Origin of the sequence: Thiomonas sp. FB-6 (assembly GCF_000377645.1) — a bacterium.
Classification (GTDB): Bacteria; Pseudomonadota; Gammaproteobacteria; order Burkholderiales; family Burkholderiaceae_C; genus Thiomonas_A.
Window position 1 is genome coordinate 56,287 of the sequence record NZ_KB898472.1, and the last position, 56,585, is coordinate 112,871.

The window sequence follows — 56,585 nt, forward strand, 5'->3', positions numbered from 1 at the left end:
ACGGCGAACTGCTGGCCTTCGCCGGCCTGTGGGAGCACTGGCAGCCCCGAGGCCGCCCGGAGGCGCTGCGCACCTTCACCATCATCACCACCGAGGCCAGCGCCTGGATGCAGCCGGTGCACGCCCGCATGCCCGCCATCCTCGACGCCGCCGGCGTGCAGGCCTGGCTGGACGGCGCCACCCCGCCCGAGACCCTGCAGGGCCTGCTCGCGCCGGCCCCCGAGGACGCGCTGCAGCGCCACCCCGTCGGCCGCGCGGTGGGCAACCCGCGCAACGATTCGCCGGAGTTGCCGGAAGCGGTGGAGCCGGACGTCTCCGCGTCCTGATCGGGCCCGTATCGCCCGCGAAGTCTTGGCGGGCCTGCGTCACCGGGGGCTGTGGCGCCATGCATGCCCGCAGGCGGCCTGCGGCGCTATGCCGCCACGCGGATCATCGGACTCGTGCCGCGTGCCGCAGCTGCAGCAGCGTCGTGATTTCCACGAGGAGAATCAGGGGCACCAGATACGCGGGGATGAGCAACAGCGGCAAGGCGGCCATCGGGCGCGTGGAGACCTCGCCGACGGCGCCGGTGGCCAGAGCGGCGTTGAGCCCGCCGAGTCCCACCGCGACCACCAGGTCGAGGATTCCGAACAGGTTCCAGGCCCTGAATCCGGGGCTGGCGGCGAAGCCGGGCCGGCGCAGCAGCGTGCCAAGGACCCAGGGCGTGGTGAAGCCGACGATCATGTCGCCCACTCCGGCCGGCCAGGCGAACATGGCGGGCAGGATGCCGTAGGCCCACAGGGCCAGGAATCCGAAGCCCACGACCCGCCAACCCTGCACCGCGACGAGCAGGCGCAGGTCCGCGGCAAGCGCGTAGGCACGAAAGGCCGGTGCGCGCCACGCGGCCGCGAAGGCCAGCAGCGGCAGCACGACGCCCCATGGAATTCAAGCGATCACCTTGCCCCGTTGCCAACACGCTGGAACTCGTCGGCGACAAGTGGACCTTGCTGGTCATCCGCGACCTGCTGCGCGGCAAGCGCACCTATGGCGAACTGCTCGATTCGCCGGAGCGCATCCCCACCAACATCCTGGCCGAGCGCCTGAAGCGCCTGGAGCGCGCCGGGCTGATCACGAGCGCCGCCTACCAGGAAAGGCCCGTGCGCTACGCCTACACGCTCACTCCCGGTGGCGAGTCGCTGCGCGCAGTGCTGAAGGCCTTCGCGCGCTGGGGCGAGGAGCACATTCCGGGCACACGCAGCCTGGCCGCGCCGGCGCGGCAAACAAAAAGCCCCGCAACTCGATGAATTGCGGGGCTTCGGGGGTTTGCGCGCTGAACTGCGAAACCTCGGATTGGTGCCCAGAAGAGGACTCGAACCTCCACGCCTCGCGGCGCTAGTACCTGAAACTAGTGCGTCTACCAATTCCGCCATCTGGGCAAGAAGCGAAACTATAGCAGTTTTCGCGCGCGTGTCCAGTATGCTGCGAACAACACGCGTTGGCGCGGGTCCATCCCGGGGCCGCCGGCGCGACGCTAGGGGAAGGCATTGATCGTAGAAGGCATCGTGCAGGGGCATCGGGACGGCTACGGACTGGTGATGTCCGAGCAGGAGCCGTTGGAGGTGGTGCTGCCGGCGCAGCAGATGCGGGCCGTGATGCACCTGGATCGCGTGCGCGTGCGCGTGGTGCGCCAGGACCGGCGCGGACGCCCGGAAGGCCAGGTGCTGGAGATCGTCGAGCGCAGCAAGCGCCCGGTGATCGGCCGGCTGTTGCAGGAAAGCGGCGTGTGGCTGCTGGCGCCGGAGGACAAGCGCCACGTGCAGGACATCCTGATCGCCCCCGGCGGCCTGGGCGGGGCCAAGGCCGGGCAGGTGGTCAGCGTGGAGATCACCGGCCCGGTGACCCTGCACGCGCAGCCCATGGGGCGCGTGACGGAGGTGCTGGGCGCGCTGCACGACCCGGGCATGGAAATCGAGATCGCGGTGCGCAAGTACGGCGTCCCGCACAGCTTCAGCGAAGCGGCGGAAAAGGCCTCGGCGGCCTTGCCCTCGCAGGTGCGCGCGGCCGACCACGCCGGGCGCGTCGACCTCACCGACGTACCGCTGGTGACCATCGACGGCGAGGACGCGCGCGACTTCGACGACGCCGTGTACTGCGAGCCGGCCAAGGTCGGGCGCCGCCAGGGCTTCCGCCTGGTTGTGGCGATCGCCGATGTGTCGCATTACGTGCGCCCCGGCGAGCCGCTGGACCTGGACGCGCTGGACCGCGCGACCTCGGTGTACTTCCCGCGCCGGGTGATCCCGATGCTGCCGGAGAAGCTGTCCAACGGCCTGTGCTCGCTGAACCCCAACGTGGAGCGCCTGTGCGTGGTCTGCGACATGCTCATCGACGCGGAAGGGGAACTGCGCGCCTACCAGTTCTACCCCGCGGTGATGCGCTCGCACGCGCGTCTGACCTACACGGAGGTGGCCGAGATCCTGGAGAACACCAAGGGCCCGCAGGCGCAGGCGCGCGCGGGCCTGGTGCCCCACCTGCTGAACCTGTACGACGTGTTCAGCGCGCTGCTCAAGTCCCGCCGCCAGCGCGGTGCGGTGGACCTGGAGGTTCCCGAGACCCACATCATCTGCGACGCCAACGGGCGCATCGAGCAGATCGCGCTGCGTCAACGCAACGAAGCGCACCGCGTGATCGAGGAATGCATGCTGGCGGCCAACGTCTGCGCCGCCGACTTCCTGCAGCGCAACAAGCATCCCGGCCTGTACCGGGTGCACGAAGGCCCGACCCCCGAGCGCCTGGCGCTGCTGCGCAGCTTCCTGCAGGCGCTGGGCCTGGGCGGCCACGTGGGCGACGAGCCCACGCCGGCCGACTACCAGCGCCTGTCGGATGCGGCCCGCGAACGTCCCGACGCGCAGCAGATCAACACCCTGATGCTGCGCTCGATGCAGCAGGCCATCTACTCGCCGCACAACAGCGGTCACTTCGGGCTGGCCTACGAGGCCTATGCCCACTTCACCAGTCCGATCCGGCGCTACCCCGACCTGCTGACCCATCGTGCGATCAAGGCCCTGCTGCAAGGCGGGCGCTATCGGCTGCAGACCCCCGAGGGCATGCAGGCGCCGCCGCCGCTGCGCGGCCGTCGCGCCGCGTCGCAGCAGGCCAAGCCGGCGGCGCCGGCGCCCCGGGGAGCCAAGGTTTCCGCCGATGTCGCGCAATGGGAACTGGTCGGCCTGCATTGCTCGGCCAACGAGCGCCGCGCCGACGAGGCCACGCGCGACGTCGAGAGCTGGCTCAAGTGCTGGTACATGCGCGACAAGCTGGGGGAGGAGTTCATCGGCTCCATCACCGCGGTCACCAGTTTCGGCATCTTCGTGCAACTGAGCGCCCTGTTCGTGGAGGGGCTGATCCACATCTCCGAACTCGGCGCGGAATACTTCCGCTTCGACGAAGCGCGCAACGAACTGCGCGGGGAGCGCACAGGCAAGCGCTACGCGCTGGGCGACCGCGTGCTGGTGCAGGTCAGCCGCGTCGACCTGGACGGCCGCCGCATCGACTTCCGCATGGTCTCCGACCCCCTGCGCCCGGCAGCAGCCCCCGGCACGCGCAAGCGGGGACGCAAGGCCCAGGCCGCGGCGGCGGCGGAGGACAGCGACCACAGCGTGTTCACGCTGCCGCCGGCGCAGGCCCCGGCGGCGGAGCCCGCGGCGCCCGCCGCGCGCAAGAACCGCAAGGCTGGCAAGGGCGCCGGGGACAAGGCCGCGGCGCAGACGCCTGCGGACAAGCCGGCGGACAAGGCACCCAAGGCGGCCAAGAGCCCCACGCGCAACGCGCGTTCCACGCGCGCGCGCACGCCGCGACAGCCGGCAACGCGCTCGCGCCGCGGCGGCAAATAGCCGCCCGCGGCTCCGCGCACCCCCGGCGGGGGGGGGGGCCGCGCCGGCACGGCCCCCCCGCCGGTGTTCAGCGCGGGCAGGCGGCGCGCCAGGCGCGCAGCATCCACACGGGCAGGGTGTTCGCGCGCAGCGCAGGCCCCGCGTGGCCGGCCTGCGCCTCGTGCAATGCCAGGTCGGCGCCGGCGCCGTGCAGCCAGACCGCGGCCCGCGCGGCTTGGGGCGAGGCCTCGCTGCGTGCCAGGCAGGCGGCCAGCGCGCCGGCCAGCACGTCGCCGGTGCCGGCGCTGGCCAGCAGGCCGTTGCCGCTGGGGTTGATCCAGGGTGTCTCGCCGGCGGGCAGCACCACGCTGCCGGCGCCCTTGAGCACGATCGAGGCCTGGGTCTGCCCGGCCAGGCGCCGGGCGGCGCCGAGGCGGTCGGACTGCACCTCGGCCGCGCTGCCGCCCAGCAGACGCGCGGCTTCCGAGGGGTGCGGCGTGAGCCAGGTGGCCTGCGCCGCCGCGCCGCGGGCGCGCAGCGCCTGCCAGGTTTCGCCGTCCCGGGGCTGCGCCGCCAGCAGGTTGAGCCCGTCGGCGTCGATCACCAGCGGCTGCTCCAGCTCCAGCAATTCGCGCAGGCAGCGCAGCGCCTCCTCGGAGCTGCCCGCGCCGGGGCCGAAGACCACGCAGCCGGGGCCGCGCGCCGCGCGCGCCTGCGCCAGCAGTTCGGCCGGCGGGCGCAGCATGAGTTCGGGGAATTCGGGGTCCAGGCCCGGCGCGCGGGGATCCAGCGAGGCGGCGAACACGCGGCCGCCGCCCAGTTGCAAGGCGGCGCGCGCGGCCAGCCACAGCGCTCCGCTCATGCCCGGGGCGCCGCCGAACAGGCGCAGGTCGCCGCGCTCGCCCTTGTGCGCGGCCTGCTCCAGGGGAGCCAGTGCGCTCAGCGCCGTGTCGGTCCCGCCCAGCCAGGCGACGGGTAGGGCGCCGGCATGCGCCGGATCGGATTGCAGCGGGTCGATCCACAGCTCTCCGCACAGGCCGCTGTGCGGCCCGGTGGCGTGTCCGGCCTGCAGCCCGAGCATGGCCAGCGTGGCCGTCGCGCGCACGCAGGCTCCGGGCGCGCTGCCCAGCGCGCCACGCAGGCCGGATGGCAGGTCCAGCGCCATTACCGGCCGCCCGGCGTCCTGCGCGTCCAGCATGCGGATGGCTTGCTCGATCTCCCCGCGCGGGGCTTCGCGCAGGCCCAGGCCGAGCAGGGCGTCGACCACGACCTCGCTGTCGCGCAGCAAGGCCTCGGGGTCGGCGGCGGCCCATGGCTGCAGCGGCAGCCCGGCGGCCCGGGCGCGTTCCAGCGCCCAGCGCCAGTCGGCCGGGCGGCGGGGCTCCTGCCAGCGCTCGGGGCCGCCGCAGCCGACCAGCAGCAGCTGCACGCGCGGGGCATGAGGCTGACGCGCCAGCCAGGCGGCGGCGCTGAGTCCGTCGCCGCCGTTGTTGCCGGGCCCGCACAACAGCAGCACGCTGCGGGCATGGGGCCAGCGGGCCCGCAGCAGGCGGGCGGCGGAGGCGCCCGCGCGGTCCATCAGCGTGTGCGGGGGAAGCTGCGCGGCCGCCTGGGTCTCGGCCGCGCGCAGCGCGGCCTCGTCCCACAGGGGCAGCGCGCTGCGCAGGGCGGCGGAGTCGAGGCGCGAAGGCATGGGGCGGGTGATGCGGGGGCGGGGGTTTTCAGATCGCGCGGCTATCGTTTCATCATGCGCAATGTTGATGGTGCGCAGCAATGTGAAAATCTTCAGGAAGCAAAAAACGATGCCACGATGCAGAATGGATCAGGCAATCTGTTGTTTTATAAGGGTAAAAAAATTAGTCTTGTATAAGATATAACGCCATGCTGCGTCGCAGCTTTGCAGTACGCTGGGTACCAGTCTCAACACCTCCAACGGAGATCCTCTCATGGCAACCCGCGAACAGCAAATCCAGCAACTCGAACAGCAGTGGAAGCAGGACCCGCGCTGGGCCGGCATCCAGCGCGGCTACGGCGCCGGCGAGGTCGTGCGCCTGCGCGGCTCGGTGGTGGCCGAGCACACGCTGGCGCGTCGCGGCGCCGAGCGCCTGTGGCGCGACCTGCACAGCGAGCCTTTCGTGAACTCGCTGGGCGCGCTCACCGGCAACCAGGCCATGCAGCAGGTGAAGGCGGGGCTGAAGGCGATCTACCTGTCGGGCTGGCAGGTCGCCGGCGACGCCAACCTGGCCGGCGAGATGTACCCCGACCAGTCGCTGTATCCGGCGAACTCGGTGCCCGTGGTGGTCAAGCGCATCAACAACTCGCTGACCCGCGCCGACCAGATCCAGTGGATGGAAGGCAAGAACCCCGGCGACGAGGGCTACATCGACTACTTTGCCCCCATCGTGGCGGACGCCGAAGCCGGTTTCGGCGGCGTGCTCAACGCCTTCGAGCTGATGAAATCGATGATCGAGGCAGGCGCCGCGGGCGTGCACTTCGAGGATCAGCTGGCCTCGGTGAAGAAGTGCGGCCACATGGGCGGCAAGGTGCTGGTGCCCACCCGCGAGGCAGTGGCCAAGCTGGTCGCCGCGCGCCTGGCTGCCGACGTGATGGGCGTGCCCACGCTGGTGGTGGCGCGCACCGACGCCGAGGCGGCTGACCTGTTGACCTCCGACGTGGACGAGAACGACCGCCCCTTCTGTACCGGCGAGCGCACGGTGGAAGGTTTCTTCCGCACCCGGGCCGGCCTGGAGCAGGCGGTGTCGCGCGGCCTGGCCTACGCCCCCTACGTGGACATGCTGTGGTGCGAGACCGGCAAGCCCGACCTGGCGTTCGCCAAGGCCTTCGCCGATGCGATCCATGCCAAGTTCCCCGGCAAGATGCTGGCCTACAACTGCTCGCCGTCCTTCAACTGGAAGAAGAACCTGGACGACGCCACGATCGCCCGATTCCAGAAGGAACTGGGCGCGATGGGCTACAAGTTCCAGTTCATCACCCTGGCGGGCTTCCACGCGCTGAACTACTCGATGTTCGAGCTGGCGCACGGCTACGCGCGCAACCAGATGAGCGCCTTCGTGGCCCTGCAGGAGAAGGAGTTCGCGGCCGCCGACAAGGGCTTCACCGCGGTCAAGCACCAGCGCGAGGTGGGTACCGGCTACTTCGACGCGGTGACCACGACCATCGAGGCGCAGTCGTCGACCGCCGCGCTGAAGGGGTCGACCGAGGACGAGCAGTTTTTCGAGAAGAAGGTGGCCTGAACCACCTCCAGGAAAAGCACACGGCGAAGACCGAGGAGACGGCCCCGCGTGAGCGGGGCAGCGCATGAACGGGCAGGGGCCCGGTCCGCGGAAGCGGGCCGGGCCCTTTTCCCTGGGCGCCCGGCGCGTGGCCTCTTAGCTGGGGCGGCGCATCAGGCGCGCCTTCTCGCGGTCCCAGTCGCGCTTGGCCTCGGTGTCGCGCTTGTCGTGCATCTTCTTGCCGCGCCCCAGCGCGAAATCGAGCTTGACGCGCCCCTGCTTCTCGTGCAGGTTCAGGGGCACCAGGGTGTAGCCGCGCTGCTCGACCTTGCCGATCAGGCGCCGGATCTCGGCCTTGTGCATCAGCAGCTTGCGCGTGCGGCTGGCGTCGGGGTGCACGTGGGTGGAGGCGCTCTGCAGCGCCGTCACGTTCATGCCCACGAGGTAGAGCTCGCCGTCGCGGATCAGCACGTAGCCGTCCAGCAGCTGTGCGCGCCCGGCGCGGATGGCCTTGACCTCCCAGCCTTCGAGCACGAGCCCGGCCTCGAAGCGCTCCTCGAGGAAGTAGTTGAAGGAGGCCTTGCGGTTTTCGGCGATGAGCATGGACGGGCAGATGGGGGCGCGGCGCCGCGCTTCAAGGCTGCGGCTGACGGGGCCGCGCTGGCGCGGCGTTGCGTGCGTGACGGGTGGGCCGCACTCGGGTGTTCCTACAATCCCTCATTTTACGAACTCGCCCATGGCCCAGGTCCGCAAGTCCGTTCTCATCTGGTACAGCGCGCAGCAGATGTACGCGCTGGTGGCCGACGTGGCGTCCTACCCCCAGTTCCTTCCCTGGTGCGGAGGGGTGGAGATTCACGAGTCCAGCGAGCACGCGATGCGGGCCACCATCCGCATCGACTTCAAGGGCGTACGCCAGAGTTTCACCACCCAGAACCGGCAGGAACCCGGGCGCGAGATCCACATGCAACTGGTCGAGGGGCCTTTCAGCCAGTTGCAGGGGCGCTGGCATTTCTTCCCCTTGCAGGACGGGCAGGCCTGCCGCATCGAGTTCGAACTCGACTACCACTTTTCCAGCCGCCTGGTCGACACCGTGATCGGGCCGGTGTTCGGACATATCGCGAAAACCTTCGTCGAGTCCTTCGTCGAGCGCGCCGAGCAGGTCTACGGGAGCGCCGGATGAGCGGCGCGGGCCCGACCCTGCGCTGCAGCGTGTTCTGGAGCGACGGCGCCGGCGGGGACGTGCTGCGCGAGCTGGAACTGCCGGCCGGCGCCACGCTGGCCGACGCGGTGCTCGCCAGCGGCATCGCCGCGCTGCTGCCGGACGCCGGCTGGCGCGAGCCGGCGGGGGCGCTGCGCCTGGCCGTGTGGGGGCGCCTGCGCGAAGCCGGCGAGGCGCTGCACGACGGCGACCGCGTGGACCTGACACGCCCGCTGCGCATCGATCCGAAGGAGGCGCGGCGCCTGCGCGCGCGCGGCGCGGACCGGCGCAGGGCCGCCAGGGGTGCTTCGAGGCCCCGCGATCGGGATCCTCAGGCCGGCTGAAGGGTCGGCAGGTCGGCCGGGTCGCGGGGCAGCCACACGCGCACGAGCAGTCCGCCGCCGGGCGCGTTGAGCAATTCGACCCGCCCGCCCATGCGGGCTACCGTGCGCTCGACGATGGACAGCCCCAGGCCGGTGCCCTTGGCCGAGGTGCGCGCCGCATCCCCGCGGAAGAAGGGGCGCGTGAGCAGCGCCAGCTGCTCCGGCGGCACGCCGGGGCCGTGGTCGCGCACGGTGATGGCCACCTCGCCGGTGCGCCGCAGGAAGCCGATGTCGACCTCCGCCGCATCCTGCTCGGCGCCGCGGGCGTAGCGCCGTGCGTTTTCCAGCAGGTTGGTCAGCACCCGCCGCAGTTCCAGCTCGTCGGCCAGCGCCCACGCCGCGGTGCCCGGGTCGATGCGGATGCGCAGGTCGCCCCATTTGTCCAGGTCGCTGCGCACGCGAGCGGCCAGTTCCGGAAGGTCCACGCGCTGGTGCACCGGGCTGGCCGAGCGCGCGTATTCCATGAACTTGCTGATGATCGAGTCGGCCTGCTCGATGTCGTCGATGATGTCGCGCCGCGCCTGTTCGTCGGGCACGCTGAGCTCGGCCTCCAGGCGCAGCCGGGCCAGCGGCGTGCGGATGTCGTGGGAGATGCCGGCCAGCATCAGCGTGCGCTCCTGCTCGATTTCCTGCAGCGCGCGCGCCATGCGGTTGAAGCCGCGGTTGACGTCGCGGATCTCCTCGGTGCCCGAGGTCTCGTCGAGCTGGTGCGAGAAATCGCCTTCGCGCACCCGCGCGGTGGCCAGGCTGAGGTCGCGCAGCGGGCGGTTGACGAATCCGGCGATGACGGCAGCGCCGATCAGCGCCAGCAGCGTCGCCAGCACGCCGCCGATGACCCAGGTCTCGCCGAGCGACTCGTCGATGCGCGAGGGGTCCAGCAGCAGCCAGTAGCGGTCGGTGCCGATGCGGAAGCCGATCCACAGGCCCGACTCGCCGTTGACCGAGTCGGCGAAATTGAGCTGCTCGTGCAGGCGCGCGCCCACGGTGGTCGCCAGGCGCCGCGTGAATTCGTTGCGCTCCATCGGCGTCCAGCGGTCGGCGCTGTGCCGGGGGTAGATGTAGATGTCCTCGCGGCGCACCAGTTCGTCGAGCAGGGCGTTGCGGGCCTGCGGCGCCGAATGCACCAGCGCGATGCGCGTGAGGTCGATGAGGCTGGTGATCTGGCGCGCCGTCTGCTCGATCTGCTGGTCGGTCTGCTGCACCCGGAAGCTCTGGAACCAGGCGGCCAGGCTCACCGACAGCAGCGCCACGATGAGCACGAAGGTGCGCCAGTACAGGCGACCGGAGAGCTGCCCGAAAAACTGGCGGGCGCGGGATTCGCGCGGGGACGCGGGATTCGCTGGCATGGGTGGCCGCGGCTCGTGGAATGTGCCGCGGCCGGCGCGCCGCGGGGGTCAGGCGTCCTTGGTGTCGGGCACGAACACGTAGCCCACGCCCCACACGGTCTGGATGTAGCGCGGGTGCGCGGGGTCGATCTCGACGATCTTGCGCAGGCGCGAGATCGCCACGTCCAGGCTGCGGTCGAAGGCCTCGTAGTCGCGCCCGCGCGCCAGCTCGGCCAGGCGGTCGCGCGACAGCGGCTGGCGCGGGTGGCGCACCAGCGCCTTGAGCATCGCGAACTCGCCGGTGGTCAGGTTGATCAGCTCGCCGTTGCGCGAGAGCTCGCGGCGCGCCAGGTCCAGGCTGAAGGGGCCGAACACCACGGTTTCGTCGTCGCGCGCCGGCGCGCCGGGCAGTTCGGGGTTGGGCTGGCGGCGCAGCACCGCGCTGATGCGCGCCAGCAGCTCGCGCGGGTTGAAGGGCTTGGGCAGGTAGTCGTCCGCGCCGACCTCCAGGCCGATGATGCGGTCCACGTCCTCGCCCTTGGCGGTGAGCATGATGATGGGCGTGAAGTCCTTGGACGCGCGCATGCGCTTGCACACGGTCAGGCCGTCCTCGCCGGGCAGCATCAGGTCCAGCACGACCAGGTCGAAGCGCTCCTTGACCATGACCCTTTGCATGGTCTTGGCGTCCTCGGCGACGAACACCTCGTAGTTCTCCTGGGTCAGGTAGCGGCGCAGGAGGTCGCGAATACGGGCGTCGTCGTCGACGACCAGGATTTTCTTCGGCTTGTCTTGTTGCATGGCGAATCCGTCGGTGCCCCGCAGCGCCCGGACTCGCACGGTCCGGGCCGCGCAGGACGGGCCCCGCAGTGGGTACCGGATAAATGTAACCGCGTTGCCGCGGCCTCGACAAGTTTCCAAAAGTCTCCGTCGGGTCTGCCCGGAAACGCGCGACTGCGTATAGTTCCAGGAATGACAGCGAGCGAAACGACACCCGCCCACGATCCCGGCAGCATCGAATTGCGCGGGGCGCACCAGAACAACCTGAAAAATCTCGACCTGTCGATCCCCCTGGGACAGATCGTGGTCGTGACCGGGGTGTCGGGCTCGGGCAAGAGCTCGCTGGCCTTCGATACCGTCTACGCCGAGGGACAGCGGCGCTACGTCGAGACCTTCTCGCCCTACGCGCGCCAGTTCCTGGACCGCATGGACCGCCCCCGGGTGGACCATATCGGCGGCATCCTGCCGGCCATCGCCATCGACCAGACCAATCCGGTGCGCACCTCGCGCTCGACGGTGGCGACCATGACCGAGCTGGCCGACCACCTCAAGCTGCTGTACGCGCGCCGCGCCCGCCTGGTGTGCCGGCGCTGCGCCGGTGAGGTGCGGCGCGACGACGCCTCCAGCATCGCCGCCGACCTGCGGCGCCGTGCCGCCGCCGCCGGGGACCCGCGCCTGGTGCTGAGTTTCCCGGTGGCGGTGCCCGCCCAGCTCGAGGAGCAGGTGGTGCTCGACGGCCTGGCGGCCCAGGGCTACACGCGGGTGCACGCGCGCAGCGGCGCCACGCTGCACGTCGTGCAGGACCGCTTCCGGGCCGGCGGCGTGGAGAGCGCACGCCTGCTGGAAGCCATCGAGGCGGCGCTGCAGCGCGGCCAGGGCCGCGTGGCGGTGTGGCCGCTGGCCGACGGCGCCGGCGCCACGGAGGGTGCCGGCCCGCCGGAGGCCGACCCCGCGCAGGCCTGGAGGTATTCCGCCGACCTGCATTGCGCGCGCTGCGACATCGCCTACCGCGACCCCAGCCCGGGGCTGTTCAGCTTCAACTCGGCGCTGGGCGCCTGCGAGACCTGCCGCGGTTTCGGCCGCACCCTCGGGGTGGACTGGGGCCTGGTGATCCCCGACGCCACGAAAAGCCTGCGCGGCGGCGCGGTCAAGCCCTGGCAGACGGCCAGCTTCAAGGACGCGCAGCGCGACCTGGAGCGCCACGGCGCCGGCGCCGGCGTGCGCCTGGACGTCCCCTGGAGTCAATTGGAGCCGCGCGAACGCGACTGGGTGATCGACGGCGACCCCGCCTTCAGCGGCAAGTGGGAGACCCAGTACTACGGCGTGCGCCGCTTTTTCGAGTGGCTGGAGACCCGCACCTACAAGATGCACGTGCGGGTGCTGCTGTCCAAGTACCGCAGTTCCAGCCTGTGCCCCGCCTGCGGCGGCGCCCGGCTCAAGCTCGACGGCCTGCTGTGGCGCGTGGGCAGCGCCCAGGCGGCGAGCTCCAGCGGCGCGCAGCGCCTGCGTCCCCACGGCGTGGAGTGGGGCGACGAGCAGATGCGCGAGCTGGCCGGGCTGAACCTGCACGAGGTGATGCAGCTGCCGGTGGCGCGCGCCTTCGAGTTCTTCGGCGCGGTCGAGCACGAGGCCGGCGCCGACGCGGCCACGCGATTGCTGCTGGACGAGATCCGCGCGCGCCTGCGCTACCTGCTCGACGTGGGGCTGGGCTACCTGAGCCTGGACCGCCAGTCGCGCACGCTGTCGGGCGGCGAGGTGCAGCGCATCAACCTGACCACCGCGCTGGGTACCTCGCTGACCCAGACCCTGTTCGTGCTGGACGAGCCTTCCATCGGACTGCACCCGCGCGACCTGCACCGCCTGAGCGCGGTCCTGCAGGGCCTGAAAAGCGCCGGCAACAGCCTGCTGGTGGTCGAGCACGATCCGCAGATCATGCTGGCGGCGGACCACCTGATCGAACTCGGCCCCGGTGCCGGCGAGCACGGCGGGCAGATCGTGTTCCAGGGCGGCCTGGATGCGCTGCGCCGCGCCGACACCCTGACCGGCGCCTATCTGCGGGGCGAGCGCAGCGTGCGCCAGTCGCGCACGCTGCGGCGCCTGCGCCGCGACGAGCACGGGCATCTGCAGGCGCCGCGCCTGATCCTGGAGGGCGCGCGCCAGCACAACCTGCGCGAGCTCACGGTGGAATTCCCGCTGCACGCGCTGGTCGCGGTCACCGGCGTGTCGGGCTGCGGCAAGTCCACGCTGGTGGGCGACGTGCTGTGGCCCGCGCTGGCGCGCGCGCTGGGCAAGAGCTCGCCCGAGCCCGGCGCCTTTTCGCGCCTGCTCGGCGCCGAGCAGGTGGCCGACGTGGTGCTGGTGGACCAGAGCGCGCTGGGCAAGACCGCGCGTTCCAACCCGGTCAGCTTCGTCGGCGCCTTCGACGCGCTGCGCAAGCGCTTCGCGGCGCTGCCGGAGGCGCAGCGCCGCGGCTACACCGCGGGCACCTTCAGCTTCAACAGCGGCGACGGGCGTTGCCCCACCTGCGGCGGCTCGGGCTTCGAGCATGTGGAGATGCAGTTCCTCTCCGACGTGTACCTGCGCTGCCCCGACTGCGACGGCCGGCGCTACCGTGCCGAGGTGCTGGAGCTGCGCCTGGACCTGCCCGGCGGGCGCAGCCTGAACGTGGCCGACGTGCTGGAGCTGACGGTGGCCGAGGCCCTGGAGCTGTTCGCCGGCGAGCGCGACCTGCAGGCCGGGCTGCGCGCGCTGCAGGCGGTGGGCCTGGACTACCTGCGCCTGGGCCAGCCCACGCCGACCCTGTCGGGCGGCGAGGCGCAGCGCCTGAAACTCGCCGCCTTCCTGGCCGAGGCCCGGCGCAGTGCCGGGCGCGGGGCCGCGCGCGGTTCGCTGTTCCTGCTCGACGAGCCCACCACGGGGCTGCATTTCGACGACATCGCGCGCCTGCTGCGCGCGCTGCACGAGCTGGTCGACGCAGGCCACAGCGTGGTGCTGATCGAGCACAACCTGGACGTCGTCGCCGCCAGCGACTGGGTCATCGACCTGGGCCCCGAGGGCGGCGACGGCGGCGGCACGCTGGTGGTGGCGGGTCCGCCGGAGGAGGTGGAGGCCTGCGAGGCCTCGCACACCGGGCAGGCGCTGCGCGCCTACCGCTCGCAGGTGGGCGCCGAGGCGGCCGAGGCCGCGGCCGTGCTGGCCGCCGGCGGCCAGCCGGCCCGGCAGGCCGACGCGGCGGCGAACGACGCGCAGCTGCTGCAGGTGGCCGAGGAGGGCGGCGCCTACCTGGCGCAGGCGCTGCGCCGCGGGCGCGAAGGTTTCATCGCCATCCGGCGTGCGCGCGAGCACAACCTGCGCAACGTGGACGTGGACCTTCCGCGCGGCGGCATGACCGTGATCACCGGCGTGTCCGGCTCCGGCAAGAGCTCGCTGGCCTTCGACGTGCTGTTCAGCGAAGGGCAGCGGCGTTACCTGGAATCCATCAACGCCTACGCGCGCCAGTTCGTGCAGCCGCCGCCGCGCCCGGACGTGGACGCCATCTTCGGCATTCCGCCCACGGTGGCCATCGCGCAGCGCACCAGCCGTGGTGGGCGCAAGAGCACGGTGGGCACGCTCACCGAGGTGCATCCCTTCCTGCGCCTGCTGTATGCCAAGCTGGGCACGCAGTACTGCCCGGACTGCCAGGTGCCCATCGCCCCGCAGACCGAGGAGGCCATCTGCGCCCAGCTGCTGCGCGAGCTGCGCGGCCACTCGGTGGGGGTGATGGCGCCGCTGGTGGTGCAGCGCAAGGGCGTCTACACGGAACTGGCGCAATGGGCGGCCAGGCGCGGCCACGGCCACCTGTGGGTGGACGGCGCCTTCCTGCCCACCGAACCCTGGCCGCGCCCGGACCGTTTCCGCGAGCACGACATCTCGCTGCCGCTGGGCGAGGTCGATCTGCTGCCCGAGAACCTGGATGCGCTGCGCAAGCTGGTGCACGAGGCCGTGCAGCTGGGCAAGGGCGTGGTGCAGGTGATCTGGCCGCTGCAGCGCCTGCGCCAGGCCATGGCCTCGGGCGATGTGATCGGTGCCCACGCGGCGCTGGAACTGCGGCGCTTCAGCACCCTGCGCGCCTGCCCGTCGTGCGCGCGCAGCTTCCCCGAACTCGACCCGCGCCAGTTCTCCTACAACTCGTCGGCCGGCTGGTGTCCGAGTTGTTTCGGAACCGGCGCCCAGCTCGCCGGCTTCCAGGCCGAACACAGCGGCGAGGAGGGCGGCTGGGGCGATGCGCACGAGGCCGCCGCCTGCGCGCAATGCGCCGGCGCGCGCCTGAACCCGGTGTCGCTGGCCGTGCGCTGGCGCGAGCGCGCGATCCAGCAGCTGTCGGCGCTGGCGGTGGACGAGGCCCTGCAGTGGTTCGGCGAGCTGAGCCTGCAGCCGCGCGAACAGGCGCTGGGCCGCGACCTGGTGGCGGAAATCCTCTCCCGCCTGCACTTCCTGCAACGCGTCGGCCTGGGCTACCTGGCGCTGGACCGCGCCGCGCCCACGCTGTCCGGCGGCGAGGCGCAGCGCATCCGGCTGGCCGCGCAACTGGGCAGCAACCTGCGCGGCGTGGCCTACGTGCTCGACGAGCCCACCATCGGGCTGCATCCGCGCGACAACCTGCGCCTGCTCGATGCGCTGGACGAACTGCGCGCGCGCGGCAGCACGCTGGTGGTGGTGGAGCACGACGAGGACACCATCCGGCGCGCCGACACCATCCTGGACATCGGCCCCGGCGCCGGGCGCCTGGGCGGCACCGTGGTGGCCATGGGCAATCTGCAGGAGCTGATGCGCCACCCCGATTCCCTGACCGCCCGCTACCTGCGCGAGCCGCTGCGTCACCCGCTGGTGCCGCGTCCGGCCACCGGTGCGCGCACGCCGGCGCTGGATCTGCGCGGCGCCCACCTGCACAACCTGCGCGAGGTCGACGTGCGCTTCCCGCGCGGGCGGCTTTCCGTGCTCACCGGCGTGTCGGGATCGGGCAAGTCCAGCCTGGCGCGCGGCGTGCTGTTCGCCAGCGCGCGCGCGCTGCTGTCCGGAGAAGGCGCGCCGGTGGGCTGCAAGGCGCTGCTGGGGCTGGAGGGCCTGGAGCGCGTGCTGGAGGTCGACCAGACCCCGATCGGCAAGACCCCGCGCTCCTGCCCGGCCACCTACGTGGGCATCTGGGACGACATCCGCAAGCTCTTCGCCGACACCCTGGAGGCGCGCATGCGGGGTTTCAGCGCGGCGCGTTTTTCCTTCAACACCGGCGCCGGGCGCTGCCCCACCTGCGACGGGCAGGGAGCGGTGCGCGTGGAGATGAACTTCCTGCCCGACGTGATCCAGGCCTGCGAGGACTGCGGCGGCCTGCGGTTCAACCCCGAGACCCTGCAGGTGCGCCTGCGCGGACTGTCGGCCGGGGAGGTGCTGGATCTCAGCGTGGAGGCCGCGCTGGAATTCTTCGCCGCGCATCCGCGCATCACCCGCGCGCTGCAATTGCTGCACGACGTGGGCCTGGGCTACCTGCGCCTGGGGCAGCCCAGCCCGCAGCTGTCCGGCGGCGAGGCGCAGCGCCTGAAACTGGTCACCGAACTGGCCACGGCGAGCGCGCGCCCGACCCTGTACGTGCTCGACGAACCCACGGTGGGCCTGCACATGGCCGACGTGGACAAGCTGATCCGCGTGCTGCTGCGCCTGGCCGACGCCGGGCACACGGTGGTGGTGATCGAGCACAACCTGGACCTGATGGCCTCCAGCGACTGGATCGTCGACCTGGGCCCCGAAGGCGGCTCCGGCGGCGGCACGCTGGTGCGCCAGGGCACGCCGGCGGACTTCGTGCGCCACGCCGACTCCGGCGGGCATACCGCGCAGGCGCTGGGGCGTTTCATGCACGAGCACGGGCGTTCCGCGCAGGCCGCGCCCGAGGCCTGAAACCCGGGTCCCGGAGCCGGACCCTCCTGCTCAGGGAGCCCGCAGCAGCCGTTCCACGGCCCGCTGCGCCGCGTCGGCGGCGCAGCAGTCGACCACGCTGCGCGCCGGCATCGCGCGCAGCCAGGTCAGTTGGCGCTTGGCCAGCTGGCGCGTGGCGGCGAGGGCGCGGGCCTCGAACTGCTCGGCGTCGCAGCGGCCTTCCAGGTAGTCCCAGCCCTGGCGGTAGCCCACGCAGCGCATGGACGGCAGTTCGGCGTGCAGGTCACCGCGCGCGCGCAGCGCCCGCAGCTCGTCGACGAAGCCGGACTGCAGCATCGTCCGCAGGCGCAGCGCGATGCGCTGGTGCAGCCAGGCGCGATCCGAGGGTTCCAGCGAGACCACGTGCAGGCTCGGGCCCGTGGCCTCGGGCGCGGCGTCGAAATGGCTGGACAGAGCTTTGCCGCTGAGTTCCCACACCTCCAGCGCACGCTGGATGCGCTGCGCGTCGGCCGGCTCGATGCGCGCGGCGCTGGCCGGGTCCACCCGCGCCAGTTCCGCGTGCAGCGCCGGCCAGCCCAGCGCGCGTGCGCGCTGCTCGATGCGCGCGCGCAGCTCCGGGTCGGCCGCCGGCAACGCGTGCAGCCCCTGCTGCAGCGCGCGCAGGTACAACAGCGTGCCGCCGACCAGCAGGGGTTCACGGCCACGGGCGCGGATGTCGCGGATCAGCGTGCGGGCCTCCTCGGCGAAACGCGCCGCGCTGTAGCTCTCGGTGGGCTCGACCACGTCGATCAGGTGGTGCGGCACCGCCGCGCGCTCCTCGGGCGTGGGCTTGGCGGTGCCGATGTCCATGCCTCGGTACACCAGCGCCGAATCCATGCTGACGATTTCCAGGTCCAGGCGGCGCGCCAGCAGCAGCGCCGCCGCCGTCTTGCCGGAGGCGGTGGGGCCGGTGAGCACGCGCACCGGCGCTTCGGGCCGCGTCGGGGCCTGTTCCTGCGCCATGGCCTGCTTCAGCGCCCGCGCAGGAACAACGCGTCCAGCTCGGCCAGCGTCACCTGGCGCCACGTGGGGCGCCCGTGGTTGCACTGGTCGGAGCGCTCCGTGATTTCCATGTCGCGCAGCACCGCGTTCATCTCGGCCAGGTTCAGGCGGCGCCCCGCGCGCACGGCGCCGTGGCAGGCCATCGTGGCCAGCAGGCCGTCGCGCCGGCGTTCCAGGCGCTGGCTGCTGCCCACGGCGGCCAGCTCGGACAGCACCTCGCGCGCCAGGCGCACCACGTCGCCGCGCGCCAGCAGCGCGGGCACGGCGCGCACGGCCAGGCTGGACGGCCCGGTGGCGGCGATGTCCAGGCCCAGCCGGGCCAATTCCTCCGCGTAGTCCTCCACCGCGCCCATCTCGGCCTCGGTGGCGGCGAAGCCGGCCGGAATCAGCAGCGGCTGCGCGGCCAGCACCTGCAGTTCGCAGGCCTGTTTCAGGCGTTCGTACACCACGCGCTCGTGCGCCGCGTGCATGTCCACCACCACCAGGCCGTGGCGGTTCTGCGCCAGGATGTAGATGTCGTGCAGCTGGGCGATGGCCTGGCCCAGCGGCGCGTCGTCCGCCTGCTGCGCGGGCGCGGCGCAAGGCGTGGCCGCGAAGGCGCCGAGGGGCTGCGCGCCGGCACCGCCGGGGTCCGCGGCCGGCGCGGCGCCTGTCGGATCCGCCTCGCGCAGCAGCGCCGGGGCGGACGGCGCCAGCGGCGCGTAGGCGCGCATGAGGCTGCCCAGCGGCAACGCGTCCTGCCGCGGCTCGGCACGCAGCCAAGGCGCCTGCGAGCGCGGCGGCAGGCCTGGCGCGCTCTGCGCGGGGGCCGCGCCGCCCGAGGCGGACATGGCTTGGAGCGCGGACAGGGGGTGGGCCGCGCCGTCGGTCGCGTTGCCGGGCGCGCTGTCGGTCGCGCTGTCGGGCGCCGCGCGCGCGCCCAGCGCGGGGGCCAGCGCCGCCTGCACCGCGTGGCGCAGCGCCTGGTGCACGGCCTGGGATTCGCGGAAACGCACCTCGCTCTTGGCCGGGTGCACGTTCACGTCCACGCGCTCGGGCGGCAGTTCCAGCAGCAGCACGTACTGCGGCTGCAGCTGGCCGTGCAGCACGTCGGCGTAGGCCGCGCGCACGGCGTGGCCGAGCATGCGGTCGCGCACCCAGCGCCGGTTCACGAACAACTGCTGCACGTCGGCGCGCGCGCGTGCCGCGGTGGGGCGGCACACCAGCCCGGCCACGCGCAAGGGTCCGACCTCGTGGACCAGCGGCAGGGCGTCGGCGGCGAAGGCCTTGCCCAGCACGTCGGCGATGCGCCGCAGCGCATCGTCGAGGGCGTCCAGGCGCAGGGTCTGGCGCCCGTCCTGCCACAGCGAGAAGGCCACGCGCGGATGCGCCAGCGCGGCCCGGCGCACCATCTCGACGCACCAGCCGCCCTCGGTGGGCGCCGATTTCAGGAAACTGCGGCGCGCGGGGATTTCGTGGAACAGCCGGCGCAGGCTCACGCAGGTGCCCGGCGGCGCGGCCGCCGGCGCCACCGGATGCACGCGGCCGAGTTCGGCGCGCACGCTGGCCGCCGGCTCCGCGCCGCGGCGGCTGACGATCTCCAGTTCGCCCACCGCGGCCATCGAGGCCAGTGCCTCGCCGCGAAAGCCCAGGCTGCGTGCCTGTTCCAGGTCGTGCAGCGAGGCGATCTTGCTGGTGGCGTGGCGCGCCAGCGCCAGCGGCAGTTCGGCGGCGGCGATGCCGCAGCCGTCGTCCTCCACCGAGAGCAGGTCCAGCCCGCCTTGCTGCAGGCGCACGGTGATGCGCGTGGCGCCGGAGTCCAGCGCGTTGTCCAGCAACTCGCGCAGCGCCGAGGCCGGACGCTCCACGACCTCGCCGGCGGCGATCTGGGACACCAGGGTATCGGGCAGCGCGCGGATCGGCGCCGGGCCTTCGGAATGCATGCGCCCAGTATACTTTCCAGCTTTCGAGGGCCCCCAGGGCCGGGCGGTGCCCGGCCCGCCCCCCGTGGGGGGCAAGGAAACTTGGGGCGGCCCTGCGTTCCCTTGAGCGGGCCCCCAGGGCCGGGCGGTGCCCGGCCCGCCCCCCGTGGGGGGCAAGGAAACTTGGGGCGGCCCTGCGTTTCCTTGAGCGGGCCCCTCGGCCGCGCGCCGCCTACGATGCACCAGATCCAAGAGCTGATCCACCTGCTGCTGCATTTCGACGCCGAGTTGACGCGCCTGATCGGGGTCTACGGCGCCTGGATCTGGGCGCTGCTGTTCGGCATCGTGTTCCTGGAGACGGGGCTGGTGGTCACCCCCTTCCTGCCCGGCGACTCCATGCTGTTCGTGGTCGGCGCGCTGTGCGCCTCGGGCAGCCTGCACCTGGGCACCGGGCTGGCGCTGCTGTGGGCGGCCGCGGTGCTCGGCGACTCGCTCAACTACAGCATCGGCAAGGCCGTCGGGCACCGCGTGTTCGCGTGGAACCACAGCCGCTGGTTCAACCGCCGCGCCTTCGACCGCGCGCATGCCTTCTACGAGCGCTATGGCGGCATCACCGTGGTCAGCGCCCGCTTCATTCCCTTCGTGCGCACTTTCGCGCCTTTCGTGGCCGGCGTGGCCGAGATGTCCTACCCCCGGTTCCTGGCCTACAACGCGCTGGGCGCTGCGCTTTGGGTGGGTCTGCTGATGGGTGCCGGCTTCGCCTTCGGCAACCTGCCCTGGGTGCGCAGCCACCTGCCAGCCCTGAGCCTGGCGGTGGTGGGGGTGTCGCTGCTGCCGCTGGCGCTGGGCTGGCTGCGCGCCTGGATGCGCGCGCGCAGCGCCTGAGACCGCGACGGTCCGGGCAGGGGCCGCGGCCCCTGCCGTGGTCTCAGACCATGGTGCGGCGCCGCGCCAGCGGCGGGCGCGTGCCGAGATAATCGCGGATGCCTTCGAGAATGGCCCGCGCCATCTTGCGCCGGTAGGCCGGGGTCTGCAGCCGCGCCTCTTCCTCGGGGTTGCTGATGAAGGCGGTCTCCACCAGCATCGACGGCACCGTGGGCGACTTGAGCACCACGAATCCCGCCTGCTGCACCTGGCGCGAATGCAGATGCACGATCGAGCCCATGCGCCGCAGCGTGGGCGCGGCCATCTTCAGGCTGGCGTCGATCTGCGCGGTGGTCGACATGTCCAGCATGACCTTGGCGACCTGGTAGTCGTGGGCCTGGATGTCGATTCCGCCGATCGAGTCGGCGGCGTTCTCGCGCTGCGCCATCAATCGCGCCTCCACGCTGGAGGCGCCACCCTCGGACAGGCAGAACACCGAGGCCCCGCGCGCCTGCGGCGTGTACCAGCCGTCGGCATGGATGGAGGTGAACAGGTCGGCGTTGGCCCGCTGGGCCTTTTCCACGCGCATCCACAGGGGTACGAAAAAATCGCTTTCGCGGGTCATGGCCACCCGCATGTTGGGCGTGCGCTGGACCAGTTCGCGCAGTTCATGCCCGATCAGCAGCACCATGTCCTTCTCGTGCACCCCGCTGGGCCCGGTGGCGCCCGGATCCTCGCCGCCATGGCCGGGATCGAGCATCAACAGCACGCTGCGTTGCGGGCGCCGGTCGCGCCGCGGCGGCTCCTGGCGCGCCACCGTGCCGCCGTCGTCGTGCCGGCCCTGCGCCACCTCGGGCGTGCGCGGCGCGTCCAGGCTGGAACGGTGCTGCTGCAGCCAGTCCCCCAGCGTGTCCTCGCGGCCATGGGTCAGCGAGGTCGGCTCGGCCGACGCGCGGCCCGCCCGGGCCTGCAGTTGCGGCTGCTCCTGGGACGGGGCCTGCGGCGGGGATGGGGATGGCGATTGCGACTTGCCCAGCGCCAGCAGGGAATTCGGCCCCACCGGGTAGAGGTCGAAGACCATGCGGTTGCGGTAGGCGGCCACCGGCGGCAGCGTGAACACCTGCGGGTGAACCGCCTGCTTCAGGTCCAGCACCAGGCGCACCACGTCGGGCGCGTACTGCGCCACCCGCACGTCGCGGATGAAGGGATCGTCGGGGCGGATCTTGCCCACCAGCTCGCGCAACTGCGGGTCCAGGTTCAGGCCCTTCACGTCGACCACCAGGCGCGGCGGATCGGGAACCAGGAAATGACTGGCGCTGAGCGCCTGGTCCGATTCCAGCGTGACGCGGGTGTACTCCGAGGCCGGCCACACGCGCACCGCGACGATGGTCGCGCCGCGCGCGATGGCCGGCGCGCCCAGCAGCAGGGCGATGCTGGAACTGTGGACCAGGAACCTGCGACGGTCGGTGCTCATGTCGGGCTCTCCCTTGCGCGGCGCGCCGGGCGGGCCCGGCGCTTCATCCGGCGTGCGCTTGCGCGTACGCCCATCCATCGATCACGGCCTCCCCGGCGGGACTGCCGCTGTGCAACGAGACCTCGCGGGAATCGCCCCGCGGGGTGATGCGGATGTCCAAATCCGCCGTAGGCAAGCCCGGGGCCCGTTCGGGCCATTCCACGAAACACAGGGACTTGCCGTCCAGCACATCCCCCAGACCGGCATCGAGCCATTCGTCTGGAGATGAAAATCGATACAGATCAATATGATAGGCCGTAATCTGGACAGACCGCTTCAATTCTAGGTCAAGTTTTTCCAGGCTGTAGGGTTCTACCAACGCATAACTGGGGCTCTTGATGCGTCCGCGCACCCCCAGTTCCCGCAGCACCGCGCGTACCAGCGTGGTCTTTCCGGCGCCGAGTTCGCCGTGCAGCGCGATCCGCAGCGGCGGCAGGCCGCGGGCGCGCAGCGCGCGGCCCAGCTCGGCGCCGAGCCGGGCGGTGGCGGTGTCGTCGGCGCAGTGACGGAGCAGGGTGGCGGTCATGGACTCGGGCGTGGGATCGGGCGTGGGATCGGGCGTGGGATCGGGCGTGGGACCATGGGGCGCGCGGGTTTCGCGCATTGCGTAGCATGCCGGCATGGTCACCGAGCATGCACCTCCCGCGCCGGCGCGGGGTTTCGACGGCGCGCGGCTGCTGCGCGACATCCGGGAGCACGCGCGGGCGCTGGGATTGTCCCAGATCGCCGTCAGCGATCTGCAACTGGGCGACACCGAGGCGCACCTGGCGCGCTGGCTGGAGCAGGGCATGCACGGCACCATGGACTACATGGCGCGCCACGGCCTGGCGCGCGCACGGCCGGCGGAGTTGCTGCCGGGCACCTTGCGCGTGATCACCGCGCGGCTGGACTACCTGCCCGAGCAGGCGCCGGCCGGCTGGCGGGCGCTGGAATGGCGGCGCCTGGAGCAGCCCGGGCAGGCGGTGGTGTCGCTGTACGCACGCGGCCGCGACTACCACCGCGTGCTGCGCCAGCGCCTGGCCCGCCTGGCCGAATTCATCGCGCGGCAGGCGCAGCCGCGGGTGTTGCGGGCCTTCACCGATTCCGCGCCGGTACCCGAGGTCGCGCTGGGCGCGCGCTCCGGGCTGGGATGGAGGGGCAAGCACAGCCTGCTGCTGCACCGAGACGCCGGCTCCATGTTCTTCCTGGGCGAGATCTACACCGACCTGGAACTGCCCGTCGAGGGGCCGGTGGAGGCCCACTGCGGAAGCTGCACCCGCTGCCTGGACGTGTGCCCCACCCAGGCCATCACCGCGCCCTACGTGGTCGACGCCCGGCGCTGCATTTCCTACCTCAGCATCGAGCTCGACGGGCCGATTCCCGAAGAGCTGCGCGCGCCCATGGGCAACCGCATCTACGGCTGCGACGACTGCCAGCTGGCCTGCCCGTGGAACCGCTGGGCGCGGCGCTCGCCGCTGCCCGACTTCCTGCCCCGCAACGGGCTGGATCGCGCCGGCCTGCTGGATCTGTGGGCCTGGGACGAGGCCGCCTTCGAATCCCGCACCGAGGGCAGCGCGATCCGGCGCATCGGCTACGCGCGCTGGCGCCGCAACCTGGCGGTGGCCCTGGGCAACGCGCGCCGTTCGCTGCCGGCCGGCGATGCCCTGCAGGGGCCCCTCGAACAGGCCCTGCGGGCCGCGCTGCCCGCGGCCGGCGCCCTGGTGGCCGAGCACCTGCAGTGGGCGCTGCGCCAGACTCCCGGCGCCGGGCTCCGCGCCGCCGCGCCGCCGGCTCCCTCGACGCCGTAGCATGTGGTCATGAAGCCTGCGGGAGACCTTGCACGAAGGCCCGGCGCGCCGTGGGATGCGGTGCTGCAGCTGCCTTTCGGCCGCCTGGGCGTGCATTGCACCGAGCACGAGCTGCTCTACACCGAATACCTGGTCGGTGAGGCCGCGCGCACGCCAGCGACGGCGCCGGGCAGCGCCTTGTTGCGTGAAGTGCAGGCCCAACTGCTGGCCTATTGCCGCGATCCGGGTTTCCGTCCGGAACTCCCGCTGGCCGCGCGCGGCACCGCGTTCCAGCGCCGGGTGTGGGCCGCGATGTGCGAGATCCCGGCCGGACGCACGCGTAGCTACGGCGACGTGGCGCGCGAACTGGGCAGCGCGGCGCGCGCGGTGGGCCAGGCCTGCGGCGCCAACCCCTTCGCGCCGCTGGTTCCCTGCCACCGCGTGGTCGGCGGCGCCGGGCTGGGCGGCTTCGCCCACTCCAGCGACGAGGGCGGCGAACTGCTGGGCATCAAGCGCTGGCTGCTGCGCCACGAGGGGGCGCTGCCCGCGGGCGCGCCGGGGCTGTTCGATGCCTGAAATCCAGACCGCGCCGGCGGCGCCCGCGCGCCGCGGGCGGGTGCGCGCCAGCGATGCCTGGCCTCCCGTGCGAGTGGCCTGCCAGGGCGCCATCGACGCCTTTTGCGACGCGCTGTGGCTGGAACAGGGCCTGGCCGCGAACACGCTGGCCGCCTACCGCACCGACCTGGGCCTGTTCGCACGCTGGCTGGCTTCGGGCGGGCGTGCCGCGCTGGACCAGGCGGCCGAGGCCGACGTCATGGCCTACCTGGCCGCGCGTTTCGCCGGCAGCAAGGCCAGCGCCTCGAACCGGCGCCTGGTGGCGCTGCGACGTTTTTTCGCGTGGCTCGTGCGCGAGGGCCGCAGGGACGACGACCCCACGCTGAAGCTCGAACGCGCGCGCCAGCCGGCGCGCCGGCCGTCGACCCTCAGCGAGGCTCAGGTGGAGGCCCTGCTGGCTGCGCCCCGGCTGGATGATCCTCTCGGACTGCGCGACCGAGCCATGCTCGAACTGCTGTACGCCAGCGGCTTGCGGGTCAGCGAGTTGGTGGGGCTGCGCATCGCCGACCTCAGCCTGGACGAGGGCGTGGTGCGGGTGCTGCGCGGCAAGGGCGGCAAGGACCGCCTGGTGCCCTTCGGCGAGCAGGCCTCGGAATGGTTGCGCCGCTACCTGGGCGAGGCGCGCGGCGAACTGCTGCACGGCGCGCCCAGCGATTTCGTGTTCGTCACCGCGCGCAGCGCCGGGCGCGGGCGCGGCGCCAGCGTGGGCATGACCCGGCAGATGTTCTGGACCCGCCTGCGCGCGCTGGCGCAGCGCGCCGGCATCGACGCTCCGCTGTCGCCGCACACCCTGCGCCACGCCTTCGCCACGCACCTGCTGGACCATGGCGCCGACCTGCGCGTGGTGCAACTGCTGCTGGGCCACGCCGATATCTCCACCACCCAGATCTACACCCACGTGGCGCGCGAGCGCCTGCGCCAGCTGCACGCGCGCCACCATCCGCGCGCCTGAGCGGACGGCGGGCGCAGGCGGGCATCCGCGGATTTCCCAACCTGGACCCCGAGGCCCCGATGTTCCCCCAGCACGATTTCTGGTCCACCCTGATCCTGCTGCTGCTGATCCTGGACCCCTTCGGCAACATGCCGGTGTTCCTGGCCGTCACGCACCAGCTGGAGCCGCGCCGCCGCGTGTGGGTCACCCTGCGCGAAAGCCTGATCGCCTACCTCGTGCTGCTGGCCTTCATGGCCGGCGGCCGCGGCTTCCTGGAACTGCTGGGACTGCGGCAGGCCTCGCTGGAGGTGGCCGGCGGCGTGATCCTGCTGCTGGTGGCGATCAAGATGATCTTCTCCGGCTCCGAGACCATGTTCGGCCAGAGCCAGCAGCGCGAGCCGCTGATCTTCCCGCTGGCCGTGCCGCTGCTGGCCGGCCCCTCGGCGCTGGCCGCGGTGCTGCTGCTGAGCTCGGCCAACCCCGGTGCCGTGGTGCTGCGCGTGGGGGCGCTGACCGCGGCCATGGGCATCACCGCCGGGCTGCTCCTGCTGGCCGAGCAGATGTTCCAGCGCCTGGGCGACGCCGTGATGCGCGCGGCCGAGAAACTCATGGGCCTGATCGTCTCGGCCATCGCGGTGAACATGCTGCTGGAAGGCGTGCGCAGCTATTTCCAGATGCGCTGACCCACGGAGGCGCCCGCGGCACCTTGAGCAGCACGGCTCAGCAGGCCTCGAACACCCCGCCCGCGTCGTGCTGGCCGCCGTAGGGCGCGCTTCCGTAGATGCGCCCGTCGGGGCTCAGCACCAGCTGGCCCGAAGGCACCGAGACGTCGGCGGCGCCGAAGGCGTGCAGCAGCGTGACGCCTCCGGCTGCGTCCAGCGCCAGCAGGGCCCCGTCGCCATGCATGGAACCCAGGCTGGTCGTGAACAGCAGGCGGCCTCGCGCGTCCTGCACCGGCGCCGACAACGGTGCCGTTCCGTGCGCGGTCTGGCGCAGCTCGAGCAGCAGGCGTGGCTTGCCGTCCGGCGCGGCCGCGAACACACAGCCCGCGTTGGCGGGGCCGCCGGCATAGGCGGTGCCGAGCAGGCTGCCGTCCCGGGCCCGCGCCAGGCCGGCCGAGGGCAGCTTGCAGGAGGAGAACTCGCGCAGCGAGAACAGCACATGTTCCTGCGCGTCGCGCGGCGAGTACCCGAACACACCCCCGGAATCGAGCGCGCCGCCGTAGGCGCCGGTGCCCAGGATGGTGTCGTCCCCGGCCTGCACCAGGGGCCCCGAGGGTTGGCGCAGGTCGCCGGGGGCGCCGAACTCATGCAGCCCTTCGAAGACGCCCGCCGGCGTGATGCGGAATAGCACCCCTTGATCGTGGCGGCCGCCCTGGAGCGTGGTGCCGTACAGCGCGCCATCGCGCGCCTCCAGCAGGGGCGCGTCGGGGTGGGCTCCATCGGCGCCGGAGAAGACGTGCAGCAGGCTGGCCTCGCCCGAGGCCTCCAGGCGGTAGACCACGCCCTTGCCGTGAAGGCCGCCGAGCTGGGTGGTGCCGTACAGCCGGCCGTCGCCCGCCAGGGTCGGCGCGGTGGTGGGATCGGCGCCGTCGGCGGCGCCGCCGGCGAAGTCGTGCACGATGGTCTCGCTGCCATCGAGCGCCAGGTCGAACACCGCACCATAGCCGGCGCTGCCGCCGCCGGTGGTCACACCCAGCAGGTGGCCGCGGGCGTCCAGCAGCAGGCCGTCGCCAGGGCGCGTGCCGTCCGCACCGTCGGGCACGAAGGCATGCACGACGCGCAGGCCGCAGGCGGCCGGGTCGGAGGCGGCGTGGGCCGGGACGGCGGCAAGCAGCGAGCACGCGAGCAGCGCGCCGGGCAGGGTCGGGGCCCGCGCGGCGCGCAAGGCGGCGAGCATCGTGGTGAAAGGGCGGCAGGCCATGACGAGGGCTCCAGGCAGGAAGGGCGGGCGCCCTCAGCTGATGCGGCCGGGCACCCGGATCACGGCGCCCATGGCGCCGCGCCGTTCGCATCTGATCACGCCACCGCGGCGGCGCGCAGGCGCCGCCATCAAGCCCCTGCGGGGCCCAGGGAGGGCTCAGCGCGCCGCGCGCTCGGCGGGGCCGGCGGCGGTGCCCTTCCACACCGCCATCGCCGAGGCGATCAGGCCGGCCGCCTGGCTCATGTCGCCGGGGACCACCAGCGTGGTGCTGGTCTTGGCCAGACGCCCGTAGGCCTCCAGCGCCTGCTGGGCCACCTTGAGCTGCACCGCGTCGCTGCCGCCGGGCTGGCCGATGGCCTGGGCCACCAGTTCGATGGCGTGCGCGGTGGCCGCGGCCACCGCCTCGATGGCCGCCGACTCGCCCTGGGCGCGGTTGATGGCCGCCTGGCGTTCGCCCTCGGAGCGCTCGATCGCGGCCTGGCGCTCGCCCTCGGCCTGGTTGATCTGCTGCTGGCGCGCGCCCTCGGAGGTCGCGATCACCGCGCGCTTCTCGCGCTCGGCCGTGATCTGGCGCTGCATCGCGTGCAGGATCTCGGCCGGCGGAGTCAGGTCCTTGATCTCGTAGCGCAGCACCTTGACGCCCCAGTTGGCCGCGGCCTCGTCCAGCGCCGAGACCACGCTGTGGTTGATGAAGTCGCGCTCCTCGAAGGTCTTGTCCAGTTCCAGTCGGCCGATCACCGAGCGCAGCGTGGTCTGCGCCAGTTGTGAGATGGCGATCACGTAGTTCGACGAGCCGTAGCTGGCACGCATCGGGTCGGTGACCTGGAAATACAGGATGCCGTCCACCGTCAGCTGGGTGTTGTCGCGGGTGATGCACACCTGGCTGGCGATGTCCAACGGCACCTCCTTGAGCATGTGCCGGTAGGCCACGCGATCGATGAAGGGCACGATCAGGCTCAGCCCGGGGGCCAGCGTGCGGTCGTACTTGCCCAGGCGCTCGACCACCCAGGCATGCTGCTGCGGCACCACCTTGATGCCGCGGGAGGCCACCAGCACGGCGATGACCACGAGGATGACGGCGAATTCCATGACGGGCTCCGGGTTCAGGAATGGGGGGAGGGGGCCTGGTCCAGCGCGTCCAGCACCAGGGTGTTGGCGTCGACGGCGGCGATGCGGAAGCGCCCGGGCAGCGCGCGGCCGCGCCCCAGGCGCGCCTGCCAATCGGTGCCGCGCCAGCGCACGCGCGCGTTGCCGTTGTCGTCCCAGCGCTCGACCTCGAGCACCGAGCCGATGTCCAGGTTCAGGTCGCGGTTGGTCTGGGTGGAGCGGCGCGGCTGGCGCCGCCGGAGCCCGTACAGGGCGGCGACCGCCCCGAGGCCCACCAGCGCGGCCGCGCTCCATTGCAGCGCCGGCTCCAGGCCCAGGTGGGCGGCCAGGGCGGCGGCGGCGGCTCCCACGGCGAGCATCAGCAGGTAAAAGCTGCCGCTGCCCAGTTCCAGGGCGACCAGCACGGCGGCGGCGATCCACCATTGCAGCGGGGTGCTCGGCATGGCGTGTAGGTGGGTGGCTTCGACTCCCGCATCATAGACAAGAGCGAGGACGCGCGCGCGCGAAGGGTGGGCCGGCCGCACCCCGGCTGCTCTACACTTGCGCGCGCAGGCCCGGTGGCGGGCCCCTGGCCACGGCACGGCACCCCCATGCGCTTCAATTTTCCCATCGTCATCATCGACGAGGACTTCCGCTCCGAGAACAACTCGGGCCTGGGCATCCGCGCGCTCGCCGCGGCCATCGAGGCCGAGGGCAGCGAGGTGCTGGGCGTGACCAGTTTCGGCGACCTGGCCAGTTTCGCGCAGCAGCAGTCGCGCGCCAGCGCCTTCATCCTGTCCATCGACGACGAGGAGTTCGCGTCGGTCGAGGCCGGCGAGGAAGCGCCGGTGATCAAGACCCTGCGTCAGTTCATCGGCGAGATCCGCTTCCGCAACGCCGAGATCCCGATCTACCTGTACGGCGAGACCCGCACCTCGCGCCACATCCCGAACGACATCCTGCGCGAACTGCACGGCTTCATCCACATGTTCGAGGACACGCCGGAGTTCGTCGCCCGGCACATCATCCGCGAGGCCAAGGCCTACCTGGATTCGCTGGCCCCGCCGTTCTTCCGCGCGCTCGTGGGCTACGCGGCCGACGGTTCCTACTCCTGGCACTGCCCCGGACACTCCGGCGGCGTGGCCTTCCTGAAAAGCCCCGTCGGGCAGATGTTCCACCAGTTCTTCGGCGAGAACCTGCTGCGTGCCGACGTGTGCAACGCGGTGGACGAACTCGGCCAGCTGCTGGACCACACCGGGCCGGTGGCGGCCTCCGAGCGCAACGCCGCGCGTATCTTCCACGCCGACCACCTGTTCTTCGTCACCAACGGCACCTCCACCTCCAACAAGATGGTGTGGCACTCCACGGTGGCTCCGGGCGACGTGGTGGTGGTGGACCGCAACTGCCACAAGAGCGTGCTGCACGCCATCATCATGACCGGGGCGCTGCCGGTGTTCCTCACACCCACGCGCAACCACTACGGCATCATCGGCCCCATCGCGCGCGAGGAGTTCCAGCGCGAGAACATCGAACGCAAGATCGCCGCCAACCCGCTGACCGCGCACCTGGCCGGCAAGGTCAAGCCGCGGGTGCTCACCATCACGCAGTCCACCTACGACGGCGTGCTGTACAACGTCGACACCATCAAGCAGATGCTCGACGGCTACATCGACACCCTGCACTTCGACGAGGCCTGGCTGCCCCACGCCACCTTCCACCCCTTCTACGCCGGCATGCATGCCATCGGGGAGGGCAGGCCGCGCACCCGCGAGTCCATGGTGTTCTCCACCCAGTCCACGCACAAGCTGCTGGCCGGGCTGAGCCAGGCCTCGCAGATCCTGGTGCAGGACTCGCAGACCCGCAGCCTCGACCGGCCCCGCTTCAACGAGGCCTACCTGATGCATTCGTCGACCTCGCCCCAGTACGCCATCATCGCCTCCTGCGACGTGGCCGCGGCGATGATGGAGCCCCCCGGGGGCACCGCGCTGGTGGAGGAGAGCATCGTCGAGGCGCTCAACTTCCGCCGAGCCATGCGCAAGGTGGCCGAGGAGTTCGGGCACGACTGGTGGTTCCGCGTGTGGGGCCCGGAGGAGGAACTGGCGCCCGAGGGCATCGGCGCGCGCGAGGACTGGATGCTGGGCAGCAGCCACGACTGGCACGGTTTCGGCGAGCTGGCCCCCGGCTTCAACATGCTCGACCCGATCAAGGCCACGGTGATCACCCCGGGGCTGGACCTGCACGGCAACTTCGCCGCCACCGGCATCCCCGCGGCGGTGGTCACCAAGTACCTGGCCGAGCACGGCGTGATCGTGGAGAAGACGGGGCTGTACAGCTTTTTCATCATGTTCACCATCGGCATCACCAAGGGCCGCTGGAACACCCTGCTGACCGCGCTGCAGCAGTTCAAGGACGACTACGACCGCAACCAGCCGCTGTGGCGCATCCTGCCCGAGTTCGTCGCCCAGCATCCCATGTACGAGCGCGTGGGCCTGCGCGACCTGTGCCAGCGCATCCACACCGCCTACCAGGGCAACGACGTCGCGCGCCTGACCACCGAGATGTACCTGTCGAGCCTGCAGCCGGCGATGACTCCCACCGAGGCCTACGCGCGCATGGCCCACCGCGACATCGAGCGCGTGGACATCGACGAGTTGGAAGGGCGCATCACCACGGCGCTGCTGACCCCCTACCCGCCGGGCATCCCGCTGCTCATTCCCGGCGAGCGCTTCAACGCCAAGATCGTGCGCTACCTGCAGTTCGCGCGCGAGTTCAACCGCCAGTTCCCCGGCTTCGCCACCGACATTCACGGCCTGGTCGAGGAAGAGGACGCCGACGGCCGCAAGCGCTACTGCATCGACTGCGTGCGCACGGCGCGTTGAATCTTGGATGATTTCTTGCGTTTTCCATCCCACCGGCCGCTACTTCTATTGCGCAACGTCGAGCGGGGTTTCGCAATACACGGTACTCAGCGGGGGGCAGCTCAGCGCGATGTCCACGCCCAACGTTGCGGCCGGTGCCAGTCCGCAGGGGCTGGCGGTACGCTGAAATTTCCGGGGGCCCGGCTGGCCCGGCCCCGCCTCAGCGCCGCTCCCGCCGGTACTGTTCGAACAGGCGCTGCTGCTGTTGGGGCGACAGGCGGCGGTAGCGCTGCTGTTCGCGCAGGATGTCCTGGCGGCGCTGCGGGGGCAGGTGGTCCCAGCGCTGCACGCGCTGCTGCCAGTGCGGGCCGCCGGGGCTGCCGCGGGGGACCTGGGCCTGTGCCGGCAGGCTCAGCAAGGCGAGGGCCGCGAGCACGGCGCCGGCCAGCGCCCTGCGCGGGTCAGGCCGTGCCGCCATGGCCGTTCTCCGTGCCGAGGGCCTGCGGGTGCGAGGCCAGCCATTCGTAGAAGTCCAGGTTCTGCACCGCATCGGCCACCTGGGGGGTGGCGGGAGCCGCCGTGGCGCCCGCGGCCGGAGCGCCGGGCGAGGAGCCCAGCAGCGCGGGCAGGATGCCGAAACTCAGGCCCGCGAGGCCCGCGGTGACCATGCCGGCGGCCACCACCCGCGCCCAGCGCAGGCGCCGCCCGGGCGTGGCACGGCGCGCCGCCAGGCGCGGAAGCACCTGCAGTTCCTGGGCCAGATCCCGCCCGAAGCGGGCGTGAGCGGCCAGGCGCGCATCGGCGGCCATGGCCTGCTCGAAGCGCCGCGCCTCGGCGGCGTCCAGGCAGCCGGCGCGCCAGCGGTCGGCCAGGGCGCGCGGATCGGCGCCCAGCGATTCGAATCCCGAGTTGGTTTCAGTCTGCATGATGGTCGGGCCCCCCCGAAGCCGGATTATCGTCCCGCAGCCACTCGCGCAGGCGCGTGAGCGCGCGCAGGTGGTGGGTCTTCACGCTGCCTTCGCTGATGTTGATGACCCGCGCGGTGTCGGCGATGGTCATGTCCTCCATCTCGCGCAGCAGGAATACCTGGCGCTGGCGCGAGCTCAGGCGCGCCACCGCGTCGGCGATGCGCCCGGCCAGTTGCAGGCTGCCGACCTGCTGCTCGGGCCCGGGCGCCTCGTCGGCCAGGCTTTCCCAGCCTGGCGCCTCGCCGTCGGCCTCGTCGCCGCCGGCGAAAAAGAAGTCGAACACCCGCTCGACCTTGCGCCGGCGGTGCCAGTCGGTGATGCGGTTGCGCAGGATGCCGTAGAACAGGGGTGCCCACTCGGCCTCGGGCTTGTCCGGGTAGCGCGCCACCAGGCGCTCCAGGCTGTCGTGCACGAGGTCGGCGGCGACGTGGCTGTTGCCGGAGGTCTCGAGCAGGGCCAGGCGCAGGGCCCGCGGGCGCACCTCCAGGCAGAAGCGCTCGAGCGCGGGGCGGGTGCTCACGGACGGGACACGTTCGGCTCGGACATGCGCGGGAGCATAGGCGGTCAGGGACATGGGCGGTAGCGGCGTGGTGCCGGCTGCTGGTACTGGGGGTACCAGGCCGTACGTGGCGTCAACGTGTCGCGGGGCGCGTTGCGCGACAGCGCATGCGTAAAAAGATGTAACCAGACGTGGATTCGCGCGTCGGACCGCGCCCCTTCCTAGAATGGGGCGCTTTCGCTCCCGCCCCGCACCGTGAACCCGCTGCTCGACCGCCTCCGCCCGTACCCCTTCGAAAAGCTGCGGGAACTCACGCGGGACATCCGCCCCAACCCCCAGTTGCGCCCGATCAGCCTGGGCATCGGCGAGCCGCGGCATCCGACGCCGGCCTTCATCCGCCAGGCGCTGGTCGACCACCTGGACGGGCTGGCGGTGTACCCGGCCACGCTGGGCATGCCGGAGCTGCGCCAGGCCTGCGCCGACTGGGCGCGCCGGCGCCACGGCGTGGAACTGGACCCGGCCACGCAGGTCATCCCGGTCAACGGCTCGCGCGAGGCGCTGTTCGCGCTGGCGCAGACGGTCATCGACCCGGGCCGCCCGGGCGCGCTGGTGCTCAGCCCCAATCCCTTCTACCAGATCTACGAGGGCGCCGCGCTGCTGGCCGGCGCCGACTGCCGCTTCGTGCCGGCCGACCCGGGGCGCAATTTCGGGCTGGACTGGGACGCGGTGTCCGAGGACGAATGGCGCCGCACCCAGCTGGTGTACGTGTGCACCCCGGGCAACCCGACCGGCGCGGTGATGGGCCTGGAGGAGTGGAAGCGCCTGTTCGAGTTGTCGGACCGGCACGGCTTCGTCATCGCCAGCGACGAGTGCTACGGCGAGATCTGGTTCGGCGAGCAGCCTCCGCTGGGCGGTCTGCAGGCGGCGCGCGAACTCGGGCGTGAGGACCTGCGCAACCTGGTCATGCTGAGCTCGCTGTCCAAGCGCTCGAACGTGCCGGGGCTGCGCTCGGGCTTCGTCGCAGGCGACGCGCGCGTGCTCAAGTCCTTCCTGCTGTACCGCACCTACCACGGCAGCGCGATGGGCCCGGCCGTGCAGCAGGCGAGCATCGCCGCGTGGAACGACGAGCGGCACGTGGAAGAGAACCGGCGCCTGTACCGCGAGAAGTTCGCGCGCGTGCTGCCCATGCTGCAGCCGGTGCTGGACGTGGCGTTGCCCGACGCGGCCTTCTATCTGTGGGCGGCCACGCCGATCGATGACGTCGCCTTCGCCCGGGGCCTGCTCGAAAACTACAATTGCACGGTTTTGCCGGGCAGCCTGCTGGCGCGCGAGCAGGACGGGCGCAACCCCGGCGCCGGGCGCGTGCGCCTGGCCCTGGTGGCGGGAGTCGACGAATGCGTCGAGGCCGCCGAACGCATCGCCGCCTACGCGCGCGGCCTTTGATCCACCTTTCGAAGCAACCATCCATGAGCAATTCACTGCAAAGCATCATCGACCAGGCCTGGGAAAAGCGCACCGAGTACGGCCCCGGGTCGGCGCCCAGCGATCTGCGCGACGCGGTGTCGCAGGTGCTGGCCGAACTCAACGCCGGGCGCGTGCGCGTGGCCGAGAAGATCGACGGCGAGTGGGTCACCCACCAGTGGATCAAGAAGGCCGTGCTGCTGAGCTTCCGCATGACCGACAACGAGATGATGCGCGCGGGGGATCTGCACTTCTTCGACAAGGTGGAGACCAAGTTCAGCCGCCTGGGCGAGGACGAGATGCGCGCCACCGGCGTGCGCGTGGTGCCGCCGGCGGTGGCCCGCCACGGCGCCTACCTGGCCCCCGGCGTGGTGCTGATGCCTTCCTACGTGAACATCGGCGCCTACGTGGGCGAGGGCACGATGGTCGATACCTGGGCCACCGTGGGTTCCTGCGCGCAGATCGGGCGCAACGTGCACCTGTCGGGCGGCGTGGGCATCGGCGGGGTGCTGGAGCCGATCCAGGCCAACCCGACCATCATCGGGGACAACTGCTTCATCGGTGCGCGCTCGGAAGTCGTCGAGGGCGTGATCGTCGAGGACAATTGCGTGATCTCGATGGGCGTGTACATCGGAAAGTCCACCAAGATCTACGATCGGGCCACCGGCGAGGTGATGTACGGCCGCGTGCCCGAGGGCTCGGTGGTGGTGTCGGGCAACCTGCCCAGCGCCGACGGCCGCTACAGCCTGTATTGCGCGGTGATCGTCAAGCGCGTGGACGCGCAGACCCGCGCCAAGACCGCGATCAACGAACTGCTGCGCGACTGAAACAGCCCCCCGGCGGAGGACGCACATGTCGACCATGGAACGCCTGCTGCAGCTGATGGCCGAGAAAAAGGCCTCGGACCTGTACGTCAGCGCCAACGCGCCGATCCAGATCCGCATCAACGGCCAATCGGTGCCGATCAACCGGCAGGTCATCGCGGCGCAGGATCCCGCCAAGCTGCTGGGCGAGATCGTCGACGAGCCACGCATGCGCGAGCTGCACGAGCGCGGCGAGCTGAACCTGGCCATCGCGCGCGAGGGGCTGGGCAGTTTCCGGGTCAGCGCCTTCCTGCAGCGGGGCACGGTGGCGGTGGTGGTGCGCTACATCCCCGGCGAGATCCCCGCGCTGGACACGCTGAACCTGCCGCCGGTGCTGGCCGAGCTGGTCAAGCAGCGCCACGGGCTGATCCTGGTGGTCGGCTCCACCGGCTCGGGCAAGAGCACCACGCTGGCCTCGATGCTCGACCATCGCAACCAGCAGATGAGCGGGCACATCCTCACGTTGGAGGAGCCGGTCGAGTACCTGTTCCACAACCGCCGCTCCATCGTCAATCAGCGCGAGATCGGCATCGACGCGCGCGACCTGGCCATCGGCCTGAAGAACGCGCTGCGCCAGGCCCCCGACTGCATCATGATCGGCGAGATCCGCGACCGCGAGACCATGGCCGCGGCGCTGAGCTATGCGCTGTCCGGGCACCTGTGCCTGGCCACGCTGCATGCGTCGAACAGCCACCAGGCGCTGAACCGCATCCTCGGCCTGTTCCCGCTGGACATGCGTCCGGCGCTGCTGTCGGACCTGGCCGCCGGGCTGCGCGCGGTGATCTCCCAGCGCCTGCTGCCGGCGCGCACGGGCGGGCGCATCCCGGCCGTGGAGGTGCTGCTGAACACCCAGCTGGTCCGCGAGCTCATCGTCAAGGGCGACCTCGGCGGCGTGCGCGAGGCCATGGAGAAGTCCATGGCCGAGGGCTCGCAGAGCTTCGAGCAGTGCCTGGCCGACATGGTGCAGGACGGGCGCGTGTCCCGCGAGGAAGCGCTGGCGGCCGCCGATTCCCCCACCAACCTGCTGTGGCGCCTGCAGAACGACTTCTCCGCGCGCCCCGCGGCGCAGGCCGCCGCGCCCGAGGCCGACGAACCCTCGTTCCGCGACATCTCGCTCGACCTGGGCGCCTGAAGGGGTGAACCCGAGCGCCCCCGGCAGCCCCACCTTGCCCCGATGACTTCCACGAGCGACACCCCCACGCTGGACCTGGTCCGCGAACTCATCCGCCGCCCCTCGGTGAGCCCGGCCGACGCCGGCTGCCAGGCGCTGCTGGCCGAGCGCCTGCGCGCCTGCGGTTTCGCCTGCGAGACCCTGAGCAGCGGCCCCGAGGACTGGCGGGTGGACAACCTTTGGGCGCTGCGCGAGGGCAGCGCCGGCGCCCGCTCCCCGGTGCTGGTATTCGCCGGGCATACCGACGTGGTGCCCACCGGGCCCCTGCAGGCCTGGAGCAGCGATCCCTTCGAGCCCAGCCTGCGCGATGGGCGCCTGTACGGCCGCGGCGCGGCCGACATGAAAAGTTCCCTGGCGGCGATGGTGGTGGCGGTCGAGCAGTTCCTGCGCGCGCATCCGGAGCCGCGCATCTCCATCGCCTTCCTGCTCACCAGCGACGAGGAAGGCCCGGCGCGCGATGGCACGGTCAAGGTCTGCGAGGAGCTGCGCCGCCGCGGCCAGCGCCTGGACTGGTGCATCGTCGGTGAGCCCACCAGCACGGCCATGCTGGGCGACGTGATCAAGAACGGGCGCCGCGGCTCGCTGTCGGGCAGGCTCACCGTGCATGGCGTGCAGGGCCACGTGGCCTACCCGCAGCTGGCGCGCAACCCGGTGCACCTGGCGGCGCCGGCGCTGGCCGAGCTGGCCGCGACCGTCTGGGACCAGGGCGACGAGCATTTCCCGCCCACCACCTGGCAGATCTCCAACATCCATGCCGGTACCGGCGCCAGCAACGTGATCCCAGGCGACATGGAGCTGATGTTCAATTTCCGCTTCAGCCCGGCCTCGCCCGCGCCCGCGCTGCAACGACGCGTGGCCGAGGTGCTGCAGCGCCACGGCGTGGCGCACACCCTGGAGTGGACCCTGGGCGCCGAGCCCTTCCTGACCCGCCCCGGCGAGCTCTCGCGCGCGCTGGTCGAGGCCATCGCCGAGGAAACCGGGGCGCGCGCCGAGTTGTCCACCACCGGCGGCACCTCGGATGCGCGCTTCATCGCCAAGGTCTGCGAGCAGGTGGTGGAGTTCGGCCCGCCCAACGCCAGCATCCACCAGATCGACGAGCACATCGAATTGCGCTTCCTGGAACCGTTGGCCGGCGTGTACCGCCGCACCCTCGAGGCGCTGGCGCTCTGATGCCCGGGCCGCGTTTCTCGCAGGTCTGGCGCGACACCGCGCGGCGCCTGTCGGATGCCGGGCTGAGCTACGGCCAGGGCACCGAGGACGCGGACCAGGAGGCCGCGTGGATGCTGGTGCACAGCCTGGGCTGGCCGCTGCTGGAGAGTTTCGCGCGCCTGCCGGCGCTGCAGCGCCGCGTCGTGCCCGAGGCCGCGCTGCGGCGCCTGCAAGCGCTGCTGGAACAGCGCCTGGGCACGCGCCGACCGTTGGCCTACCTGCTGGGCGAGGCCTGGCTGCACGGCCAGCGCTTCCTGGCCGACGAGCGCGCCATCGTGCCGCGTTCCCTGATCGCCGAGTTGCTGGACCAGGGGCTCGAGCCCTGGCTGCGCACCGAGCCCGCGCGCATCGCCGACATCTGCACCGGCGGGGGCAGCCTGGCCATCCTGGCCGGGCAGCGCTGGCCCGGTGCCGGGGTGACGGCCTGCGACCTCTCCGAGCCGGCGCTGGAGCTGGCGCGCGCCAACGTGGAACTGCACGGCCTGGGCGCTCGCGTGCGCCTGATGCGCTCGGACCTGTTCGCGGCCTTCGAGCCGGGCCTGCGCTTCGACCTCGTGCTGTGCAATCCTCCCTACGTGAACGAGGCCTCGATGCGCGCGCTGCCGCGCGAATTCCTGCACGAGCCGCGCCTGGCGCTGGCCGGCGGCGACGACGGCATGGACCTGGTGCGCCGCTTGCTGCGCGATGCGCGTGAGCGCCTGCGGCCGCAGGGCGTCATGGTGGTGGAGATCGGCCACGAGCGCGCGCATTTCGAGGCGGCCTTCGAGCGCCTGCCGGTGCATTGGCTGCCGGTCAGCGCCGGCGAGGACGCGGTGTTCCTGGTCGAGGCCGCCGCGCTGGAAGCACTCGCATGATCCGCCTGCAAGGCCTGAGCCTGCGCCGCGGCGCGAAGGAGGTGCTGGACCAGGCCGAGCTGACCGTGCAGCCCGGCGAGAAGCTGGGCCTGGTGGGGGCCAACGGCGCCGGCAAGTCCTCGCTGTTCGCGCTGCTGCTGGGCCAGCTGATCGAGGACGGCGGCGCCCTGGAATTCCCCGCCCACTGGCGGGTGGCCTCGGTGGCGCAGCAGGTGCCGGACGAGGACTGCGAGGCGGCCGAGTTCGTCTGCCGTGGCGACACGGCGCTGCAGGAGGCGCTGCGCGCCAGCCGCGAGGCCGAGCACGACGGCGATGCGCAGCGCATCGCCGCCGCCGCCGAGGCGCTGGAGCTGGCGCAGGCCTACAGCGCCCGCGCGCGTGCCGAGGCGCTGCTGCTGGGCCTGGGCTTCGGGCAGCAGGCGCTGCGCCAGCCGGTGCGCAGTTTCTCCGGCGGCTGGCGCATGCGCCTGGCGCTGGCGCAGGCCCTGTTCCAGCCTAGCGACTGCATGCTGCTGGACGAGCCCACCAACCACCTCGACCTGGACGCGCTGGTGTGGCTGGAGAGTTGGCTGTCGCGCTACCCCGGCACCTTGCTGGTGATCTCCCACGACCGCGAGTTCCTGGACGCCGCGACCCGCGTCACCGTGCACCTGGAGCAGGGGCGCCTGAGCCGCTACGCCGGGGGCTACACGGCCTTCGAGCAGCGGCGCGCGCAGGCGCTGACGCAGCAGGCGCAGGCCTACACGCGCCAGCAGGCGGACATCGCGCGCCTGAACTCCTTTGTCGAGCGTTTCCGCGCCAAGGCCACCAAGGCGCGCCAGGCGCAAAGCCGGCTGAAGGCGCTGGAGCGCATGCAGCTGCTGGCGCCGGTGGTGCTCAGCCACCCCGTGCAGTTCGAGTTCCTGCAGCCGCAGCGCCAGCCCCAGCAGTTGCTGCGCGCGCGCGGCCTGGACTGCGGCTTCGGGCCGGCGAAGCCGGTGCTGCGCGGGGTCGAGCTCGACGTGCTGGCCGGTGCGCGCATCGGCGTGCTGGGCGCCAACGGTCAGGGCAAGTCCACGCTGGTGAAGACCCTGGCCGGGGTGCTCGAGCCGCTGGGCGGCAGCCTGCATGCGGGCGAGGGCGTGGTGCTGGGCTATTTCGCGCAACAGGAAATGGACGTGCTGCGCCCGGACGAGACGGCGATGCAGCACCTGCAGCGCCAGGCCCAGGCGAGCGAGCGCCCGGGCACCACCCAGGACTGGCGCGACTGGCTGGGCCGCTTCCAGTTCAGCGGCGAGCTGGCGGCGCAGCCTGTGGGCACCATGTCCGGCGGCGAGCGCGCGCGCCTGCTGCTGGCGCTGCTGGTATGGCAGCGCCCGAACGTGCTGCTGCTGGACGAGCCGACCAATCACCTGGATCTGCCCACCCGCGAGGCGCTGAGCTTCGCCCTGCAGGAGTTCGGCGGCGCCATGCTGCTGGTCTCGCACGACCGCGCGCTGCTGCGCGCGGTGTGCGACGAGTACTGGCTGGTGGCCGACGGCGGCGTGCGCGCCTTCGACGGCGACCTGGACGACTACCAGCGCTGGGTGCTGGAGCGCGCGCGCGAGGCGGCGCGCGCAGGCGCGGGCCGGGATGCGGCGCAGGAGCCGGGGCGCGAAGGGGCGCCGGAAGCGGGCGAGGGCGCGCAGGCCGGGCCGGAGAACCGGCGCGAACAGCGCAAGGCCTCGGCGCGCCAGCGCGCCGAGCGCGACCGAGCGCTCGCACCGCTGCGCCAGGCGCAGGCCGCCGCGCAACGCCGCCTGGACCAGATGGAAGCACGCCGCGGCCAGCTCGAGCAGGCCCTGGCGGCCGCCACGCCGAGCCCGGCCGAGCGCGCCGAGGCCGGTCGCGAGCTCAAGCAGTTGCTGCAGGACATCGAGGACTGCGAGCTGGAGTGGCTGGATCTGGAGCAGCGCATGCAGGGGCTGCAGGCCTGAGACGCCGCGCGGGCCGCCTGCCCTGGGCTTGCCGCGCGGGACCTCGGCGGGCGCTCAGGTCGCCGCCCGGGCCGCCGCCCGGGCCGACACCAGCTGGCGCCGCGTGACCCGCAGCAGCAGGGTGCCGATGCCCGCCGCGGCCAGCGCCAGGCCCGCGCAGTAGGCGGCCCAGAAGCCCGCGGCTCCGCGAAGCGCCGGCGGGCTCAGCCCGCCGAGGCCCAGCCCCAGCACGCAGCCTCCGGCCAGGCCCACGCCCCACAAGGCCAGCGCGTACAAGGCGCCGGGCAGCGCGGCCACGTGCCACGAGCGCAAGGCGAAGGCGCTGCAGGCCTGCAAGGCGTCGAAGACCTGGTAGGCCGCCACCAGCGCGAGCAGATGCATGGCCACCGCCGCCACGCGGGGGTCGCTGCTGTACCACACGGCGATGTGCCCGCGCAGCAGCAACAGCGCCAGCGCCGCTGCCGCCGATACCCCCACGGCGGCGGCCACGCCGCTCCAGGCCGCGTGCACCGCGCCCTGCGCGCGGGATGCGCCGAGCTGGCGCGCCACCAGCGAACCGGTGGCGATGGACATGGACAGCGGCAGCATGTACATCACCGTGGCCACGCTGATGGCCACCTGGTGCGCGGCCAGCTGCACGGTACCGGTGCGCGCGATGAACAGCGCCATGCCGGTGAAGGAAGACACGTCCACCAGCACCGTCGCGCCGATGGGCAGCCCCAGGCGCAGCAGGGCGAGCAACTGGCGCGCCTGCGGCGGATCGAAATGCCCCAGCGCGCGCAAGGTGCGCAGCGCCGGGTCGCGCCCATGCTGGCGCCAGGCGCCGGCCAGCAACAGCCACTGGGTGAGGGTGGTAGCCGCCGCGCAGCCCAGCACACCGTGGCCGGCCAGGCCGTGCAGGCCCAGCGCCGCGGGCGCCACCAGCAGCGCGTTGAGCAGCAGCTTGCAGCCCAGGCCCAGCGCCTGCTGCACGGTCACCAGCATCGGCCGCCCGATGGACTGGCCCAGTGCGACATGAATGCGGTAGAGCATGGCGGCCGGCAGGCCCAGCGCCAGCACGCGCAGGTACTCCACGGGCAGCGCCGCGCCGCGGTGGCCGGTCAGGCGCAGCAGGGGCTGCGGCCACAGCAGCAGCAGGCAGCCCAGCAGCGCGAGCATGCCCGCCAGCCACAGCCCCTGACGGAACACGCCGGCGACGCCCCCGAGGCGCGCGGCACCCGCCTCGCGGCCCAGCGCGGGCAGCAGCGCCTGCGTGACGCCGTCGAGGGCCAGGTAGGTGGTCATGTACACGGCCTGGCCCAGCGCCAGCGTGGCCAGGCCCAGGGTGTCGCCGCCGCGGCCGAGCATGACGGTGTCGGCCACGCCGAAGCCCACCACCGCCAGCTGGCCCGCCAACACGGCGCCGGCCAGGCGCAGCAGCTCGCGCAGCGGGCCGCGCGGATCAGCGCCGCGGCTCATCGCCGGGTGTCATCGCGGCGCCACAGGCGCAGCAGTTCGTCGTTCTCGCCGGGGCGGTGCCCGGTCCACAGGACCTGGCCGCGCACCGGCCACGGCAGGTAGTCCCCACGGGTGAGGGTCAGCACGTAGGGCGCGCGCCAAGACTCGGGCCAGGCGCCCGGCAGGAAGCGGGCGTCGCTCCAGTAGCCCAGCAGGCCCTGCTGCGAAGGGTTGAGTCCCAGGGTCTGCACGCGAGGCGTCGGCCCCGCGCCGTGCTCCTGCAGCGCCATGCGCACCTGCTCGCCCAGCGAGCGGTAGCTGCTGGCGTAGTCGAGCACCGGCAGCCACAGCGTGGCGACCAGCGCCCATACCAGGGTCACGCCGCCGGCCGACAGCACCATGCCTTTCCAGATCGGATGCCGGTGGCGTCCGGCGCGCCAGGAGGCCACCGCCGCCCAGGCCGCGGTGGCCAGCATGGCCAGCAAGGTGGGCAGCAACTGCAGTTGGGCATGGAAGCCTGGGGCCAAGCGGGCAATGTTGGCGGCCGGGTGGGCCGGCTCGCCGGTGAGCAGCGCGATCCACAGCAGCCACACGACGAAGGCGAGCAGGCTGAAGAACATCAGCGCGAACCAGTCCAGCGCGGCCAGGCTGCCGCGGCGCATCACGGGAAGCGCCAGCGAAGCCAGCACGGCGGCCGCCGGCAGCACCAGCAGCAGCGGTGCGCTGCCCGAAGTGCTCAGGAAGGCGGAGAACAGGCACAGCGTGCCCAGCGCCACCGGGGCCAGCACATGCCAGGCGCCCAGCGAGGCGCGCCAGCGCCAGACCGCCCAGGCCGCCAGCGGCCAGGCCGGCCACAGGAACCAGGCGAGCACGCCCAGCAGGTGCGAGGCCGAGCGCATCGTGGGCAGGCGAGCCTCGGTGGCACCGTGCACATGCCACAGCACGGCGGCGCAGGCGGCGATGCACAGCGCCAGGGTGAGCGCGGCTGCCGCGCGGCTTCCGCGCAGCGCCGGCGCCGGCAGCAGCACCGCGATCAGCAGCGCGGCGGACAGCGCCAGCCACGGCGCGCCGCACAACGCCAGCGCCAGCAGCCCCGCGGCCAGCGCCAGGCAGGCCCGCAGGCGGCGCGTGGGCAGCAGCGCCAGGCCCAGCAGCAGGCTGCCGGCCCCGGCCAGTTGCACCAGCGCCGGCGTGGTCTCGTGGCCGCGCACCAGCAGGCCCAGGCAGGCCAGCAGGCTCAGCAGCGCGCCGTCGGCCATGGCGCGGGCGTAGTCCTTGCGCGCGATGGGTTCGCCGAAGGCCGGCTGCACGGGCTGGGCCTCATCGCGCAGCGCGAGCTGGTAGGCCGCATGCCAGACCTGCGCCAGGCAGGCGGCCAGCAGCAGCATGAAGGGCAGGCGCGAGGCCGCGGGCGCGCCGAACCAGCCCTTGAAGGCCTTCAGCGCCAGCGCGCCCAGCCAGTAGGCGATCCAGCCGCCGCCGATGCCGTGGCCCCACAGGGTGGGCTGCAGCCAGCCCGAGTGCCCGGTGGCGATCTGCCAGGCCACGCCGAAGGTCTGGCCGTCACCGGTCCAGGGGTCGCGGCCGATGAAACCAGGCAACACGTAGGCCGCGCACAGCAGCCACAGCGGCCAGCGCGGCAGGCGCGCCACGCTTTCGCTGCTCACCACCGGGCGGGGGGCCGGCGTGCGCGAGGTCTCTGCGCGAGAGTTCATCGGGTCGGGCGGCGAGGGTCGATCGGCCAAACAAAACGGGCAGCCAGGCTGCCCGTCGGATTCCGCGGGGGGGCGGGCCGGCCGGAGCCGGTCCCGCGGACCCTCACTTCTTGCTGCCGGCCGCTGCCGCGCGAGCGAACTTCTGGCGGAACTTGTCGACGCGGCCGCCCAGCGAGTCGATGCTCTTCTGGGTGCCGGTGTAGAACGGGTGCGACTCGGACGAGGTGTCCAGCTTGAACAGCGGGAGCTCGCGGCCGTCGTCCATCTTCACCGTTTCGCGCGTGGCGGCGGTCGACGGGATGACGAACTTGGAGCCGTTGGACAGGTCCACGAAGCACACGTCGCGGTATTCGGGGTGGATGCCAGGTTTCATGGTGTTTTTCCGGAAAATGCGGCCAGCCGCAGCGCAACCGTGCGAGGCAGTCACCGAGCGCGGTCGCTGTACTTAGCCAAAGACGAGCATTATCGCACGAACGGAGTGGCTTCTCCACCTCGCGGCTCGCAGGCCGCTCGGATTCGGCGGGCGCGCGGATGTGCGCAGGCACATCCGCTGGTCCCGCCTCATCCACCGCGCCGCATGAGATCGAAGAACTCGGCATTGCTCTTGGTCTGCTTCATCTTCTCGAGCAGGAACTCCATCGCCTCGATCTCGTCCATCGGGTAGAGCAGCTTGCGCAGGATCCACGCCTTTTGCAGGATGTCGGACTTGAGCAGCAGTTCCTCGCGCCGGGTTCCCGAACGGTTGAGCAGGATCGCCGGGTAGACCCGCTTTTCCGCCAGGCGCCGGTCGAGGTGGATCTCCATGTTGCCGGTGCCCTTGAACTCCTCGTAGATCACCTCGTCCATGCGGCTGCCGGTGTCGGTCAGCGCGCTGCCGATGATGGTCAGCGAGCCGCCTTCCTCGATGTTGCGCGCGGCGCCGAAGAATCGCTTCGGGCGCTGCAGCGCGTTGGCGTCCACGCCGCCGGTGAGCACCTTGCCGGAGGCCGGCACCACGGTGTTGTAGGCGCGCGCCAGGCGGGTGATGGAGTCGAGCAGGATGACCACGTCCTTTTTCAGCTCGACCAGGCGCTTGGCCTTCTCGATCACCATCTCGGCGACCTGCACGTGACGCAGCGCCGGCTCGTCGAAGGTGGAACTCACCACCTCGCCCTTGACCGAGCGCTGCATCTCCGTGACCTCCTCGGGGCGCTCGTCGATCAGCAGCACGATCAGCACCACCTCGGGGTGGTTGGCGGTGATCGCGTGGGCGATCGACTGCAGCATCACGGTCTTGCCGCTCTTCGGCGGCGCCACCAGCAGGCCGCGCTGGCCCTTGCCGATGGGGGCGATCATGTCGATCACGCGGCCGATGATGTTTTCCTCGGCGCGAATATCCCGTTCGAGTTTCAGATGCTCCGTCGGAAACAACGGAGTCAGGTTCTCGAACATGATCTTGTTCTTGTTCTCCTCCGGCGTCACGCCGTTCACGCGGTCGACCTTGACCAGCGCGAAATAGCGCTCCCCGTCCTTGGGCACGCGCACCTCGCCCTCGATCGAATCCCCGGTGTGCAGGTTGAAGCGCCGGATCTGGCTGGGCGAGATGTAGATGTCGTCGGGCGAGCCCAGGTAATTCGATTCCGGGGCACGCAGGAAGCCGAAACCGTCGGGCAGCACTTCCATCACACCGTCACCGAACACCTGCTCGCCGGTACGCGCCCGGCGCTTGAGGATCGCGAACATCAACTCCTGCTTGCGCAGGCGGCTCGCGTTTTCGATCTCCAGGGCGGTTGCCATCTCGAGCAACTGGGAGACGTGCATCGCTTTGAGTTCGGACAGGTGCATGGCGGGGGTTTGGCGAGAAAGACGAGGAGCGCGAACGGAAATCGGCTGCGGGGTTCCGGGGATCGCGCCGCATGCGCTTCAAGGCGCGGCGTGCGGATCCGGGAGGGACGGGCGATCGGGAGAAGGGGGGGATGCGGCTTGCGGGCCGCACGCAAAGCGGAGGTTGTTCGCTTCGGGTGCACTGCCGGTTCGCGCGCCATGTCGTGCATGGGCCACCGCTCCGGCGTCATCGGTGTTGTGGGGTTCCGGCCCGCGTCTGGCGGGTCGCGCATGGCGCGGCCGGGTTGCGCACCCGATTCCGCAGGGCGTGCTCGGCGGACAGGCCGCGCAGCAGGCCGCGCCGGGCTCGGGCTCCGCAGGCCAGGCGCCGGCAGGGTCCAGCCCCGCCGGAATCCAGGCCTTGCGGCGGATTATATATTCGCGTCGAGGAAGGAGGTCAGTTGCGACTTGGACAGAGCGCCCACCTTGGTGGCCGCGACCTCGCCGCCCTTGAACAGCATCAGCGTGGGAATGCCGCGAATGCCGTACTTGGCGGGCACGTTGCGGTTTTCGTCGACATTGACTTTCATGATCTGCAGGCGGCCCTGGTATTCGCCGGCGATCTCGTCCAGGATCGGCGCCACCATGCGGCAGGGGCCGCACCATTCCGCCCAGTAGTCGATGAGCACGGGGGTCGACGACTTCAGCACGTCCTGCTCGAAGGACGCATCGGTGGTGTGTTTGATCAGATCGCTCATGAAGGTTCCAGGTCTCAGCACGATTCCGCCCGCCACGGCGCGGGGCGAATCGGCGTTCCGCACAGCCTCTATTTAACTCCGAATCCGGAATCCGGGTTTCGCGCGGCGAGCGCCGCATCGCGGCGCTTCCACCGGCGAAGGCCATGGAAGGGAATGGGGGTGACGAGCCGTACCCCCGGCACTTGCGGGAAACGGCTGTGGCTGCTCCGTTCCCGGCCTGACCAGGTTCACCGCGCCGCAATGCGGGGCGGCCCGTCAGGGTCTATTGTAAGCACGGCGCGCGGTTGCGTGCGCCGGGGGCCCCTTACAATCCCTCCCATGTCGAGTACCGTGCTTGCGCGCAAGTGGCGCCCCAAGACCTTCGCCACCCTGGTCGGACAGGATCACGTGGTGCGTGCGCTGACCCACGCGCTGCAGCGGCGGCGCCTGCATCACGCCTATCTGTTCACCGGCACGCGAGGCGTGGGCAAGACCACCCTCGCGCGCATCCTGGCCAAGTCGCTGAACTGCACCGGGCCCGATGGGCAGGGTGACATCACTTCCGAACCCTGCGGTGTGTGCCCCTCCTGCATGGAGATCGACGCCGGGCGCTTCGTCGACTACATCGAACTGGACGCCGCTTCCAACCGGGGCGTGGACGATATGACGCGTCTGCTCGAGCAGGCCGTCTACAAGCCCACGGCGGGGCGCTTCAAGGTCTACATGATCGACGAAGTGCACATGCTGTCCAACCACGCGTTCAACGCCATGCTGAAGACGCTCGAGGAGCCTCCGCAGCAGGTGATGTTCGTGCTCGCCACCACCGATCCGCAGAAGGTGCCGGTGACGGTGCTCAGCCGCTGCCTGCAGTTCGCGCTGAAGTCGGTGCCGCCGGCGGCGGTGGCCTCCCATCTGCAACAGGTGCTGCGGGCCGAGGGCGTGGACTTCGAGGCCGCGGCGCTGCAGGCGCTGGGCCGCGCGGCCCGCGGCTCGATGCGCGATGCGCTTTCGCTGGCCGACCAGGCCATCGCCTTCGATGCCGGGCGGGTCAGCGCCGAGGGCGTGCGCCAGATGCTGGGCGCCGTCGATTCCGGCTATCTGTTCGACCTGCTGCGCGCGCTCGCGCGCGGCGACGCGCAGGCGCTGCTGGAACTGGCCGAGACCATGGACCAGCGCGCGCTGTCGCTGCCGCAGGCGCTGGAGGACCTGGCCGCGCTGCTGCAGCGCCTGGCCGTGCTGCAGGTGCTGCCGCAGAGCCTGGACGAGCACGATCCCGACGCCGCCGCGCTGCGTGAACTGGCGGCCGCGCTGTCCCCGGAGAGCCTGCAACTGACCTACAGCATGGTGCTGCAGGGCCGCGGCGAACTGGGCCTGGCGCCCGATCCGCTGTGCGGCTTCAGCATGGTGCTGCTGCGCCTGCTGTCCTTCGCGCCGGTGGCCACGGCGCCGGCGGCGCGCGCGCTGGACGCCATCGAGCGTGCGGCGCCGCGCGCGAATCCCGGCGAGCCCGCGCCGCGCCGGCTGTCCGGCGCCCAGGACGGCGCGGTGCCGCGCCAGGCCGAGGCCGCGCCGGTGCGCAGGTCCGCGCCCGACGCGGCGCCGGCCGTGCAGCCCGAGGCCGAGGCCCTCGCCGACCCGGAACCCGAGCCTGCGCCCGAGGGCCCCGAGCCCACCGCGGTGCAGGACGCGGGCGGGCCCGGCGCGCAGCCCCGGGGCGCGGAGATCGTGCCTGCCGGCGGCCAGACCGACGGCGAGCTCGGCGGCGAGATCGATGACTGGCCCGCGCTGGCGCGCGAGCTGCCGCTGGTGGCGCTGGCGCGCAGCCTGGCGCTGCAAAGCGAGTGGGTGGGCGCGCGGGACGGCGCCTGGGTGCTGCGCGTGCCCAGCGAGCAGTACACGCGCGCCGGCGCGCTGGAGCGCGTGCAGGCGGCGCTGAGCGAGCGATTCGGCCGCTCGGTGGTGCTGCGCGTGGAGGTGGGCGCGGTGCGCGACACCGCGCACCTGCGCGCCGCGGCGCTGCGCGCGCAGCGCCAGCAGGAAGCCGAACAGGCCATCGCGGCCGACCCGCTGGTGCGTCAACTGGTCGACGAGTTGGGGGCGCAGATCGTGCCCGGCTCGGTGCGCCCGGTGGACGCCTGATGTCCATGGCGCCGTCCCGGTATTCCGGGGCGGCATTTCGCGGCGCACCGCGCCGCAACGACGATTTCGCACTCAGGAGCTTTCATGTTCAACAAGGGACAACTCTCGGGCCTGATGAAGCAGGCCCAGGCCATGCAGGACAACATCAAGCGCGTGCAGGAGGAACTCGGGCGCATCGAGGTCGAGGGCCAGTCCGGCGCCGGCCTGGTGAAGGTGCTGATGAGCTGCAAGCACGAGGTGCGGCGGGTCGCCATCGACCCCAGCCTGCTCGGCGAGGACCGCGACATGCTGGAGGATCTGGTGGCAGCCGCCTTCAACGACGGGCTGCGCCGCGCCGAGGCCACGGCGCAGGAAAAGATGGCCGCGGCGACCGCCGGCATGCCGCTGCCCCCCGGCATGAAGCTGCCGTTCTGAGCTTCGAGCCCAAGCGGAGCAGCCCGTGAATCATGCGCAGGCCCCGACGCAGGTCCCGGCGCTGGACGCGCTGGTGGAGGCGCTGCGCGCCTTGCCCGGCGTGGGGCCGAAGACGGCCGCGCGCATGGCCTATCACCTGCTGCAGCACGACCGCGAAGCGGCCGAGGCGCTGCAGCTGTCGCTGCAGCGCGCGCTGCTGGCGGTGCGCCGCTGCACCCTGTGCAACACCTACACCGAGTCGGAGGTCTGCGCCACCTGTTCCGACACGCGCCGCGACAGGCGCCTGCTGTGCATCGTCGAGACCCCCGCCGACCAGGCTGCGGTGGAGCAGTCGATGAGCTACCGGGGCCTGTACTTCGTGCTCATGGGCCGGCTCAGTCCGCTGGACGGGATGGGGCCGAAGGACATCGGGCTGGACCGGCTGGTGCAGCGCCTGCGCGGGGATGGGGTGGAGGAGATCATCCTGGCCACCAACTTCACCAACGAGGGCGAGGCCACCGCGCATGTGATCGCCGAGACCCTGCGGCCGCTGGACCTGCGCATCACCCGACTCGCGCGCGGCGTGCCCTCCGGCGCCGAACTCGAATATGTGGACCTGGGCACCATCGCGCGGGCGCTGGTCGACCGCCGCGGGGCCTGATTGAGCTCCACCGGCCCGCACGCCTGCGGCTCCAGCGCCGCCCGCGGCGCAGGGCCCGCGCTGTACCTGATCACCCCCCAGCCCGAGGGAGCGGATGCGGCCTTCCTGCAGGCGCTGCGCGCCAGCCTGCAGGGCCGCGAGCCGGGCTCGCTGCTGGTGCAGTTCCGTGCCCAGGGCCTGGAGCCCGCCCGTTGGCGCCGGCTGGCCGACGGGGTGCGGGAGATCTGCCTCGAACGCGGCGCGCCGCTGCTGCTCGGGGCTGGCGGGCTGCCTGGCGCCGACGCTGCGCAGCGCATGCGCTGCGCGTGCGAACTGGGCGCGCAGGGGCTGCAGCTGCCGTCGCGCCTGCTGGCGCAGCCGGACTGGCGCGAGGCCTGCCTGGGCAGGCCGGCGGGCCTGCTGGTGTCGGCCTCCTGCCACGATGCGGCGCAACTGGAGGCGGCTGCGGCCCTGCGCGCCGATTTCGCCACCGTCTCGCCGGTCCTGCCCACGATCAGCCATCCGGGCGCGCCGGGCCTGGGATGGGCTCGGCTGGGCGAGCTCTGCCGCGGGACACGGCTGCCGGTGTACGCGCTGGGCGGGCTCCGCGCGGGGCATCTGGCGCTGGCGCTCGAGGCGGGCGCCGCGGGCGTCGCGGGCATCCGCGGGCTGTGGGAACGCGGTGGGGATGCGGCGTAATATGCGCGAATTCGCATTTACGCAAGTAAAACTCCTATGAGTCTGCGCCGCCGCCAGTTCCTGCAAGCCGCCTGCACCGTCGCCGCTTTCGGCGCTTCAGCCTGGTCGTCGTCGGCGCGGGCGGAGCAGGCAGGCAGCCTGAGCCTGTGGGCGGGCGACCTGCGCCAGCACGGGCATGTGGACGGGCTGGGCGCGGCCGCGCGCTTTTTCGACCCGCGCGGCCTGTGCGCCGACCCCCACGGCGGTGTGCTGGTGGCCGACGCCGCCAACGCCACGGTGCGCCGCATCGGCGCGGACGGCAGGGTGAGCAGCCTGGCAGGGGTGCCGGAATTGCGCAAGACCGTGGAGGGGCCCGCCGCCCAGGCCGGCTTCGTCGGCCCCGACGCGCTGGCCGTGGGAGCCGACGGCAGCATCTACGTGGCCGACTCCTACGCCAACACCCTGCGCCTGCTGCGTGACGGCACCGTGAGCCTGCTGGCCGGCGCCGACCAGTTGCCCGGCTATGCGGACGGCCCCGGGGCGCAGGCCCGTTTCAATCACCCGGTGGGGATCGCGGTGGATCCGCGCAGCGGCGACCTGCTGGTGGCCGACGCCTACAACCACACCATCCGCCGCGTCGGGCGCGACGGGCTGGTGTCCACGGTAGCGGGCACGCCGGGCATCAACGAGCACCGCGACGGACCGGCACGCCACGCCCTGTTCAACACCCCGGTGGGCGTCGCCGTGCACGGCGACGGCAGCGTCTACGTCAGCGAATACTTCAACCACGACATCCGGCGCATCAGCCCGAAGGGCGAGGTGAGCACGGTGGCGGGAATGCCCGGCCAGCCCGGCGACCTCGACGGGCCGGGGCCGCGCGCGCAGTTGCGCAGGCCGCAGCAGATCGCCTTCGACGCCGCCGGCGTGCTCTACATCGCCGATGCCGGCAACCTGGAACTGCGCGCCCTGGGCGGCGACGGAGTGCTGCGCACCGTGGCCGGCACCCAGGGCGGCGAACTCGCCGCGCCGGGCCCGCTGCCGGCCGCGCTGGGCGCTCCCTATGGCGTGGCCCCCGGCCCGCAAGGCAGCATCGCCGTGAGCAGCGGCCAGGCCGTGCTGCTGGTGCGCAGCGCCTAGGCGCCGCGCCCCGACGTGCGGGGGCGGCGGCTGCGTCCCGCGCGCGCCAGCCGGCCTCAGCCGGAGTGCGGCAGCGCGGGCTGGGCGGTGGCGAAGCGGCTCAGGTCCACCGTGGAGGCCTGCTTCCAGCCGCGCTTGCGGTGTTCCACCACCACGTTGGTGTAGATGCCGCCCCGCACGTACCACTGCGCGGTCACGCGCAGGTAGCGCGGCGCGATGGCCTTCACGATGTCGTCCAGGATGGTGTTGGTCACCTTCTCGTGGAACGCGCCTTCGTTGCGGTAGCTCCACATGTACAGCTTCAGGCTCTTGAGCTCGATGCAGGCGCGGTCGGGGATCATGTCCAGGTCGATGCGCGCGAAGTCGGGCTGGCCGGTCAGCGGGCACAGGCAGGTGAACTCGGGCACCTGCATGTGGATGTGATAGTCGCGCCCGGGGGCCGGGTTCGGGAAGGTCTGCAGGGTCTTGGCGGGCTGGGTGACGACAGACGGTGCGCGCTCGGCGCCGGCGGCGGCCTTCGGACTCTTGGGACTCTTGGGGCTCTTGGAATTCATGGCTGCGGGACCCTGGAAATCGGGCGGACATCGGGAAAACGCGCATTATCCGGCAGCGGGCCGCCAGGCGCAGTCGCCGGCCACGGGCCCTGGGCGCCGCGGCGCGGGTGCTATCATGCCGGACGCGGCCCACGCCGCATATTTTTTGTTTGAAATCCGATATTTAAGCGAGTTTCAGCAACGTGCGACTGTCCACCATCAAGCTCGCCGGGTTCAAGTCTTTCGCCGAGCCGGCGGCGTTCAACCTGCCGGGGCAGCGCGTGGGCGTGGTGGGGCCCAACGGCTGCGGAAAATCCAACATCATCGACGCCGTGCGCTGGGTGCTGGGCGAATCGCGCGCCTCCGAGCTGCGCGGCGATTCGATGCTGGACGTGATCTTCAACGGCTCGGGCACGCGCAAGCCGGCCGGGCGCTGCAGCGTGGAACTGGTGTTCGACAACAGCGACCACCGGGTCAGCGGCAGTTTCGGGCAGTACACGGAAATCGCTGTCAAGCGCGTGCTCACGCGTGACGGCGGGTCGAGCTATTTCATCAACAACCAGCCGGTGCGCCGGCGCGACGTGCAGGACATCTTCCTCGGCACCGGGCTGGGCTCGCGCTCCTACGCGATCATCGGCCAGGGCACGATCAGCCGCATCATCGAGTCGCGTCCCGAGGAACTGCGGGTGATGCTGGAAGAGGCGGCCGGTGTGTCCAAGTACAAGGAACGCCGCCGCGAGACCGAGAACCGGCTGCACGGCACGCGCGAGAACCTGCTGCGGGTGCACGACATCCTGCGCGAGCTCGGCGGCCAACTGGACAAGCTCGAGCAGCAGGCGGCGGTGGCGCAGCGCTACAACGAGTTGCAGCAGCAAAGCCAGTTCAGCCAGCACGCGTTGTGGCTGCTGCGCCTGCGCGAGGCCGAGCAGCGCCAGGGGCGCCTGCGCGAGCAGGGCGGCCGCGCCCAGCTGGAGCTGGAGCAGCACACTGCGCGCCTGCGCGCCGCCGAGGCCGAGCTGGAACAGTTGCGCCAGGCGCAGTACGCCTCGGCCGAGACCCTCAACGGCGCGCAGGCCGAGTTGTATGCCGCGCAGGCCGAGGTGGCGCGCCTGGAGGCGGAGATCCGCTACGTCGTGGAGGCGCGCGAACGCGCGCAGCGCGGCCACGCCGAGCTGCGGGATCAACTCGGCCAGTGGCAGCAGCGCCAGCAGCAGGCGCGCGCCGATGCCGAGACCGCCGCCATCGAGATCGAGACCGCCGAGCAGTCCCAGCAGCAGGCGGCGGCGCGCGTGGAGGAGCAGGGCGAGCTGATTCCCGCGCTGGAGGCGCGCCTGGCCGACGCGCAGATGCGCGCAGCCGAATTCCGTGCGCAGGCGGCGGCGGCGCAGCAGCGCCTGCAGGCCGAGGCCGAGCGCCAGCGCAACCTGGGCCAGCAGCGCCAGGCGGTGGAGCAGCGCATGCAGCGCCTGCAGGCCGAGCGCCGGCAGCTGGCCGCGCCCGACCTGGCGCGCCTGGCCGAGCTCGACCAGCAGCATGCGGCGCTGAGCACGGCCTGCGAGCGCGCGCAGGCCGAGGTCGACGAAGGCCAGCAACGCGCCCCGCGCCTGCAGGCCGAGCGGCAGCAGGCGCAGCATCAGGCGCAGCAGGCTGCGGCCACGCTGACCGCCACCACCGCGCGCATGCAGGCGCTCAAGGCCTTGCAGGAAAAGGTCATGACCGAAGGGCGCCTGCAGCCCTGGCTGGCTCGTCATGGGCTGGAATCCATGGCGCGGCTGTGGAGTCGCATTCAGGTCGAGCCGGGCTGGGAGGACGCGCTGGAGGCGGCGCTGCGCGAGCGCCTGGCGGCGCTGGAGCTGCGCGCGCTGGACGGTGCCGGCGCGCTGGCGGCCGACCCGCCGCCGGCCAAGCTGAGCTTTTTCTCGCCGCCGCAGGGCGCCGTGCCGCCCGCCGCCCCGGCGGGCCTGCGCCCGCTGGCCGCGCTGCTTCGCGTGGGCGACCCCGGGCTGCGCGCGGTGCTGGAGGACTGGCTGGCCGCGGTGTACACGGCCGATTCGCTGGCCCAGGCGCTGCAGCGTCGCGACAGCCTGCCGCCGGGAGCCGTGCTGGCGACGCCCGAGGGCCACATGGTGGCGCGCCACAGCGTCAGCCTGTACGCCGCCGACAGCGAGCAGGCCGGCCTGCTGGCGCGGGCGCAGGAGATCGACAACCTGGAGCGCCAGCAGCGCGCGCAGCAATTGCTGGCCGGACAGGCGCAGGACGCCGCGGCGCTGGCCGAGGCCGAGTTCGCGCGCGCGCAAGAGCAGCTGTCCCAGGTCACGCGCGACCTGCAATCGCTCACCCAACAGGCCCACGGCGTGCAGGTGGATCGCCTGAAGCTGCAACAGCAGCAGCAGGAATCCAGCGCCCGCGCCGAACGCCTGGACGCGGACCTGGCCGAGGCCGCCGCGCAGGAGGAGGAATTGCAGATCCAGCTGGCCGAGAGCGAGGCGCGCTTCGAGCAGCTCGACGCCGAGCTGGGCAACAGCCAGCAGCAGCATGCCGACCTGGATACCGTGGCGCTGCGCGAGCAGTCCGAACTGGCGCAGGCGCGGGCCACGCTGCGCAACCTGGAGCAGGAGCAGGCGGAGAGCGCCTACGCGGTGCGCAGCCTGCAGCAGCGCATGGCCGACGCGCAGCGCATGGACGCCACCGCGCAGCAGCAGATCGACGCCGCGCAGGAACGCCTGCGCGCGGCCGAGGAAGAACTCGAACGCCTGCACGACGAAAGCGCCCGCGCCGGACTGCAGGAGGCGCTGGAGGCGCGCGAGCAGGCGCAGCAACGGCTGCAAGCCCGGCGCGCCGAGCACGACGAGCTCAGCGCCAGGGTGCGCGCCACCGAAGAGCAGCGCGTGCTGCTGGAGCGCGAGCTGGAGCCGCTGCGCGCGGCCATCGGCCAGCGCCAGCTCGACGAGCAGGAGGCACGGCTGCAGGCGCAGCAGTTCGAGCAGCAACTGGCCGAGGCGCAGGTGGACCTGGCCGCGCTGCAGCAGGAGCTGGAGGCGCGCAGCGACCTGGCGCCCGAGCAACTGGCGCGCGACGCCCAGCGCCTGCAGCGCGAGATCGCCGCGCTGGGCGCGGTGAACCTGGCCGCGCTGGACGAGTTGCAGCAGTCGCGCGAGCGCAAGGGATTCCTGGATGCGCAGAACGCCGACCTGGAACAGGCGGCGAACACCCTGGAGGATGCGATCCGGCGCATCGACGCCGAGACCCGCACCCAGCTGCGCCAGACCTTCGACGAGGTCAACAAGCATTTCGGGCGCCTGTTCCCGGAACTCTTCGGCGGCGGCTCGGCGCGCCTGATCATGACCGGCGAGGAAATCCTGGACGCCGGCGTGCAGGTGATGGCCCAGCCCCCCGGCAAGCGCAACAGCACCATCCACCTGCTGTCCGGCGGGGAGAAGGCGCTGGTGGCCATCGCGCTGGTGTTCGGCATTTTCCACCTCAATCCCGCGCCGTTCTGTATCCTGGACGAGGTGGACGCGCCGCTGGACGACGCCAACACCGAACGTTTCGCGCGCCTGGTGGAGACCATGTCCGACGCCACCCAGTTCCTGTTCATCTCGCACAATAAGATTGCGATGGCGATGGCCGAGCAATTGGTGGGCGTGACCATGCAGGAACAGGGCGTCTCGCGCCTGGTGGCGGTGGACATGGACTCCGCCTCGCGCATGGTCGCGGCCTGAGCCCGGCACAGGCAAGCTCGTCGCAGCCCCCCAACCGTATCGAGAGGAAGGCATATCCATGGGTCCCCTGCAGGAAGCGCTGGCCGTGGTCGGAGTGGTGATCATCGCCGCGGTGCTGGGCTTCAACGGCTGGCAGTCCTGGCAACTGCGCAGGCGGCGCGCGCGGGTCGAGCGCGACGACCGCGTCGAGCGCGGGGAACCCGGCGGGGGCGAGACCTTTGCCGTCACCGCGCCGCAGGACCGCGTGGAACCCGGGCTGGACGACGAAGCCCAGGCGAGCGGCGCGGATGCGCCGCCCGAGCCCACCGCCGAAGCGGCTCGCCCGCGCGCCACCGCGCCGCGCATCGATCCGCTGATCGACGCCATCGCCTGTTTCGTGTTCGAGCAGCCGGTGCCCGGCGAGGCGCTGCAGCAGCGCCTGCCGCGCACCGCGCGCGCCGGCACCAAGCCCCTGCTGTTCGAGGGGCGCAATGCGCACAGCGGGGTGTGGGAGAGTCTGCAGCCGGGCGAGCGCTATGCCGAACTGCAGGCGGCCGTGCAGATGGCCAGCCGCAGCGGCGCGCTGAACGCCATCGAATACTCCGAATTCGTCACCAAGTGCCACGCGCTGGGCGAGGCGCTGGGCGTGGCGCCCGACCTGCCCGACATGGCCGAGGTGCTGGAACAGGCGCGCGAACTCGACGGCTTCGCCGCCGGCAACGACGCGCAGTTGTCCATCAACCTGCAGGCCCAGGGCGTGGCCTGGGGGCTGGACTTCCTGCGCCAGCAGGCGCAGGGCTGCGGCTTCACGACCCATCTGGCGGCCGGGCGCATGGCCCTGGTCGAGAGCTACGCCGAGGACGCCGAGGGGCAGGGCGAGCCGCGGCGCTACGCGGTGGTGCAACTGCAGTTCGACGCCCATGCGGAGCTGGCCGACGACCCGGCGATGCCGGTAGCGCGCGCCACGCTGCTGCTGGACGTGCCGCAGGTGGCGCCGGGGCTGCGCCCCTTCGCGCGCATGCGCGAGGCGGCGCGCCAGTTGGCGCAGGCGCTGGGCGCGCGCCAGGTGGACGACAACGGCGCGCCGCTGTCGCCGGCCGCGCTGGACCAGATCGAGTTGCAGTTGCAGCAGCTCTATGCCTCGCTCGAAGCCCGCGGCCTGGGTGCCGGAACGCCGGCCGCGCAGCGCCTGTTCGCCTGAACGCCGACCCGTGCGCGCCGCGCGCGCCCCGAGTTCCATGACCGAAGCCCCGATTCCCGCAGCGCCGGCCGACGCGGCCGCGCGCGTGCAGCGCCTGCGCGAGGACATCGCGCGCTACGACCGCGCCTACTACTTGCTGGACGCGCCGCTGATTCCCGATGCCGACTACGACGCCCTGTTCCGCGAACTGCAGCGCCTCGAGGAGCAATGGCCCGGCCTGCGCAGCGCGGACTCGCCGACCCAGCGCGTGGGAGGCGTCGCGTTGCCCGAGTTCACCCCGGTGCGACACCGCGTGCCGATGCTGTCCATCCGCACCGAGACCGAC

Annotated in this window: 48 protein-coding genes, 1 tRNA gene and 1 other RNA gene (2 of these 50 only partly in view); 27 read left to right on the forward strand and 23 right to left on the reverse strand. The window is 72.1% G+C overall.

Annotated features, from left to right (window positions below; translation table 11 throughout):
- Positions 1-326 carry the 3' end of an SOS response-associated peptidase gene (locus D466_RS0104050; RefSeq protein ID WP_018912428.1) on the forward strand. The gene continues 385 nt to the left of window position 1, outside the view, so 326 of the gene's 711 nt are visible here — the last part of the coding sequence; the start codon falls outside the window, past its left edge; it ends in the stop codon at positions 324-326.
- Positions 327-429: 103 nt separating this feature from the next.
- On the opposite strand, the gene D466_RS0104055 is transcribed toward D466_RS0104050, so the two are convergent.
- Positions 430-909 (reverse strand): hypothetical protein, encoded by a 480-nt coding sequence (locus tag D466_RS0104055; RefSeq protein WP_018912429.1) that lies wholly within the window; start codon positions 907-909, stop codon positions 430-432.
- A gap of 8 nt (positions 910-917) precedes the next feature.
- Between D466_RS0104055 and D466_RS20495 the strand changes: the two genes are divergently transcribed.
- Complete coding sequence (locus D466_RS20495; protein ID WP_018912430.1) at positions 918-1,283, forward strand: helix-turn-helix domain-containing protein; 366 nt, start codon at positions 918-920, stop codon at positions 1,281-1,283.
- Positions 1,284-1,330: 47 nt separating this feature from the next.
- Here D466_RS20495 and D466_RS0104065 read toward each other — a convergent pair.
- Positions 1,331-1,415 (reverse strand) — tRNA-Leu (locus tag D466_RS0104065).
- Between the two features lie 159 nt (positions 1,416-1,574).
- Here D466_RS0104065 and rnr point away from each other — a divergent pair.
- A complete protein-coding gene (gene rnr, locus D466_RS0104070) occupies positions 1,575-3,866 on the forward strand; it encodes a ribonuclease R (RefSeq protein ID WP_231385659.1) in 2,292 nt (763 codons plus the stop codon).
- 67 nt (positions 3,867-3,933) lie between these two features.
- Here rnr and D466_RS20500 read toward each other — a convergent pair whose 3' ends face one another.
- Positions 3,934-5,538 carry an NAD(P)H-hydrate dehydratase gene (locus D466_RS20500; protein WP_018912432.1) on the reverse strand — a complete coding sequence of 535 codons (1,605 nt, stop codon included), beginning with the start codon at positions 5,536-5,538 and terminating at the stop codon, positions 3,934-3,936.
- A 253-nt stretch (positions 5,539-5,791) separates the two neighbouring features.
- On the opposite strand from D466_RS20500, the gene aceA reads away from it, so the two are divergent.
- On the forward strand, positions 5,792-7,099 hold the full coding sequence (gene aceA, locus D466_RS0104080) for an isocitrate lyase (protein WP_018912433.1): 1,308 nt from the start codon (positions 5,792-5,794) through the stop codon (positions 7,097-7,099).
- A 135-nt stretch (positions 7,100-7,234) separates the two neighbouring features.
- Here the strand turns inward: aceA and smpB are convergent, their stop codons facing one another.
- Entirely contained in the window at positions 7,235-7,681 is a 447-nt protein-coding gene (smpB, locus tag D466_RS0104085; protein ID WP_018912434.1) for an SsrA-binding protein SmpB, read from the reverse strand.
- Positions 7,682-7,814: 133 nt separating this feature from the next.
- Here smpB and D466_RS0104090 point away from each other — a divergent pair, with 133 nt between their 5' ends.
- Together D466_RS0104090 and D466_RS0104095 are read left to right on the forward strand one after the other, a co-directional pair.
- Positions 7,815-8,258, forward strand: coding sequence for a type II toxin-antitoxin system RatA family toxin (locus tag D466_RS0104090; RefSeq protein WP_018912435.1), 444 nt, complete (start codon positions 7,815-7,817; stop codon positions 8,256-8,258).
- Complete coding sequence (locus D466_RS0104095; protein WP_018912436.1) at positions 8,255-8,620, forward strand: RnfH family protein; 366 nt, start codon at positions 8,255-8,257, stop codon at positions 8,618-8,620. Before D466_RS0104090 ends, D466_RS0104095 begins: the two co-directional genes overlap by 4 nt.
- Here D466_RS0104095 and D466_RS0104100 read toward each other — a convergent pair.
- Together D466_RS0104100 and ompR are read right to left on the reverse strand one after the other, a co-directional pair.
- Complete coding sequence (locus D466_RS0104100; RefSeq protein ID WP_018912437.1) at positions 8,608-10,005, reverse strand: ATP-binding protein; 1,398 nt, start codon at positions 10,003-10,005, stop codon at positions 8,608-8,610. The genes D466_RS0104095 and D466_RS0104100 overlap by 13 nt on opposite strands.
- A gap of 48 nt (positions 10,006-10,053) precedes the next feature.
- The gene (gene ompR, locus D466_RS0104105) at positions 10,054-10,782 is read right to left on the reverse strand and encodes a two-component system response regulator OmpR (RefSeq protein ID WP_018912438.1); all 729 of its coding nucleotides are present in this window, start codon (positions 10,780-10,782) and stop codon (positions 10,054-10,056) included.
- Between the two features lie 171 nt (positions 10,783-10,953).
- On the opposite strand from ompR, the gene uvrA reads away from it, so the two are divergent.
- Positions 10,954-16,689, forward strand: a complete 5,736-nt coding sequence (gene uvrA / locus D466_RS0104110) for an excinuclease ABC subunit UvrA (protein WP_018912439.1) — start codon at positions 10,954-10,956, stop codon at positions 16,687-16,689.
- Between the two features lie 30 nt (positions 16,690-16,719).
- On the opposite strand, the gene miaA is transcribed toward uvrA, so the two are convergent.
- Entirely contained in the window at positions 16,720-17,670 is a 951-nt protein-coding gene (gene miaA, locus D466_RS0104115; protein WP_018912440.1) for a tRNA (adenosine(37)-N6)-dimethylallyltransferase MiaA, read from the reverse strand.
- A gap of 8 nt (positions 17,671-17,678) precedes the next feature.
- Entirely contained in the window at positions 17,679-19,631 is a 1,953-nt protein-coding gene (gene mutL, locus D466_RS0104120) for a DNA mismatch repair endonuclease MutL (RefSeq protein ID WP_018912441.1), read from the reverse strand.
- A gap of 216 nt (positions 19,632-19,847) precedes the next feature.
- On the opposite strand from mutL, the gene D466_RS0104125 reads away from it, so the two are divergent.
- A complete protein-coding gene (locus D466_RS0104125) occupies positions 19,848-20,495 on the forward strand; it encodes a VTT domain-containing protein (protein ID WP_018912442.1) in 648 nt (215 codons plus the stop codon).
- Positions 20,496-20,538: 43 nt separating this feature from the next.
- Here D466_RS0104125 and D466_RS0104130 read toward each other — a convergent pair whose 3' ends face one another.
- Both D466_RS0104130 and tsaE read right to left on the reverse strand, forming a co-directional pair.
- Positions 20,539-21,948, reverse strand: a complete 1,410-nt coding sequence (locus D466_RS0104130) for an N-acetylmuramoyl-L-alanine amidase (RefSeq protein ID WP_018912443.1) — start codon at positions 21,946-21,948, stop codon at positions 20,539-20,541.
- Between the two features lie 43 nt (positions 21,949-21,991).
- Positions 21,992-22,513 carry a tRNA (adenosine(37)-N6)-threonylcarbamoyltransferase complex ATPase subunit type 1 TsaE gene (gene tsaE / locus D466_RS0104135; protein ID WP_018912444.1) on the reverse strand — a complete coding sequence of 174 codons (522 nt, stop codon included), beginning with the start codon at positions 22,511-22,513 and terminating at the stop codon, positions 21,992-21,994.
- A gap of 94 nt (positions 22,514-22,607) precedes the next feature.
- Between tsaE and queG the strand changes: the two genes are divergently transcribed.
- Genes queG through D466_RS0104155 form a run of 4 tightly spaced genes read left to right on the forward strand, consistent with a single transcriptional unit; the run spans position 22,608 to position 25,982 of the window.
- On the forward strand, positions 22,608-23,774 hold the full coding sequence (gene queG / locus D466_RS0104140) for a tRNA epoxyqueuosine(34) reductase QueG (protein ID WP_018912445.1): 1,167 nt from the start codon (positions 22,608-22,610) through the stop codon (positions 23,772-23,774).
- Between the two features lie 9 nt (positions 23,775-23,783).
- Positions 23,784-24,329, forward strand: coding sequence for a methylated-DNA--[protein]-cysteine S-methyltransferase (locus D466_RS0104145; RefSeq protein WP_051083673.1), 546 nt, complete (start codon positions 23,784-23,786; stop codon positions 24,327-24,329).
- Positions 24,322-25,320, forward strand: a complete 999-nt coding sequence (gene xerD / locus D466_RS0104150) for a site-specific tyrosine recombinase XerD (RefSeq protein ID WP_018912447.1) — start codon at positions 24,322-24,324, stop codon at positions 25,318-25,320. The genes D466_RS0104145 and xerD overlap by 8 nt, the downstream gene beginning before the upstream one ends.
- Before the next feature lie 59 nt (positions 25,321-25,379).
- Positions 25,380-25,982, forward strand: coding sequence for a MarC family protein (locus tag D466_RS0104155; protein WP_018912448.1), 603 nt, complete (start codon positions 25,380-25,382; stop codon positions 25,980-25,982).
- A gap of 37 nt (positions 25,983-26,019) precedes the next feature.
- Here D466_RS0104155 and D466_RS0104160 read toward each other — a convergent pair whose 3' ends face one another.
- The 3 genes from D466_RS0104160 to D466_RS0104170 form a co-directional block, all read right to left on the reverse strand.
- A complete protein-coding gene (locus D466_RS0104160; RefSeq protein WP_018912449.1) occupies positions 26,020-27,222 on the reverse strand; it encodes a choice-of-anchor tandem repeat GloVer-containing protein in 1,203 nt (400 codons plus the stop codon).
- A 156-nt stretch (positions 27,223-27,378) separates the two neighbouring features.
- Positions 27,379-28,311: an SPFH domain-containing protein gene (locus D466_RS0104165; RefSeq protein WP_018912450.1), complete on the reverse strand. Its 933-nt coding sequence runs from the start codon at positions 28,309-28,311 to the stop codon at positions 27,379-27,381.
- Between the two features lie 14 nt (positions 28,312-28,325).
- On the reverse strand, positions 28,326-28,772 hold the full coding sequence (locus D466_RS0104170) for an NfeD family protein (RefSeq protein WP_018912451.1): 447 nt from the start codon (positions 28,770-28,772) through the stop codon (positions 28,326-28,328).
- A 147-nt stretch (positions 28,773-28,919) separates the two neighbouring features.
- Here D466_RS0104170 and D466_RS0104175 point away from each other — a divergent pair, with 147 nt between their 5' ends.
- Positions 28,920-31,187, forward strand: coding sequence for an arginine/lysine/ornithine decarboxylase (locus D466_RS0104175; protein WP_018912452.1), 2,268 nt, complete (start codon positions 28,920-28,922; stop codon positions 31,185-31,187).
- Between the two features lie 199 nt (positions 31,188-31,386).
- Here the strand turns inward: D466_RS0104175 and D466_RS20505 are convergent, their stop codons facing one another.
- The 3 genes from D466_RS20505 to D466_RS0104190 are packed head-to-tail and all read right to left on the reverse strand — an operon-like array spanning position 31,387 to position 32,654.
- Positions 31,387-31,644: a hypothetical protein gene (locus D466_RS20505; protein ID WP_018912453.1), complete on the reverse strand. Its 258-nt coding sequence runs from the start codon at positions 31,642-31,644 to the stop codon at positions 31,387-31,389.
- The gene (locus tag D466_RS20510; RefSeq protein WP_018912454.1) at positions 31,628-32,092 is read right to left on the reverse strand and encodes a hypothetical protein; all 465 of its coding nucleotides are present in this window, start codon (positions 32,090-32,092) and stop codon (positions 31,628-31,630) included. Before D466_RS20510 ends, D466_RS20505 begins: the two co-directional genes overlap by 17 nt.
- The gene (locus tag D466_RS0104190) at positions 32,082-32,654 is read right to left on the reverse strand and encodes a sigma-70 family RNA polymerase sigma factor (protein WP_018912455.1); all 573 of its coding nucleotides are present in this window, start codon (positions 32,652-32,654) and stop codon (positions 32,082-32,084) included. Before D466_RS0104190 ends, D466_RS20510 begins: the two co-directional genes overlap by 11 nt.
- 234 nt (positions 32,655-32,888) lie before the next feature.
- Between D466_RS0104190 and dapC the strand changes: the two genes are divergently transcribed.
- From dapC to D466_RS0104220, 6 genes are read left to right on the forward strand one after another with little or no spacing between them, the layout of a single operon-like run.
- Positions 32,889-34,076, forward strand: a complete 1,188-nt coding sequence (gene dapC, locus D466_RS0104195) for a succinyldiaminopimelate transaminase (RefSeq protein ID WP_018912456.1) — start codon at positions 32,889-32,891, stop codon at positions 34,074-34,076.
- Positions 34,077-34,099: 23 nt separating this feature from the next.
- Positions 34,100-34,921: a 2,3,4,5-tetrahydropyridine-2,6-dicarboxylate N-succinyltransferase gene (gene dapD / locus D466_RS0104200; RefSeq protein ID WP_018912457.1), complete on the forward strand. Its 822-nt coding sequence runs from the start codon at positions 34,100-34,102 to the stop codon at positions 34,919-34,921.
- Positions 34,922-34,946: 25 nt separating this feature from the next.
- On the forward strand, positions 34,947-36,089 hold the full coding sequence (locus D466_RS0104205) for a PilT/PilU family type 4a pilus ATPase (protein ID WP_018912458.1): 1,143 nt from the start codon (positions 34,947-34,949) through the stop codon (positions 36,087-36,089).
- A gap of 42 nt (positions 36,090-36,131) precedes the next feature.
- Entirely contained in the window at positions 36,132-37,298 is a 1,167-nt protein-coding gene (gene dapE / locus D466_RS0104210) for a succinyl-diaminopimelate desuccinylase (protein ID WP_018912459.1), read from the forward strand.
- Positions 37,298-38,191, forward strand: a complete 894-nt coding sequence (gene prmB, locus D466_RS0104215) for a 50S ribosomal protein L3 N(5)-glutamine methyltransferase (RefSeq protein WP_018912460.1) — start codon at positions 37,298-37,300, stop codon at positions 38,189-38,191. The genes dapE and prmB overlap by 1 nt, the downstream gene beginning before the upstream one ends.
- Positions 38,188-40,146: an ABC-F family ATP-binding cassette domain-containing protein gene (locus D466_RS0104220; RefSeq protein WP_018912461.1), complete on the forward strand. Its 1,959-nt coding sequence runs from the start codon at positions 38,188-38,190 to the stop codon at positions 40,144-40,146. The genes prmB and D466_RS0104220 overlap by 4 nt, the downstream gene beginning before the upstream one ends.
- A gap of 54 nt (positions 40,147-40,200) precedes the next feature.
- Here D466_RS0104220 and D466_RS0104225 read toward each other — a convergent pair whose 3' ends face one another.
- The 6 genes from D466_RS0104225 to ffs form a co-directional block, all read right to left on the reverse strand.
- The gene (locus tag D466_RS0104225) at positions 40,201-41,604 is read right to left on the reverse strand and encodes an MATE family efflux transporter (protein WP_018912462.1); all 1,404 of its coding nucleotides are present in this window, start codon (positions 41,602-41,604) and stop codon (positions 40,201-40,203) included.
- Complete coding sequence (locus tag D466_RS0104230) at positions 41,601-43,298, reverse strand: hypothetical protein (protein WP_018912463.1); 1,698 nt, start codon at positions 43,296-43,298, stop codon at positions 41,601-41,603. The genes D466_RS0104225 and D466_RS0104230 overlap by 4 nt, the downstream gene beginning before the upstream one ends.
- A 103-nt stretch (positions 43,299-43,401) precedes the next feature.
- The gene (locus tag D466_RS0104235) at positions 43,402-43,671 is read right to left on the reverse strand and encodes a type B 50S ribosomal protein L31 (RefSeq protein WP_018912464.1); all 270 of its coding nucleotides are present in this window, start codon (positions 43,669-43,671) and stop codon (positions 43,402-43,404) included.
- A gap of 188 nt (positions 43,672-43,859) precedes the next feature.
- Entirely contained in the window at positions 43,860-45,122 is a 1,263-nt protein-coding gene (rho, locus tag D466_RS0104240; RefSeq protein ID WP_018912465.1) for a transcription termination factor Rho, read from the reverse strand.
- A 410-nt stretch (positions 45,123-45,532) separates the two neighbouring features.
- Entirely contained in the window at positions 45,533-45,859 is a 327-nt protein-coding gene (gene trxA / locus D466_RS0104245; RefSeq protein ID WP_018912466.1) for a thioredoxin TrxA, read from the reverse strand.
- Between the two features lie 158 nt (positions 45,860-46,017).
- Positions 46,018-46,116: signal recognition particle sRNA small type (ffs, locus tag D466_RS23120), an RNA gene on the reverse strand.
- 61 nt (positions 46,117-46,177) lie between these two features.
- Here ffs and dnaX point away from each other — a divergent pair.
- From dnaX to D466_RS0104270, 5 genes are all read left to right on the forward strand, one after another.
- Entirely contained in the window at positions 46,178-47,977 is a 1,800-nt protein-coding gene (dnaX, locus tag D466_RS0104250) for a DNA polymerase III subunit gamma/tau (protein WP_018912467.1), read from the forward strand.
- An 84-nt stretch (positions 47,978-48,061) separates the two neighbouring features.
- Positions 48,062-48,391: a YbaB/EbfC family nucleoid-associated protein gene (locus D466_RS0104255; protein ID WP_018912468.1), complete on the forward strand. Its 330-nt coding sequence runs from the start codon at positions 48,062-48,064 to the stop codon at positions 48,389-48,391.
- Between the two features lie 25 nt (positions 48,392-48,416).
- Positions 48,417-49,031, forward strand: a complete 615-nt coding sequence (gene recR, locus D466_RS0104260) for a recombination mediator RecR (protein ID WP_018912469.1) — start codon at positions 48,417-48,419, stop codon at positions 49,029-49,031.
- Positions 49,032-49,709 (forward strand): thiamine phosphate synthase, encoded by a 678-nt coding sequence (locus D466_RS0104265; protein WP_018912470.1) that lies wholly within the window; start codon positions 49,032-49,034, stop codon positions 49,707-49,709.
- Positions 49,710-49,745: 36 nt separating this feature from the next.
- Positions 49,746-50,825, forward strand: a complete 1,080-nt coding sequence (locus D466_RS0104270) for a hypothetical protein (RefSeq protein ID WP_018912471.1) — start codon at positions 49,746-49,748, stop codon at positions 50,823-50,825.
- Positions 50,826-50,881: 56 nt separating this feature from the next.
- Here D466_RS0104270 and queF read toward each other — a convergent pair whose 3' ends face one another.
- Positions 50,882-51,379: a preQ(1) synthase gene (queF, locus tag D466_RS0104275; RefSeq protein ID WP_018912472.1), complete on the reverse strand. Its 498-nt coding sequence runs from the start codon at positions 51,377-51,379 to the stop codon at positions 50,882-50,884.
- Positions 51,380-51,561: 182 nt separating this feature from the next.
- On the opposite strand from queF, the gene smc reads away from it, so the two are divergent.
- The 3 genes in view from smc to ligA are tightly spaced (at most 58 nt apart) and all read left to right on the forward strand, a layout consistent with a single transcriptional unit that may run on beyond the window.
- On the forward strand, positions 51,562-55,080 hold the full coding sequence (smc, locus tag D466_RS0104280; RefSeq protein WP_018912473.1) for a chromosome segregation protein SMC: 3,519 nt from the start codon (positions 51,562-51,564) through the stop codon (positions 55,078-55,080).
- A 58-nt stretch (positions 55,081-55,138) separates the two neighbouring features.
- Positions 55,139-56,260 carry a cell division protein ZipA C-terminal FtsZ-binding domain-containing protein gene (locus D466_RS0104285; RefSeq protein ID WP_018912474.1) on the forward strand — a complete coding sequence of 374 codons (1,122 nt, stop codon included), beginning with the start codon at positions 55,139-55,141 and terminating at the stop codon, positions 56,258-56,260.
- Between the two features lie 37 nt (positions 56,261-56,297).
- Positions 56,298-56,585 carry the beginning of an NAD-dependent DNA ligase LigA gene (gene ligA, locus D466_RS0104290; protein ID WP_026284870.1) on the forward strand. 1,806 nt of this gene lie beyond the right edge of the window, so only the first 288 of its 2,094 coding nucleotides appear in the window; the start codon lies at positions 56,298-56,300; the stop codon falls past the right edge of the window.

Coding starts and splice junctions, on each gene's coding strand:
- D466_RS20505 (WP_018912453.1), bottom strand. CDS start 31,644: ATGGCGGCACGGCCTGACCCGCGCAGGGCGCTGGCCGGCGCCGTGCTC.
- trxA (WP_018912466.1), bottom strand. CDS start 45,859: ATGAGCGATCTGATCAAACACACCACCGATGCGTCCTTCGAGCAGGAC.
- D466_RS0104130 (WP_018912443.1), bottom strand. CDS start 21,948: ATGAGCACCGACCGTCGCAGGTTCCTGGTCCACAGTTCCAGCATCGCC.
- D466_RS0104155 (WP_018912448.1), top strand. CDS start 25,380: ATGTTCCCCCAGCACGATTTCTGGTCCACCCTGATCCTGCTGCTGCTG.
- queG (WP_018912445.1), top strand. CDS start 22,608: ATGGTCACCGAGCATGCACCTCCCGCGCCGGCGCGGGGTTTCGACGGC.
- D466_RS0104270 (WP_018912471.1), top strand. CDS start 49,746: ATGAGTCTGCGCCGCCGCCAGTTCCTGCAAGCCGCCTGCACCGTCGCC.
- prmB (WP_018912460.1), top strand. CDS start 37,298: ATGCCCGGGCCGCGTTTCTCGCAGGTCTGGCGCGACACCGCGCGGCGC.
- dapD (WP_018912457.1), top strand. CDS start 34,100: ATGAGCAATTCACTGCAAAGCATCATCGACCAGGCCTGGGAAAAGCGC.
- D466_RS20500 (WP_018912432.1), bottom strand. CDS start 5,538: ATGCCTTCGCGCCTCGACTCCGCCGCCCTGCGCAGCGCGCTGCCCCTG.
- dapE (WP_018912459.1), top strand. CDS start 36,132: ATGACTTCCACGAGCGACACCCCCACGCTGGACCTGGTCCGCGAACTC.
- rnr (WP_231385659.1), top strand. CDS start 1,575: ATGTCCGAGCAGGAGCCGTTGGAGGTGGTGCTGCCGGCGCAGCAGATG.
- aceA (WP_018912433.1), top strand. CDS start 5,792: ATGGCAACCCGCGAACAGCAAATCCAGCAACTCGAACAGCAGTGGAAG.
- xerD (WP_018912447.1), top strand. CDS start 24,322: ATGCCTGAAATCCAGACCGCGCCGGCGGCGCCCGCGCGCCGCGGGCGG.
- D466_RS0104125 (WP_018912442.1), top strand. CDS start 19,848: ATGCACCAGATCCAAGAGCTGATCCACCTGCTGCTGCATTTCGACGCC.
- D466_RS0104235 (WP_018912464.1), bottom strand. CDS start 43,671: ATGAAACCTGGCATCCACCCCGAATACCGCGACGTGTGCTTCGTGGAC.
- D466_RS0104100 (WP_018912437.1), bottom strand. CDS start 10,005: ATGCCAGCGAATCCCGCGTCCCCGCGCGAATCCCGCGCCCGCCAGTTT.
- rho (WP_018912465.1), bottom strand. CDS start 45,122: ATGCACCTGTCCGAACTCAAAGCGATGCACGTCTCCCAGTTGCTCGAG.
- D466_RS0104090 (WP_018912435.1), top strand. CDS start 7,815: ATGGCCCAGGTCCGCAAGTCCGTTCTCATCTGGTACAGCGCGCAGCAG.
- D466_RS0104170 (WP_018912451.1), bottom strand. CDS start 28,772: ATGCCGAGCACCCCGCTGCAATGGTGGATCGCCGCCGCCGTGCTGGTC.
- D466_RS0104230 (WP_018912463.1), bottom strand. CDS start 43,298: ATGAACTCTCGCGCAGAGACCTCGCGCACGCCGGCCCCCCGCCCGGTG.
- D466_RS0104165 (WP_018912450.1), bottom strand. CDS start 28,311: ATGGAATTCGCCGTCATCCTCGTGGTCATCGCCGTGCTGGTGGCCTCC.
- queF (WP_018912472.1), bottom strand. CDS start 51,379: ATGAATTCCAAGAGCCCCAAGAGTCCCAAGAGTCCGAAGGCCGCCGCC.
- D466_RS0104145 (WP_051083673.1), top strand. CDS start 23,784: ATGAAGCCTGCGGGAGACCTTGCACGAAGGCCCGGCGCGCCGTGGGAT.
- D466_RS0104095 (WP_018912436.1), top strand. CDS start 8,255: ATGAGCGGCGCGGGCCCGACCCTGCGCTGCAGCGTGTTCTGGAGCGAC.
- D466_RS20510 (WP_018912454.1), bottom strand. CDS start 32,092: ATGCAGACTGAAACCAACTCGGGATTCGAATCGCTGGGCGCCGATCCG.
- D466_RS0104160 (WP_018912449.1), bottom strand. CDS start 27,222: ATGGCCTGCCGCCCTTTCACCACGATGCTCGCCGCCTTGCGCGCCGCG.
- smpB (WP_018912434.1), bottom strand. CDS start 7,681: ATGCTCATCGCCGAAAACCGCAAGGCCTCCTTCAACTACTTCCTCGAG.
- ompR (WP_018912438.1), bottom strand. CDS start 10,782: ATGCAACAAGACAAGCCGAAGAAAATCCTGGTCGTCGACGACGACGCC.
- mutL (WP_018912441.1), bottom strand. CDS start 19,631: ATGCATTCCGAAGGCCCGGCGCCGATCCGCGCGCTGCCCGATACCCTG.
- uvrA (WP_018912439.1), top strand. CDS start 10,954: ATGACAGCGAGCGAAACGACACCCGCCCACGATCCCGGCAGCATCGAA.
- D466_RS20495 (WP_018912430.1), top strand. CDS start 918: ATGGAATTCAAGCGATCACCTTGCCCCGTTGCCAACACGCTGGAACTC.
- tsaE (WP_018912444.1), bottom strand. CDS start 22,513: ATGACCGCCACCCTGCTCCGTCACTGCGCCGACGACACCGCCACCGCC.
- miaA (WP_018912440.1), bottom strand. CDS start 17,670: ATGGCGCAGGAACAGGCCCCGACGCGGCCCGAAGCGCCGGTGCGCGTG.
- D466_RS0104220 (WP_018912461.1), top strand. CDS start 38,188: ATGATCCGCCTGCAAGGCCTGAGCCTGCGCCGCGGCGCGAAGGAGGTG.
- D466_RS0104285 (WP_018912474.1), top strand. CDS start 55,139: ATGGGTCCCCTGCAGGAAGCGCTGGCCGTGGTCGGAGTGGTGATCATC.
- D466_RS0104175 (WP_018912452.1), top strand. CDS start 28,920: ATGCGCTTCAATTTTCCCATCGTCATCATCGACGAGGACTTCCGCTCC.
- dnaX (WP_018912467.1), top strand. CDS start 46,178: ATGTCGAGTACCGTGCTTGCGCGCAAGTGGCGCCCCAAGACCTTCGCC.
- D466_RS0104205 (WP_018912458.1), top strand. CDS start 34,947: ATGTCGACCATGGAACGCCTGCTGCAGCTGATGGCCGAGAAAAAGGCC.
- D466_RS0104225 (WP_018912462.1), bottom strand. CDS start 41,604: ATGAGCCGCGGCGCTGATCCGCGCGGCCCGCTGCGCGAGCTGCTGCGC.
- D466_RS0104255 (WP_018912468.1), top strand. CDS start 48,062: ATGTTCAACAAGGGACAACTCTCGGGCCTGATGAAGCAGGCCCAGGCC.